Genomic DNA, 55,553 nt, shown 5'->3' on the forward strand with positions numbered 1-55,553 from the left:
AGCTCCTTGCGGCCGTAGCCGACGTTCACGCACCACAGGCCGGCCATCCCGTCGATCACCTTGTTGCCTTCCGAATCCCACAGGTAGACGCCGTCGGCCTTCACGATCACGCGGCTGCCGGCGCGATTCAGCGCGCCCATGTCCGAGAACGGGTGGATGTGGTGCGCGGCGTCGAGCGCGCGGTATTCGGCGGTCGTGCGAGCCTGTGCCGCGCGCGGCGCGGCGGCCGGCGCGGCCGGCTGGATCCAGGCAGATTCGTTGCGGTAAGTCATGTTTCCTCCGTGATTCCGTATTCGGTTGTGCGCGCGCTCAAACGTGCAGCAGCAGATGGCGGCGTTCCCACGAGCTGATCACGCGGAAGAACGCTTCGTATTCGGTTTCCTTCAGCGCGAAATACGCCTTCAGGAACTTGTGGCCGAGGATCTCGCCGAGCGGTTCGCACGCGGCCATCAGCGTCAGACCTTCCTCGAGGTTGCGCGGCAACTGGTACGGCAGGTCGTAGCCGTCGCTGACGAGCGGCTCGGTCGGCTCCAGGCGCTGCGTCATGCCGAGGTAGCCGGCCGCGAGCGTCGCGGCGAGCGCGAGGTACGGGTTGCAGTCGACGCCCGGGATGCGGTTCTCGATGCGGCGTGCCGACGGGCCCGAGTGCGGGATGCGGAAGCCGACCGTGCGGTTGTCGTAGCCCCACTGCACGTTGATCGGCGCGGCCATGAAGCGCGACAGGCGGCGGTACGAGTTGATGTACGGCGCGAAGATCGGCATCAGCGCCGGCGTGTACTTCTGCAGCCCCGCGAGGTAGTTGTAGAACATCGACGTCGCGCCGCCGGTTTCCTGCGACGTGAACAGGTTCTGGCCCGTTTCCTCGTCGACGATGCTCTGGTGCACGTGCATCGCCGAACCCGGTTCGTCTTCCATCGGCTTGGCCATGAACGTCGCGTACATGTTGTGACGCAGCGCGGCCTCGCGCACCGTGCGCTTGAACAGGAACACCTGGTCGGCCAGCGACAGCGCGTCGCCGTGCATGAAGTTGATCTCCATTTGCGCGGCGCCGACTTCGTGGATCAGCGTGTCGATGTCGAGGTTCTGTGCTTCGCAGTACTCGTAGATGTCCTCGAACAGCGGGTCGAACTCGTTGACGGCCTCGATCGAATACGACTGGCGGCCCGTTTCGGGGCGGCCCGTGCGGCCGACCGGCGGACGCAGCGGCAGGTCCGGGTCCTTGTTCATGTCGACGAGGTAGAACTCGAGTTCCGGCGCGACGACGGGCTTCCAGCCCTTCGCCTTGTACAGGTCGAGCACGCGGCGCAGCACGTAGCGCGGCGAGATCTCGACCGGCGAGCCGTCGAAGTGCACGCAATCGTGGATCACCTGCGCGGTCGGGTCGATGGCCCACGGGATCAGGCGGATCGTCGATTCGTCGGGCACGCACACCATGTCGGGGTCGGTCACGCCGGTGAGCGAGCCGTCTTCCGGATATTCGCCGGTGACGGTCTGCACCATCACGGCTTGCGGCAGGCGCATCGATTCGCCGGAGGTGAATTTGTTGCGCGGCGTGATCTTGCCGCGCGCGATGCCGGCCATGTCGGGAATGATCGCCTCGACTTCGGTGATCCGGTGTTGTTTCAGAAAGCTTTCGATGTCTTGCATGTCTGTTCTCGTTGGTTTGGGTCGGCGCGCTCAGGCGAGCGCTGCGGCGGCCATGGCGCGCGTGCGGGCAGTGCGGCGGGCGCGGCAGGCCTCGCCGAAGGCGCGGAAGATCGCGCTCGACAGCGGGTCCTGCGCATGGCGCCATTCGGGGTGCCACTGCACGGCGAGTGCGAAAGCCGGTGCGTCGACGACGCTCACGGCCTCGATCAGGCCATCCGGCGCGACGGCTTCGACGGCGAGGCCGGAGCCGAGCTGCGCGATGCCCTGCTTGTGCAGCGAGTTCACGAGCACTTCGTCGCGGCCGCCGGCGAGTGCGTGCAGCTTGCCGCCGGGCGTCAGGCGCACGACGTGCGCGGGGCCGTATTGCGTGTCCATCGGCGCGTCGTCGTCCTCGCGGTGATCGGCGAGGCCCGGCACTTCATGCACGCGCTGGTGCAGCGTGCCGCCGCAGACGACGTTCAGCTCCTGGAAGCCGCGGCAGACGGCAAGCACGGGCACGCCCGCGGCGATCGCCGCGCGCAGCAGCGGCAACGTCGTCGCATCGCGTGCCGGGTCGTGCTTCGTGCCGGGCGCGCTCGGTTCGCCGCCATACAGGTGCGGCTCGACGTTCGAGTAGCTGCCGGTAAACAGCAGCCCGTCGACCGTGGCGAGCACGTCGTCGACCGACTGGCGCTCGCCGAGCGCAGGCAGCACCATCGCGAGCGCGTGCGCGCCGTCGACGATCGCGGCGACGTATTTGTCGCCGATCGTGTGCGACGCGTGTGCGCCGATTTGCGTGAGGTCGGCGGTGAGGCCGACGAGGGGTTTCCTTTCCATGACGTCAATCAGTTATCCAGAGGGTTGTTGCGTGCATCTCGCCGGACGGCGCGAAACGCAGGCGTGCAACAGCCCCGCAGCCTGGCGCAAAGCGCAAGGCCGCTGGTGAATGGGCGCAACGGGATGGCGTGGCGATCCGCGCTGCGCGCGACGATCAGGCCGTCGTTCGTTTCATTGCGACACGCGACGCGGCAACGAATGCGCGAACGCGTTCCGTCACCGCACGGACCATGCGGTTGGCGAATCAGCAGACGAAACGAACGACGTTAAGAAAGGAGAGGCGCTATGGCAGCAGCGACGCCACTTCGTCGGTATCGACGGCGACGAATGCGCGTGCGGATACGGCGTTGTGGCGCCGAACGGAACGACGGGACAGGATGGTGTAGATCGACAGATGCTGCAGGCGAGGACTATGCCAGCCGCAACTGCCATCGGAAGGGGATGCCGCGCTGCGCGAACTTCGCGCCACGCTTCGATCCCACCTCACCAGAGGGCCACGGACTCTCACGATTACACTCGACTGGGTTGTTGAAAGTATTGAACACCCGATCTTCTCGACGCGCTGGGCGTTTAAAATAATCAAGGCGCCGGTTATGCGTCATTTACATTGATGGGCATCAATTTTTGCGTTGCAATAACGCTTTTTGCTGCCTGTGAAAACTAAATGACGCTGACCTGAGAGCCAGCATATACGAGCCAAAAACGGCGTCAAATGTTTTTTAACGGTCCTGCATCAGGGCTTTCCCGAGCAGTGCGAACAAAAGATTCGCAAACGGAATAGTCGGCGAGGTGTTCATTATTTCGAACGCCTTTCAGGGTTTTCCCCGCTGATCTGCGGCATAAAGTGATTAGAATATTCAACGGCTGTCCACTGCGTCGTTTCACTTTGTCACCGCACTTATCGTGTCCGAAACCGAATCGATGTCCACCGAAGTCGCCGAGCGCCTGCGCTTCGTGCGCAACAAGCATGGCCTGTCGCAGCGCGAACTCGCGAAGCGGGCCGGCGTGACCAACGGCACGATCTCGCTGATCGAACAGGGCCGCGTGAGCCCGTCGGTCGGCTCGCTGAAGAAGTTGCTCGAATGCATACCGATGAGTCTTGCGGAGTTCTTCACGTTCGAACTCGTCGAGTCGCGCTCGGTCGTCTCGCGTCGTGACGAGATGCCGAACCTCGGCAACGACACGCTCGCGTTTCATCTGGTGGGCGCGAGCGTGAAGGACCGCAACATGTGCATCCTGCGCGAGGTCTATCAGCCGCACGCCGACACGGGGCCCGAGATGCTCGTGCACGCGGGGCACGAGGGCGGTGTCGTCGTGTCGGGCCGGCTCGAGCTGACCGTCGACGGCGCGACGTGGCTGCTCGACCCCGGAGACGGCTACTACTTCGAAAGCCGTTTGCCGCACCGTTTTCGCAATCCCAGCGCGGAACTGATCTGCGAGGTCGTCTCGGCCAATTCGCCGGCAACCTTCTGACCGCGCGTCACCCCATTCGCTGACGGCCGGCCGCGCGCCAGGCGCGCGGCGTGCCGCATCGCGAATGTCACAACATTGAGGCATCCTGATGAACAAGTTGACTTTGGCTGACTGGCAGGACAAGGCGGCGTCGCTCAAGATCGATGGGCGCGCATTCATCGACGGCGCGTCGCGCGACGCGCATGGCGGCAAGACGTTCGACTGCGTGAGCCCGATCGACGGCCGCGTGCTGGCGAAGGTCGCCGAGTGCGGCGAAGCCGACGTGAACGCAGCGGTCGCGGCTGCACGCCGCGCGTTCGACGCAGGCGTATGGGCCGGCCTGAACCCGCGTGCGCGCAAGGCCGTGCTGCTGCGCTGGGCCGCGCTGATGCGCGAGCATCTCGACGAACTGTCGTTGCTCGAGACGCTCGATGCGGGCAAGCCGATCGGTGACACGACGACGGTCGACGTGCCGGGCGCCGCGTACTGCGTCGAATGGTTCGCGGAAGCGATCGACAAGGTCGGCGGCGAGGTCGCGCCGGCCGATCATCATCTGGTCGGGCTCGTCACGCGCGAGCCGGTCGGCGTGGTCGCGGCCGTCGTGCCGTGGAACTTCCCGATCCTGATGGCCGCGTGGAAATTCGGCCCCGCGCTCGCGGCCGGCAACAGCGTCGTGCTGAAGCCGTCGGAGAAATCGCCGCTGACCGCGATCCGCGTCGCGCAGCTCGCGTTCGAAGCCGGCATCCCGGCCGGCGTGTTCAACGTCGTGCCGGGCGCGGGCGAACCGGGCAAGCTGCTCGCGCTGCATCGCGACGTGGACTGCATCGCGTTCACGGGCTCGACGGCCGTCGGCAAGCTGATCATGCAGTACGCCGCGCAGTCGAACCTGAAGCGCGCATGGCTCGAACTCGGCGGCAAGTCGCCGAACATCGTGCTGCCCGATTGCCCCGATCTCGACCGTGCCGCGCAAACGGCGGCCGGCGCGATCTTCTACAACATGGGCGAGATGTGCACGGCCGGTTCGCGGCTGCTCGTGCATCGCGACATCAAGGACGCCTTCATCGAGAAGCTCGTGGCGGCCGCGCGCGCGTACGTGCCGGGCAATCCGCTCGACCCGTCGGTGTCGATGGGCGCGATCGTCGACGGCGTCCAGCTCGAGCGCGTGCTCGGTTACATCGAGGCGGGGCGCAGCGAAGGCAGGCTCGTCACGGGCGGTGCGCGCGTGAAGGAGGAGACGGGCGGCTTCTACGTCGAGCCGACGGTGTTCGAGGTGAAACCCGATGCGAAGATCGCGCGCGAGGAGATCTTCGGGCCCGTGCTGTCGGTGATCGTGTTCGACGATGTCGACGAAGCGGTGCGGATCGCGAACGATACCGAATACGGGCTGGCCGCGGCCGTGTGGACGTCGAACCTGACGACCGCGCACGACGTGTCGCGCCGGTTGCGCGCGGGGACGGTGTGGGTGAACTGCTACGACGAGGGGGGCGACATGAACTTCCCGTTCGGCGGCTACAAGCAGTCGGGCAACGGCCGCGACAAGTCGCTGCACGCGCTCGAGAAATACACCGAGCTGAAGTCGACGCTGATCCGGCTGCGCTGACGCGCGGCCAAGCAAGGGCGCATCGCCGTTCGGCGGTGCGCCCGCCCTCCCGGGCGCGCGTCAGGCGGTGCGCAGCGCGGGGTGGAAGCCAGCGGCTTCGATGATCGACTGCACGCGTTCGGCGCCTTGCGCCGATTCGACCTTGACGCGCTTTGCCGCGACGTCGATGTCGAGCTTCGCGGCGGGATCGGCCGCCGTCACCGCGCGCGTGATTGCATTGGCGCAGCCGCCGCAGGTCATGTCCTGGACTTCGAATTCCATCGTGTTCTCCTGAGTTGACGATTGACGAACACCGTCAGCATGAAGTTTGCCATGGTGGGAAGGTCAAGCGTTGTGTGCAGGATAGTGTGCGGCCGATGACGCGTCAGGCGGTGGTCGGACGAATCGGTGTGCCGCCGTGCGTGCCGGTCGGTGTTTGGCCCGATTGACCGTTGCCGCGCGGCGTCGGGCATCGGGAAAAACCTTTCGGGACAACGTGCTGCGAAACGATGTGAAGCATTATTTCCATGGTGGCAACGCGGGCATTCGATGTGGAAATGCGAATCGCTCTTACTATCGATTCCCCTCAAGATCCGTTCTCCGTTTCCGACCATGAATCGTTTTGCTTTCGGCTTCGCGCTGGCCCTGCTGGGCGCATCGGCAACGTCCGCATTCGCTGCCGACGACGTCGTCAACCTGACCCTGAAGGACCACAAGTTTTCGCCCGATGGCGTGACGATTCCCGCCGGCAAGAAGGTGAAATTCGTCGTGAAGAACCTCGACGCGACGCCCGCGGAATTCGAGAGCGACGACTTCAAGGCGGAGAAGGTCATTCCCGCCGGCAAGTCGGCCGAGATCCTGGTCGGGCCGTTGAAGGCCGGGACCTACGAGTTCCACGACGAGTATCACGAAGCGCAGTCGAAGACGCACCTGACCGTCAAGTAAGCGGATACCGACATGCTGTCGACTGCCCTGATCGTTTTTCGTGAAGTGCTCGAGGCCGCGTTGGTGGTCTCGATCGTGATGGCCGCCACGAAGGGCGTGCCGCGCCGCGGCTGGTGGGTGAGCGGCGGGCTGGTCGGCGGCGTGATCGGCGCCGGCCTGATCGCGGCGTTCGCCGACGTGATCTCGCAGTGGGCGTCCGGCATGGGGCAGGAAGTCTTCAACGCGGGCGTGATGTTCGTCGCGACGCTGATGCTCGCGTGGCACTGCATCTGGATGAGCCGGCACGGCCGCGAGATGGCGCTGCACATGGGCGAAGTCGGCCGGGCCGTTGCAGCCGGCAGCCGGCCGCTGACGGGCCTCGCCATCGTGGTCGGTGTCGCGGTGTTGCGCGAAGGCTCCGAGGCCGTGCTGTTCCTCTACGGGATCGCGGCCGGCGATCCGGGGCAGACGCCGCAGATGATCGCCGGCGGGCTGCTCGGCGTGCTCGGCGGCGCCGGGCTCGGCTACGCGATGTATGCGGGCCTGCTGCAGATTCCGTTGAAGCGCCTGTTCTCCGTCACCAACGCGCTGATCGTGCTGCTCGCGGCAGGCATGGCGAGCCAGTGCGTCGGCTTCCTGCTGGCCGCGGGGCTCGTGCCGTCGTGGGGCGATGCGATCTGGGACACGTCGTGGCTGCTCAAGGAATCGAGCATCGTCGGCAAGGCACTGCATACGCTGATCGGCTATACCGCGCGTCCGGCGGGCATCCAGATCGCCGCTTACGTCGCGACGCTGGTGTCGATCCTCGTGCTGACCCGGCTCGTCGGCCGGCCGCAGGAGACGTTGAGACCGCCACGGGCCACCGCCTGAATATCCGGGTTCGAATGCAAGAAGGGGCGTCGATGACGCCCCTTCTTGCATGTGCGATTCGCGATCGGTCCGTGCGCGCTGGCGCGGCGGGATCAGCGGTGGTTATCGATCCAGGCGCGCGCCCATTCGAGCCCCGCATTGCGCGCGTCGTCTTCGGTGTCGAATACGCCGAGCACACCGGACGCTTCGACGAGCCGGTTGTTCTGTGTGATCGTGCCGCTCGCCGCGAAGCGATCGGGCTGCATGATCTCGTCCTGCTGCAGGATCGCGTGGCCCCAGATCTGGTAGCCGTGATAGGTCTGCGCTTCCATTATCGAGTCACCTCCGCGGAGCGGCCGTGCGTGCCGACCTGCAGCACGTTGCCGTCCGGCGTGTATTGACGCGGGATGTTCGAGAAGTTTAACGCGTGCGTCTCGTCGGCGCCGGCAGGGTGCATCACCGTGAGACGGCCCGGCGCAGGCTGCGCGACGGGGCGCGGTGCGGCCGGCGTTTCAGTCGCGGTTGCGGCCGGGTGATGCGAACCGGCTTTCACGGCTTGCGCGACACGGCGCTTGTGCGGTTTCGCGGCGGATTTCGGCGTGACGCTCGCGTGTTTCTCCGCGCTCTTGCCGGTACGCGCGTCGGCGCCCGTGCGTGCGGCCGGCGTACGGGCATCCGGCATACGGGCGTCCGGCGTGCGGGCCGCCGGATGTCGCGCCTCGGGCGGGTTCCAGACCTCGACGTAATGCTCGGCGGCCCAGCCCGTCGACGCGAACGTCAGTGCCAGTAAACCGCATCCAATCAGTCTTGCCATTGTCTCTCCGTCTGTCTCGTCGGCGCGCCGTGCTGGCCGCGCCTAGCCGGCCGCGCCGACTGGCGTCCTGCCTTACTCCACCGTCACCGATTTCGCGAGGTTCCGCGGCTTGTCGACGTCGGTGCCGCGCGCGCATGCGGTGTGATACGCGAGCAGCTGCAGCGGCACGACGTGGAGGATCGGCGACAGTTGCCCGTAGTGCTCCGGCATCCGGATCACGTGGAGGCCGTCGTCGTTGACGATCTGCGTATCGGCATCGGCGAACACGTACAGCTCGCCGCCGCGCGCACGCACTTCCTGCATGTTCGACTTCAGCTTCTCGAGCAGCGTGTCGTTCGGCGCGACCGTGACGACCGGCATCGCTTCCGTGACGAGCGCGAGCGGCCCGTGCTTCAGTTCGCCGGCCGGATAGGCCTCGGCGTGGATGTACGAGATTTCCTTCAGCTTCAGCGCGCCTTCCAGCGCGATCGGGTAGTGCAGCCCGCGGCCGAGGAACAGCGCATTTTCCTTGCGCGCGAATTCCTCCGACCACGCGATGATCTGCGGCTCGAGCGCGAGCACGCTGTTCAACGCGGCCGGCAGGTGGCGCAGCTGCTTCAGGAATTCGGCTTCCTGCGCGGCGTCGACGTGCCCGCGCAGCTTGCCGAGCGTCGCGGCCAGCACGAACAACGCGACCAGCTGCGTCGTGAACGCCTTCGTCGACGCGACGCCGATCTCGGTGCCCGCATGCGTCAGGAACTGCATTTCGGTCAGGCGCACCATCGCGCTCGTCGCGACGTTGCAGACCGCGAGCGTATGCGCGTGGCCGAGCGACTGCGCATGCTTGAGCGCCGCGAGCGTATCGGCCGTCTCGCCCGACTGCGAGATCACGAGCACGAGCTGGCGCGGGTTCGGCACCGATTCGCGGTAGCGGTACTCGCTCGCGATCTCGACCTGGGTCGGGATTTTCGCGATCGATTCGAGCCAGTATTTCGCGGTGAGGCCCGAGTAGTAGCTCGTGCCGCACGCGAGGATCAGCAGGCTGTCGATCTCCGCGAACGCGGCGGGTGCGGCGTCGCCGAACAGCGTCGCGTCGAAGGCTTCCGTCTGCGGCACGGTATCGCTGATCGCGCGCGGCTGTTCGAAGATTTCCTTCTGCATGAAGTGGCGATACGGGCCGAGCTCGACCGCGCCGCCGTACGCGCTGACCACGCGGATCTCGCGCTGCACGGTAGCGCCGTGGCGATCGACGATCGTCACGCCGTCGAGCGACAGTTCGCACATGTCGCCTTCCTCGAGGAACGTGAAGCGGTCGGTGCTGCCCGCGAGCGCGAGCGCATCGGATGCGAGGAAATTCTCGCCGTCGCCATGGCCGACGACGAGCGGCGAACCCTGGCGCGCGCCGACGACGGTATGCGGCTGGTCCTTGTGGATCACGGCGATCGCGTACGCGCCATGCAACTGATGCACGGCTTCGCGCACGGCGTCGAACAGGTTGCCGCGATACAGGCTGTGCACGAGGTGGGCAATCACCTCGGTGTCGGTCTGCGACACGAATTCGTAGCCCTTCGCGCGCAGCGCTTCGCGCAGCGTCTCGAAGTTCTCGATGATGCCGTTGTGGACGAGCGCGAGCGCGTTCGACGAGAAGATCGGGTGCGCGTTGTGCGTGACGGGCGCGCCGTGCGTGGCCCAGCGCGTGTGCGCGATGCCCGTCGTGCCTTCGAGGTGCGACTCGCGCACCTGCGTGTCGAGATCGGCGACGCGCGCGACGCTGCGCGCGCGCTTCGGTGCGCCCGGCTCGAGCACGGCGACGCCGCACGAGTCGTAGCCACGGTATTCGAGGCGCCGCAATCCTTCGATCAGCACCGGAACGATATTACGCTGCGCAACTGCGCCGACAATGCCGCACATGAATGGTCAATCCTGTAAGTCGACGCGGGCGCCGCCGGGGCGCCCGCAAAAGGTTCAGCTCTTCTTCTTGACCGGGCGGACGTAGCCGCTCTTCGCGGTCTGGGTCTTCTCGTTCAATGCGAGCACGCCGTCGGCCACGTCCTTCCAGATCGTCGTGCCGGCGGCGATCGTCACGCCGCGGCCGACGCGCACGGGCGCGACGAGCTGCGTGTCGGAGCCGACGAACACGTCGTCCTCGATCACGGTGCGGAACTTGTTCGCGCCGTCGTAGTTGCAGGTGATCGTGCCCGCGCCGATGTTCACGCGCGCGCCGATGTCGGCGTCGCCGATGTACGTGAGGTGGTTCGCCTTCGAGCCGTGGCCGATCACCGCGTTCTTCACCTCGACGAAGTTGCCGACGTGCGCTTCGTCCGCGAGCTGCGCGCCGGGGCGCAGCCGTGCGTACGGGCCGATCACGGTGTGCGCGCCGAGCTCGGCGCCGTCGATGTGCGTGAACGCGTCGATGCGCGTGCCCGCGCCGACCGACGCGTTGCGGATCACGCAGTTCGCGCCGATCGTCACGTTGTCGGCGAGCGTCACGTTGCCTTCGAACACGCAGTTCACGTCGATCGACACGTCGCGGCCGCAGCGCAGCGTGCCGCGCACGTCGAGGCGCGCCGGATCGGCGAGCGTGACGCCGTCGACGAGCAGCGCGTCGGCGATATTGCGCTGGTGGATGCGCTCGAGCTCGGCGAGCTGCGCCTTGCTGTTCACGCCGAGCGTTTCCCATTCCTCGTCGGGCTGCGCGGTGACGACCTCGAAGCCGGCCTCGATCGCGAGTTCGACGACGTCGGTCAGGTAGTACTCGCCCTGCGCGTTCTCGTTCTTCAGCGCGCCGAGCCACATCGACAGCTGGGCCGTCGGCGTGACGATGATGCCCGTGTTGATCTCGGCGATCTTCAGCTCGTCCGGCGATGCGTCCTTCTGCTCGACGATGCGCGTGACGAAGCCCGATGCATCGCGCACGATGCGGCCATAGCCGGTCGGATCGTCGAGCGTGACGGTCAGAATCCCGTAGCGGCCCTCGCGCGCGGCATCGACGAGACGCTGCAGCGTCGCCGCGCGCGTGAGCGGCACGTCGCCGTACAGCACGAGCGTCGGTTGCGCGGGATCGAGGAGCGGCAGCGCCTGGCGCACCGCGTGGCCGGTGCCGAGCTGCTCGGCCTGCACCGCGAACTGGACATCGGGCGCGGCGACGGCGGCCTCGACCTGCTCGGCGCCGTGACCGACGACGACGACCAGCCGGGACGGCTGCAGCGTGCGCGCGGTGTCGATGACGTGGGAGAGGAGCGGCCTGCCGGCCAGGGGGTGAAGCACTTTCGGCAGCGCGGAACGCATGCGCTTGCCGGTGCCTGCCGCCAAAATCACGATATTCATGGCGCCAGCTTGTCAGAGGAGTTCGAAGCCGTCCATTTTAGCATGCGGCCCCCGCCGTTCCGGGCCTGTCGCGGCGGGGCGACAGCGCCGGAAAAGGGGCCGCGGGCCCTTGTTCCGGCGGGGTTCGGGCCCTGCTTACAGGTCGTCGAACTGGACGATCGAAATCGGCTGGGCGGCGCCCGGCGCGGCGGTGTCGTCGCCCGATGCGCACGGTTCCTCGTCGAACGCGATGTCGCCTTGCGGATCCGCTTCGCCCGTCGCGCGCAGCGACTGGAACGGGTACAGCGTGGTGTCCATCAGGTGCGACGGCACGACCTTCGCGAGCGCGTTGAACATGTTCTCGACGCGGCCCGGGAAGCGCTTGTCCCAGTCGCGGATCAGCGCCTTCATTTCCGCGCGCTTCAGGTTCGGCTGGCTGCCGCACAGGTTGCACGGGATGATCGGGAATTCGCGCAGCTCCGCGTATTTCTCGAGATCGGTTTCCTTCACGTACGCGAGCGGGCGGATCACGATGTTCTTGCCGTCGTCCGACTGCAGCTTCGGCGGCATCCCCTTCAGCTTGCCGCCGTAGAACATGTTGAGCAGCAGCGTCTGCACGATGTCGTCGCGGTGGTGGCCGAGCGCGATCTTGGTCGCGCCGAGCTCGCCGGCCACGCGGTACAGGATCCCGCGGCGCAGCCGCGAGCACAGCGAGCAGGTCGTCTTGCCTTCGGGCACGAGCCGCTTGACGATGCTGTAGGTGTCCTGGTTCTCGATGTGGAACGGCACGCCGACCTGCTTCAGGTACTCGGGCAGCACGTGCTCGGGGAAGCCCGGCTGCTTCTGGTCGAGGTTCACCGCGACGATGTCGAAGTCGATCGGCGCGCGCTCGCGCAGGCGCAGCAGCACGTCGAGCATCGCGTAGCTGTCCTTGCCGCCCGACAGGCACACCATCACCTTGTCGCCTTGCTCGATCATGTTGTAGTCGCCGATCGCCTGGCCGACCTGGCGCACGATCCGCTTGTACAGCTTGTTGTTCTCGTACGCTTCCTTCTGCTCGCGGCGCGTCAGCGCCTGGCGGCCGGCCGGGGCGGCGTCGTCGAGGGTGGCGGCATCGGCCGCCGTGTCATTCATGTGGGGGGCGTTCATGCGCGCTCCTCGTCCTTGATGCGAAAGACTTCGACGCCGACGGCGTCGCAGTCCGGATAGGCGTCCGGTTTCTCGGTACAGACGCGTACCGCGCGCACGGCAGCGTGCGCCAGCAGGTGCGCGGCGATCGCGTCGCACAGCGTTTCCTGCAGGTGGATGTGGCCGCGCGCCACGCATTGCGCGACGCTCTGCTTCATCAGGTCGTAGTCGACGACTTCATGCAGCCGGTCGTCGACGGGGGTGGACAGCGCGAGCGGCACGAACAGGTCGACGTTGATGACGACGCGCTGCTCGCCGCGCTTCTCGTGTTCGAAGGCCCCGATGTTGATGTGCACCTCGTAGTCGCGCAGGTAGAGCCTGCGGCAATCCGCGAGGCGGGGGTGCAGGAGAGCGGAAAACATGGTCGTCCCAGTCAAATTGGCGTGCGCGCACGCAAAGCGGCGCGGGCGGCGGCAGTCAGGCCGCGCGATCCGCGCAGTTCATTCATTCGGGCCGGCGGCGGGCGGCACGAGGTGCTCGCCGCCGTCGACGGTCAGCGTCGCGCCCGTGACGCCGGGCGCGCTCGCGAGATAGCAGGCGGCCGCCGCGATGTCGTCCGCGTGCGGCGCGTGGCCGCGCACGAGCGCCGCGACCCGCACCTTCGGCGCGAGCGCCACCGCCAGCGCCGACGTCGCGCGGTTCAGCGCGGCCTGCATCAGCGCGTGCGACAGCTGCGCCGGTGCCGGGTGAAACAGGGCCTGATCCAGCACGTGGATCGCGCACGCGCGCAGCGCTTCGTACTCGCGCGCGGCGTCGGGTGTTGCATCGGCGAGCGCGCGGGCCAGCGCGAGCGGCGCCGTCACGTTGCGCGCGAGCGCGCCGGCGAGCGACGCGGCGTCGACCGTCTGCGCGTCGTCGTCGCCCGCGCTGGCGCTGACGAACACCGCGCACGCGGGCCGCCCGAGCGCTTCGCCGCACGCGGCGACGAGCGCGGCCGCATCGGCTTCCAGGGCCAGATCGGCGTCGAGCACGGCCGCGCGGCGGCCGAGCGCCGCGACTTCGGCGACGAGCGCATCGGCAGCCGCGCGCGGCGCGCCTTGGCTGCGCTGCAGCGCGACGTCCCAGCCGCGGCGGGCGAAACCCGTCGCGAGCGCACGGCCGATCGACGCGGCGTCGGCCGCGCTGCCCAGGGCGCCCGTGACGAGCACCACGCGCGGGGTCGACGTATCGGCTGAAACGGTCATTTACAATGCCGGGATGAACCCGAAAGCTCACGAACCCGCTAGTTTACCTGCTCCCGGCCCTGACGCGCTCGCGCAGTCCGAAACCCTTGCCGCGCAACTGCGCGACGAGATCGCGGCGGCCGGCGGCTGGCTGCCGTTCGACCGCTTCATGGAGCGCGCGCTGTATGCGCCGGGCCTCGGCTATTACAGCGGCGGCGCACGCAAGTTCGGGCGCCGCGCCGACGACGGCAGCGACTTCGTCACCGCGCCCGAATTGTCGCCGTTGTTCGCGCAGACGCTCGCGCAACCGGTCGCGGAAGCGCTCGCGGCGAGCGATACGCGCCGCGTGATGGAATTCGGCGCCGGCACGGGCAAGCTCGCGGCCGGGCTGCTCGCCGCGCTCGACGCGCAGGGCGTCGAACTCGACGAATACCTGATCGTCGACCTGTCCGGCGAGCTGCGCGAACGGCAGCGTGACACGATCGAGGCCGCCGCGCCGGCGCTCGCCGCGAAGGTACGCTGGCTCGACGCGCTGCCCGAACGGTTCGACGGCGTCGTGGTCGGCAACGAGGTGCTCGATGCGATGCCCGTGCGGCTGTTCGCGAAGGCGGGCGGCGCATGGCAAGAGCGCGGCGTCGCGCTCGACGCGCGCCAGGCGTTCGTGTTCGACGATCGCCCCGCCGCGCCGGCCGGCCTGCCGCCGGTGCTCGCGGGTCTCGACGATGCGCACGACGGCTACGTGACCGAGACGCACGAGGCCGCGCTGGCGTTCACGCGCACCGTCTGCACGATGCTCGGGCGCGGCGCGGTGCTGCTGGTCGACTACGGCTTTCCGGCGCACGAGTACTACCATCCGCAGCGCGACCGCGGCACGCTGATGTGCCACTACCGTCACCATGCACACGACGACCCGTTCCTGTACCCGGGGCTGCAGGACATCACCGCGCACGTCGAATTCACCGGCATCTACGACGCGGCTGTCGCGACCGGCGCCGACCTGCTCGGCTACACGTCGCAGGCGCGCTTCCTGCTGAACGCGGGCATCACCGACGCGCTGGCCGCGATCGATCCGTCCGACATCCACGCGTTCCTGCCGGCCGCGAACGCGGTGCAGAAGCTGATCTCGGAAGCCGAGATGGGCGAACTGTTCAAGGTGATCGCGTTTTCGCGCGGCATCGACGGCACGCTCGACGCGTTCGCACGCGGCGACCGCTCGCACGCACTCTGACGGGAGCCCCGCATGCTGCGCTGGCTGTTGACGACGTTCATCGCGGTGATGATCCTGACGCGCTGCTGGCCGTGGCTCGGCAAGCTCGGCATCGGGCGGATGCCGGGCGACGTCACGCTGACGCTCGGCGGGCGGCGCTACCCGTTCCCGTTCATGTCGACGCTGGTGCTGACGATGCTGCTGTCGATGGTGGCGCGGCTGCTCTGAGCCGCGCCGAAAAGGGGGGGCGTTACAGCTCGATCTCGCCGAGGATCCGGTGCGCGAGCGCCTTCGCCTCGTCGAACGCTTCTTCCTCGCTGGGGCTCGTCGAGTGGACGTCGTAACGCGTGTTCTCGGTGTCGTCCCCGTCGTCGCGCGCGAGGATCACGTAACCCTGGAACTGCCCGTTGCCCGCATGCTGGGTATGCGCCTTGGCCGTGTAGATGCCTTTCGTGAACGTGTTCGTGTCCATCGTGCTCTCCCGCAAAAGGACACTTCATCGTAGCACTGCGGCGCAGCATGTACAGCGCCGCTTATCGGTGACCGAACAGTGTCCGGTCACCGTCTTTCCCTCAGCGTTCGATCAGCGCGACGACCTCGTCGAGCGTCGGCGCATGCGCGCCCGTATGCCGGCACGCGGCGGCGCCGGCCGCCAGCGCGAACACGAGATGCTCGCGCCACGTGCGCTGCGGCGCGGCCATCAGGCTGAACAGCATGCCGCCGATCGACGCATCGCCCGCGCCGACGGTGTCGGCCACCTCGACGCGCGGCGGGCTGGCCTCGTGCTCGTCGCCGTCCGCGTAGAGCGTTGCCGCCTGCGCGCCGCGCGTGACGAGCACGGCCGCGCGCGGGTTCAGCGCACGCACCGCCGCGATCGCGTCGGGACCGTCGCCGCCGAACAGGTGCCGCAGGTCTTCGTCGGACACCTTGATCAGGTCGGCGAGCGCGGCCATTTTCTCCAGCGTCGGCCGGTATGCGGCCGTCATCAGGTTCCGCACGTTCGGATCGAAGCTGATCTTCACGCCGCGCGCGTGCAGGTCGGCCGCGAGCGCGGCCAGCGTGCCCGCGAGCGGTTCGCGCACGAGGCTGATGCAGCCGAAATGCGCCCATTTCACGTGGTCGGTCCAGCCGGCCGGCAGCCGCGCGGGATCGAACGCGAGATCGGCGCTCGCTTCGCCGATGAAGAAGTACGCGGGCGGGCGCGTCTCGTGGACGATCGCGAGCAGCGGCGGCCGTGCGACGCGCTGCAGGAAACGCAGGTCGAGCCCGGCCGCTTCGCTCGTGCGCCACAGTTCGTCGGAGAAGCAGTCTTCGCCGATCGAACCCGCGAGCGCGCTCGGCACACCGAGCCGCGCGACCGCACGCGCGACGTTCCAGCCGGCGCCGCCCGGCACCGAGGTCCATTGCGCATCGCCCGCGCGCACCATGTCGGTCAGGATGTCGCCCGCCGACACGAAAGCCGGAAACGTGCCGCCGCTCATTGCGTCGGCTCGCTGCGCGCGGTGCGCGCGAGGGTCGCGAGCACGTCGTAGCACGCGCCCATCGTGTGATAGTCGGTCTTGCCGGCCGGGCTCTTCTCGTCGCTGTACTTGCGGTTGTCGCAGGTGAGGATCCGGTACCACGCGCCGTAGCGGTGATCGACGAAATGCGCCCAGCTGTAGCGCCAGATCTCGTCGTACCAGTCCCAGAAGCGCTCGCTGCCGGTGCGCGCGCCGAGCATCGCGGCCGCCGCGAAGGTTTCCGCCTGCACCCAGAAGTACTTGTTGTGGTCGCAGATCGTGAAGTCGGGGCCGAAGCCGTAGTACAGGCCGCCGTGATCGGCGTCCCATGCGTGCGTGAGCGCGGCGTCGAACAGCTCGGCCGCGCGCGGCACGAGCCAGTCGAGCGGGCGGTGCCGCTCGAGGATCAGCAGCAGCTTCGCCCATTCGGTCTGGTGCCCGGGCTGGAAACCCCACGGGCGAAAAATGTTCGAGCTGTCTTCCTTGTTGTAGTCCCAGTCGACCGACCAGTCCGCATGGTAGTGCTCCCACACGAGCCCGCCCGACAGCGCGGCCTGGCGCTGCGTGATGTGGGACGCGAGCTTTTCCGCGCGATCGAGGTACGTCAGGTGACCGGTCGCCTCGTAGGCGGCGAGCAGCGCCTCGGTCATGTGCATGTTCGCGTTCTGGCCGCGGTACGACGACACGATCCAGTTCGGCGTCGCGTCGTCCGCATACAGGCCCGCCGCCGCATCCCAGAAACGGTGCTCGGCCAGCTCGTAGGTCGCCGCGATCAGCGGGCGCGCCTCGTCGATGCCGGCCATCGTCGCGTGCGAGGCCGCGAGCAGCACGAACGCGAGCCCGTAGCAGTGGCGCGTGCCGTCGAGCGTCTCGCGCTTCGCACCGTCGCGCCAGTCGAGTTCCCAGTCGTAGCCCTGCAGTTCGGCATCCCAGTGCGCGTCGCGCAGGAAGCGCAGCCCGTGGCGCGCGTATTCCAGGTGGCGCGGATCGCCGAAATGCCGGTACGCCATCGCGTAGTTGAAGACGAACCGGCAGCTGCTGACGAGGTGGCGCGACGTGCGGTTGTAGATGCTGCCGTCGTCGCGGAAGTAATGGTAGAAGCCGCCCGTCGGATCGAACGCGTTGGTCGCGTAGAAGCGCAGCGTGTCCTCGATGTGCGACAGCAGGAACGACGGATCGCGGAAGCTCGCGACGAACGGTGCGGCTTGCGTGTGGGCGGCCGGCGCGGCCGTGCAGGGTTGGACCGGGGGCATGTTCATGATTCGTTGGCCATTGCGGTATCGAGTGCCGGAGAGGCGGCGGGCTGGCTGCTGGCCCGCACGATCAGCTCGACGGGCAGGGAGATCTCGGTGCGCTCGGGCGAGTCGGCGAGCAGCAGCTCGACGCCGCGGCGGCCGAGCGCTTCCTTGTCGACCGCGAGCGTCGTGAGCGGCGGGCTCGCGTGCGCGGCGGCCGGGATGTTGTCGAAGCCGACGATCGCGATGTCGTCCGGAATCCGCAGGCCGCGCGCGGTGCACACGCGCTGCGCGGCGAGCGCGGCCGCGTCGTTGTACGCGAACACGGCTTCGGGGCGCGGGCCCGGTGCGTCGAGCAACTGCTCCATCGCACGCGCGGCGCCCGTGTCGGGGTCGAGCCCCGCGTCGATCGTCACTTCGTAGGCGGGATCGAACAGTCGCCCGGCTTCGAAGAACGCGCGCCGGTAACCGATCGCGCGCTGCGCGATGCTGTAGTGCGCGGGCGAGCCGCCGATGAACGCGATCCGCGTGCGGCCGGTGGCGAGCAGGTGGCGCATCGCGAGCGCGGCGCCCGTCGCGTTGTCGATGTTCACCGAACGCAGCCCGGGCGCCCACAGGTCGATCAGCACGAGCGGCCGGCCGGTCGCGGCCAGCGCCTCGATCGTCTCGGGCTCGATGAAGCCGGCGACCGCGATCGCGTCGGGCGCGTGCGGGCGCATCTGGCGCAGCACGTCGTCGTTCGGGCCGACCGTCAGCAGCGTCGGCACGATGCCGCGCTCGCGGCATGCGTCCTCGACGCCGTGCAGCACGTGAGAGAAGAACGGGCTGGCGGGAAAGCGGTTGTGCTGGCGGTGCAGCAGGAAGGTGAGCCGGCGGATGCGCGGCCGCAACTGGGCGGGATCGTAGCCGAGCTGCTGCGCGATCTCGACGATGCGCGCACGCGTGGCTTCGGACAGGCCCGGCTGGTTCTTCAGCGCACGGGAGACGGTGCCGATCGAGACCTCGGCCGCCCGCGCCACATCGCGAATGGTCGTACCCATCGTTTGTTCGGGGTCCGGTTTGTTTAGGGTGAAAGCGATTGTATAGTAAAACATATCGCGGAATTCGGGCCGGATAGCCGGGGAATACCCGAGAATAACGGGTTTTTAAGCGCTAATCTGCGAAAACGCCGTTACTAAAAATACTAAACAAAACACGAAAAAGGCAAGGTGGACGTGCGGGTGCCCGGCGGCGCGCGGCGCGGGCGGGAAGTGGACGGGACGCGAGTGGGCTTCGCGTGTCCGGGTGGTATGCGCGGCGGCCGGCGCGGGCAGGCTGGAAGCCGGTGCTCAACGGCCCGTCCGGTCGGCCGTCCGGCAGATGGGCCTCAGCCGCCGTTGCACGGCGCGCTGCCGTGTCCCTGCGAACGCCGGCCGCGTGCCGTTCAGCCCACCGCCACGGCGGGCGGTTCGCCGCGATGGCGCAGCGCGGCACGGCCGGCGTCGAGATCGACGACCGCCAGTCCGTCCGGCTGCTGTTTCGCGCGCCGTTTCGCGAGCGCCGCGACCGACGCGATCTCGTCGCTGCCGTACCGTTTGGCGCCGTGCGCGCCGGCCGGCACGCCGACCGCGCCGATCGCCATCGTCACGAAACCGAAGAACGCCGGGTTGCCGTGGCGGTCCTCGCCGCGCAGGCCGCCCGCCTGCCGGTCGGCTTGCGTGTAGAAGAGCTGCGCGCCGTCGTTGAAGCGCGCGATCGCGTCGGCGGCGCGTTCGCGCCAGTCGTCGCGCTGGAACAGCACGAGGAAATCGTCGCCGCCGACGTGGCCGAGAAAGTCGCGCTGCGGATCGCACACGCCGGCCAGCACCGTCGCGGCGAACTTCAGCACCTCGTCGCCCTGCCAGTAGCCGTACTGGTCGTTGAACGGCTTGAACTGGTTCAGGTCGACGTAGCACGCATGAAAGCCCGCGTCGCGCTGCAGCAGGCGGTCGATGTGCGCGGTGATCGGGATGTTGCCGGGCAGGAACGTCAACGGATTCGCGTAGCGCGCGGCCTCGATGCGCATCTCGGTCACCGCGCGCACCAGGCTCTCGCCGGTGCCGAGCCCGACGTAGCGGCCGTGTTCGGTGATCACGAAGCCATCCGCGAGATAACGCTGGTCGTGGCTCGCGAGCAGCATCGCGAGCTGCTCGAACGTGGTCGCGTTGTCGATCATCAGCGGCGCGTCGTTCGCGAACTGCAGGCACGGCTTCTTCCCGAACACCTCGCGGTGATACGGCAGCGCGAAGCGGTCGATGAAGCCGCGGCGATTCACGAGCGCGACGGGCCGCCCGCGTTCGACGAGCGCGACCGCGTGCAGGTCGGGCATCCGGTTGAACAGGTCGAGCACGTCGTTGCTGGTGGCGTCGCGCGGCAGTGCCGGCGCGGGAACCAGCATTTTCCCGGCGATCGTGCCGGCCGGCCGCACCGAGCGCGTCGCGCCGGGAAACACCGCGATGTGCGGCGCGCGGATCGCGTCGCGCGCGGCCGGCGCGACGACCCGCGACGGCTGCGCGTTCGGCCGGCCGAGCAGGAAGCCCTGCACGCAGCAGATGCCCATGTCGCGCACGACGATCAGGTCGCATTCGTTCTCGATGCCTTCCGCGATCAGTTGCGCGCCGCTCGCCTGCGCGAAGTGCTGCATCGCCCTCACGGCCTCGAACTTGAGCGGGTCGCGCGAGATGTCGTGGATGAAGAAGCGGTCGATCTTCACGACGTCCGGATGCAGGCGCAGCCACAGGTTCATGCTCGCGTTCGCGGTGCCGTAGTCGTCGAGCGCGAACTGGATGCCGGCGTCGCGCAGCGAGGCGACTGCCGGGCCGATGTGTGCGACATCGGGAATCGTATTCTGCTCGGTGAGCTCGATCACGATGCGCTCGGCGCCGACCCGCGCGCGGCCGAGGAACTGGCGTGCGCGCTCGCGTTCGCTGGCGAGTTTGAGGATCGTTCCGGCGCTGAAATTGAGGAACAGCTTGCCGTCGCAGCCGAGCGCGGCGAACGCGTCGAGGCAGGTGAGCGCGGCGGCCTGCTCGAGTGCGATGGTCTCGCCTTCGCGCGCGGCCTGCGCGAACAGCGCGGCGGGCGGCTCGAGGTCCGTGCCGCGCGGGCCGCGGATCAGCCCTTCGTAACCGACGACCGTCCCCGACCCGAGGTCGACGATCGGCTGGAAGACGGCCGCGAGCGCGCGATCCGCGATCAGGCGCGTGGTGCGGGCGGCAGCGGAGTCGGGGTGGGGCGCGGGCATGGGCGAGGGCAGCCGAATCGACGGGACGCCCGGCTTAACGGCACCGCTCGCGGGGAATTGAATGAAGATTTCGTGACGCGATGGGCGCTGATGGTGCATCGCGCCGGGGGCGTGCCGGTGCGCGGGGGGAAGAGCGGTACGACGGGAAGACGGGAAGACGGGAAGACGGGAAGTCGGGAAGACGGGAAGACGGGAAGACGGGAAGACGGGAAGTCGGGAAGACGGGAAGACGGGAAGACGGGAAGACGGGAAGACGGGAAGACGGGAAGGCGGGAAGGCGGGAAGACGGGAAGACGGGAAGACGGGAAGACGGGAAGGCGGGAAGGCGGGAAGGCGGGAAGGCGGGAAGGCGGGAAGGCGGGAAGGCGGGAGGGCGGGAAGGCGGGAAGACGGGAAGAGGGGAGGACGGAAGGCGGAAGGCGGAAGGCGGAAGGCGGAAGGCGGAAGGCGGAAGGCGGAAGGCGGAAGGCGGAAGGCGGAAGGCGGAAGGCGGAAGGCGGACGGCCGGGACGGCGCCACCCGATGGCCGTCCCGCCGCCCTGATCGTCAGCGCTTGCCCGCGCTCAGCGCGCCGGGCGCGGACGTCGCGTCGCCCTCGTCGTGCTCGCCGCTCATGTCGCGCGCGCCCCAGCGCTGCGCGAGCGCCGCGCACGCCATCAGCTGGATCTGGTGGAACAGCATCAGCGGCAGCACGACCGCGCCGACCGCGTTCGCCGAGAAGATCACCTTCGCCATCGGGACGCCGGCCGCAAGGCTCTTCTTCGATCCGCAGAAGATGATCGTGATCTGGTCGGCGCGGTTGAAGCCGAGCCGCTTGCTGACGAACGCGGTCAGCAGCAGCGCGATCGCGAGCAGCACGAGGTTGACGACGAGCAGGCCGCCGAGCGCGCGCGGCGGGATCTGGTGCCACAGGCCCTCGTTGACGGCCTCGCTGAACGCGACGTAGACGACCAGCAGGATCGAGCCCTGGTCGACGAAGCGCAGCACGCCGCGATTGCGGTCGATCCAGCCGCCGATCATGGGCCGCAGCAACTGGCCGGCGATGAACGGCACGAGCAACTGCATGACGATGCTGCCGACCGTGCTCCACGGCGACGCGGCGCCGGCCGACTGCGACGTGATCATCAGCCCGACGAGCGCCGGCGTGACGAAGATCCCGAGCAGGCTCGACGCGGATGCCGCACACACGGCGGCCGGCACGTTGCCCTTCGCGATCGACGTGAACGCGATCGACGACTGGACCGTCGACGGCAGCGTGCACAGGAACAGCACGCCCGCATACAGCGTGGGCGTGACGAGCGGCTGCAGCACGGGTTTCAGCGCGAGGCCGAGCAGCGGGAACAGCGCGAACGTGCTGAGCAGCACGACCGCGTGCAGCCGCCAGTGGGTCGCGCCCGCGACGACGGCTTCGCGCGACAGCTTCGCGCCGTGCAGGAAGAACAGCAGGCCGACGGCGATGTTGGTCGCCCAGTTGAACGCGTGGGCGGCCGGGCCGCGGCAGGGCAGAAGGCTCGCGAGCACGACGGTGCCGACGAGCGCGAGCGTGAAGTTGTCGGGAAGAAAGCGGGGACGGGCCATCGGGAACTCGATTCGGAAACGACAAAGGCGCGCGTCGCGCGCGCGGATGGCGTCATTGTCCCGGTTGACGATTCACTACACAAATTCATTGTGGGAATCGATTGATGAATCGATTGCATGCAATAGCGATCGTCGCACCGGGCCGGCGACGTGCAAAACGGCAGAAGAATGTTCTGTCGCGATCGCCCCCGGAAGTGAAAAAACCTAGCAGTAACATGGTGTTACACCGATGCCCGCGACATAACACTTTTTGGCTCGACACGGTTTCGGGCCGCTCATAAATTACTGCTGAAAGCCTTGGGTCGACCGAAAGGAGCCGGCGGCGGGCGTGGACAGGCACGGAACGATGACGGAACGGGTGAAACGGAAGATCGGACGATGGTTGGCAGGCGTGCTCGGCGCGTTGCTGATGCCGCTCGCGCTCGCCCAGCCACCCCACGGCGGCGGTCATGGGTTCGGCGGCCACGGCTTCGGTGGCGGCGACATGCGTGCATACGGTCAGCCGAATGGCGGCGGGCCGGTCTGGCGCCGCGTTCCGCCCCCTGCAGGCGTGCGTCCGGGCGGCGTGAGCAGCTACGGTTCACGCTGGGGGCTGCGGCCGACGCCGTCGTACGGCCATTACGCCGCGCAAAGCCCGTATCGTCCGATCAGTGCCGACGCGCGCCAGATGCCGCGCCCGCCGGGCGGCGGCAACGTGCCGCTGCGTGCCGGTTCGATCCGCGCCGACGTCGCGCGCTACAACGAGGAGCGCGGCGGCCGTCCGATGCCGCCGCCCCGCTCGCAGGAAGAGCCTGCGCACTCGCCGTTTTTCTCCCCGTTCTACCGAAACTGAGCGCTCCGGCGCTATAGGGCCTGTTCCCGCTAATAACGGGCCCTTCTGGGGGCCAGCCCCACAAATGATTTTTTCCAATCAGGGGAACGTGCCTTGCCGGCCGCATTGCGGCGTCGCGCGTCGCTTGTCCCCCAAGGGGACTTCCTTCGGGGCGTTTGGCAAGGCCAAACGGCGCTCCTTGCTTCTTGCACTGCGACCGGCAAGGCGCGTTCGCAAGCCCGTTATTAGCGGGAACAGGCCCTAGACCCCTGCCGGCTGATGCGAATTCGCCACAGTCGCGCGCAGATTTCCGCTGATTTTCCCGCCGCATTGCGCTATCTTTCGCGCCCGGCACGCGCATGCCACGCCGCCGCCCCGCCGCGCGACCGCGTTCGCGCCGGGCCGCTGCCGTGCATCCGGCCATGTATCAAATCCGCGAAGTTAATGCTGCCGCTATACCAGCAATAAGTGTGCGCAATTTTGACCGGACGAATGATCCGTAAAGATGGCTGCGCCCCATACGACGCAAGCACTCGGCTCCAAAAAACAACGCTCGCGCCACTTATCGACTATTCGACAAAATCTGGAGATCCCATGAAAGCATTTGCTCGCCGTGCGTCGCGCACGTCCGTCAAGCTGATCGCCGCAGCCGCCTGCGTGGCGGCCACTGCGCCCGTCCACGCACAGTCGAGCGTGTCGCTCTACGGTCAGGTCGACGAATGGGTCGGCGCAACCAAGTTCCCGGGCGGCAATCGCGCATGGAACGTGAGCGGCGGCGGCATGTCGACGTCGTACTGGGGCCTGCACGGCGCCGAGGATCTCGGCGGCGGCTACAAGGCGATCTTCACGATGGAGAGCTTCTTCCGCGCGCAGAACGGCCAGTTCGGCCGCTTCCAGGGCGACACGTTCTTCGCGCGCAACGCGTACGTGGGCATCAGCTCCCCGTACGGCACGGTGACGGCGGGCCGCCTGACGACGCACCTGTTCCTGTCGACGATCCTGTTCAACCCGTTCTACGACTCGTACACCTTCTCGCCGATGGTGTATCACGTGTTCCTCGGCCTCGGCACGTTCCCGACCTATCCGAGCGACCAGGGCGCGGTGGGTGATTCGGGCTGGAACAACGCACTGTCGTACACGTCGCCTTCGTTCGGTGGCCTTAACTTCGGCGCGATGTACGCGCTCGGCAACCAGGCCGGCGACAACCGTTCGAAGAAGTGGAGCGCGCAGTTCAACTACGCGAACGGCCCGTTCGCGGCCACCGCCGTGTACCAGTACGTGAACTTCAACAACGGCCCGCAGGATCTGAGCGCGCTCGTCACCGGCATGAAGAGCCAGGGCATCGCGCTGGTCGGCGCGACCTACGACCTGAAGCTCGTGAAGCTGTTCGGCCAGTACATGTATACGAAGAATGACCAGGTCGCGGGCAGCTGGCACGTGAACACCGCGCAGGGCGGCGTGTCGGTGCCGCTCGGCGTGGGCAACGCGATGGCGTCGTACGCATACTCGCGCGACGCGGGCGGCCTCGACCAGACGCGCCAGACCTGGGCCGTCGGCTACGACTATCCGCTGTCCAAGCGCACGGACGTCTACGCGGCCTACATGAACGACAAAATCAGCGGCCTGTCGTCCGGCAACACGTTCGGCGCAGGCATCCGCGCGAAGTTCTGACGCGCACGCGCGAACGGTGCGCCGGCCGCGCGCGTAAATCACGCGTTCCGGCTGCATGTTTTCCCGCCAGAAACGGCGCCGCCACTCGCGGCGCCGTTTTGCCTTTGTTGACCTTTCTGTTTCCTCGCCTTTGTTACCCTATCTCGTAATTGGACCATTCCCCCGTCATTACGAGCTAGTTCGATGGATACCCTCGTCAGCATGAATGTGTTTCGCTACGTCGTCGAAGTGGGCAGCTTCGTCGGCGCGGCCGAGCGCATGCAGATGTCGGCTGCGATGGCGAGCAAGCACGTGATGCATCTCGAGCAACAGCTCGGCGCGCGGCTGCTGCATCGCACGACACGACGCGTTGCGCCTACCGAGGCGGGACGCGAATACTATGAGCGCCTCGTGCAGGCGCTGTCGGAACTCGACGAAGCCGGGCAGGCTGTCGGCGCCGCGAGCGTGGTGCCGCAAGGCAGGCTGCGCGTGACGTCGCTATCCGCGTTCGGGTTGCGGCACGTGATGCAGGCCGTCACCGATTACGCGGGCCGGTTCCCGGACGTAACCGTCGACATGACGCTGTCCGATCGCGTGGTCGACCTGATCGAGGAAGGCTACGACGTCGCGGTACGCGCGGCGCCGAACGGATTGAAATCGTCGTCGCTGGTCGCGCGGCAGATCGCGACCGCGCACATCCTGCTGGTCGCGTCGCCCGAGTATCTCGAGAAGCACGGCACGCCGCAGACGATCGCCGATCTCGCGCACCACAACTACCTGCGGCGCGATTCGAATTCGACGATGCTCGATTCGCTGGTGATCGACGCGGCCGCTGCGTCGCGCGTGAACCTGAACGGCAACCTGATCGTGAATCATCTCGAAGGGCTGCGCGCCGCCGTGCTCGCCGGCGCGGGCATTGCGCTGCTCGGCACCGAGGTGGTTGGCGACGACATCGAATCGGGCCGGCTCGTGCCGGTACTGCTCGATTCCGTGCCGCCGCACGAAGCGCCGATCTATGCGGTGTACGCGAGCCGTCGCCACGTGTCCGCGAAGGTGCGTTCGTTCGTCGACTTCCTGGCGGCGCGTTTCGAAGGGCAGTCGCTGTGCCCGTCGATCGAATCGCGCCTGCGCGTGCTGCCGATCACGCGGATGAAGCGCGCGGTCTGAGCGATGCGTCCCGCTGCGGCGGGGCAATAAAAAAAGCGCGAACCGCTGCGGTTCGCGCTTTTTGTTTGGTCCGACGGTTGGCGTGTCGATGGCGGCCGCGAGGGCCGCCACTTCCTTCAGCGCGGAATGCCGAGCCGCGCCTTCGCGTCGTCGTACTCGCGTTTCAGCCGCTCGACGAGCGCGCCCACGCTCGGCAGGTCGTCCATCAGGCCAACGCCCTGGCCGGCACCCCAGATGTCCTTCCACGCCTTCGTCTTGTCGCTGCCGAAATTCATCTTCGTCTTGTCCGATTCCGGCAGCGCGTCCGGATCGAGGCCGGCCTTCTCGATGCTCTCGCGGATGTAGTTGCCGTGCACGCCGGTGAAGAGGTTCGTGTAGATGATGTCTGACGATTTCGCGTTCACGATCGCGTGCTTGTAGTCGTCGATCGCGTGCGCTTCCTGCGTCGCGATGAAGCGCGTGCCCATGTAGGCGAAGTCGGCGCCCATCGCCTGCGCGGCGAGGATCGAGCCGCCGTTCGCGATCGAGCCGGACAGCACGATCGGGCCGTCGAAGATCTTGCGGACTTCGCCGACCAGCGCGAACGGCGAGGTCGTGCCTGCGTGGCCGCCGGCGCCGGCCGCGACGAGGATCAGCCCGTCGACGCCGGCTTCGAGCGCCTTCTGCGCATGGCGCAGGTTGATCACGTCGTGCAGCACGATGCCGCCGTAGCTGTGCACCGCGTCGACGATCTCGCGCGCCGGCGCGCGCAGGCTCGTGATGAAGATCGGCACCTTGTGCTCGACGCAGACGCGCACGTCGTGTTCGAGCCGCGCATTCGACTGGTGGACGATCTGGTTGACCGCGATCGGGCCGATCACCGCGTCGGGGTGTTTCGCCTTGTGGTCGGCCAGCTCCGACTGGATCTGCGTGAGCCACTCGTCGAGCAGTTCGGCCGGACGCGCGTTGAGCGCGGGGAACGAACCGACGATGCCCGCCTTGCATTGCGCGAGCACGAGTTCGGGATAGCTGACGATGAACATCGGCGACGCGATGACGGGCAGCGTCAGGTTCTGCAGGACAGCGGGCAATGCCATGTGATGTCTCCAGTCTCCAGGGGGCGCCGGCGCCCGCGCGCATCGCGCGGATGCCGACACCATGCTTTGCATTCGAACGGTGATTCGAGTGTAGCTGCGAACCGGACGCGTTCGAGGACGTTCATATTAATACGAACGGTCGTGCGATTCTACGCGAGCTTAACAAAATGCGCGGTGTGGCGGCAATCGAGTGAGTGTTCTCTTTCTAGGGTTTCTGGCTGTTGTCACGCTGTGTAGATGCACGAGCGCTCCTAAAATAGCCGCCATAACAAACCAACGAGAAACAAACCATGTCGTTTGAGGCGTTTGCACCGTTTCGCGTGACGGTGCAGGACACCGACATCTTCGGTGTCAAAGGAGGCGCGGGTCCGCCGCTGCTGTTGCTGCACGGACATCCGCAAACCCACATGATCTGGCATCGCGTTGCCGCGACGCTCGCGAATCATTTCACGGTGATCGCCACCGACCTGCGCGGCTACGGCGCGTCTGGCAAGCCGCCGAGCGACGCGCAGCACACGCCGTATTCGAAACGGGCGATGGCGGCCGACCAGGTCGCGGTGATGCGGCATTTCGGCTTCGAGCACTTCCACGTATGCGCGCACGATCGCGGCGCGCGGGTCGCGCACCGGCTCGCGCTCGATCACGCGGACGCCGTCGAGCGGATGATGCTGCTCGATATCGCGCCGACGCTCGCGATGTACGAGAAAACCGACCGCGCATTCGCGACCGCGTATTTCCACTGGTTCTTCCTGATCCAGCCGGCGCCGCTGCCCGAGACGCTGGTCGGCGCGCATACCGATGCGTACATCGAGCGCGTGATGGGCAACCGGTCGGCCGGGCTCGCGCCGTTCGCGCCCGAAGCGCTCGACGCATATCGCGCCGCGCTCGCGCAGCCGGGCGCCGTGCATGCGATGTGCGAGGACTACCGCGCGTCGGCGACGATCGACCTCGAGCACGATCGTGCGGATCTCGAGCGCGGCAACAAGGTCGCGTGCCCGCTGCGCGTGCTGTGGGGCGAGCACGGGATCGTCGGCCGCTGCTTCGATCCGCTCGACGAATGGCGTCGCGTTGCACGCGACGTCAGCGGCCGCGCGCTCGAATGCGGGCACTACATTCCGGAAGAGGCGCCGGTCGCGCTGATCGACGAACTGCTCGCGTTCTTCGAGGCGCGCGACCCGGCTGCATAAGGGGGCGGACAGGCGGCGCGTGCCGCCCGCTGCTCAGCGATGCGCGTGGTCGTCTTCGACGAGCGGCGGCAGGCGGCGCGGCACCGGCGTCGATTTCACGATCGCGGTGCTCGTCTCCGCGCGCTCCGTCACCTTCGACAGGATGTCGTCGAGGTGTTCGATCGTGCGCAGGTAGAGCCGGCAGATGAAGCAGTCTTCGCCGGTGACCTTGTCGCATTCGACGAATTCGGGAATGCGCCGCAGCAACTCCTCGACCAGGTGCAACTGGCCCGGCAGCGGCTTCACGCGCACGATCGCCTGCAGCGTGTAGCCGAGCGCGCGCGGGTCGAGCTCGACGGTGAACGCGGCGATCACGCCCTGCGCTTCGAGTCGGCGCACGCGGTCGGCGGTCGCGGGTGCCGACAGCCCGATCTGCCGCGCGAGTTCGCTGGTTGCGATGCGTGCGTCGTCGGCGAGCGCCGCGAGGATCGCGCGGTCGGTCGCGTCGAGCGACGCGATGGCGGGTGGGGAAAGGCGTTTCGGCATGATCGCTTTGCTTTCGAAGGTCAATCGGCTGATTCACTTCAGTTTAGCCGTGGTTACGGTGAAAGCAAGTTTCTAGAATCGAAGTCATCCACTCTCTTCAACGGAGTTCATGATGGCCTCGAATGAAATTCGCCGCGGCGCCGCCGAGATGATCGTCGCGATGCTGATGTCCGGCACGATCGGCTGGCTCGTGATGTCGTCGCAGCAGCCGCTGACGAATGTCGTGTTCTTCCGCTGCCTGTTCGGCGCCGCGACGCTCGCGATCGTCTGCGCGGCGTTCGGCTTCCTGCGCCGCTCGCTGTTCTCGCCGCGAATGCTCGCGCTCGCGACGCTCGGCAGCGTCGCGATCGTCGCGAACTGGCTGCTGCTGTTCGCCGCCTATTCGCGCGCGTCGATCTCGATGGCGACCGCCGTCTACAACACGCAGCCGTTCATGCTCGTCGCGCTCGGCGCCATCGTGTTCCGCGAACGGATCACCGCGTCGACGGTCGCGTGGCTCGCGCTCGCGTTCGCCGGGCTCGTGTTCGTGGTGCGTGTCGAGCCGTCCGTGCTCGCCGTGCCCGGCGAGTATCTCGAGGGCGTTGCGCTGTCGCTCGGCGCGGCATTCCTGTATGCGATCTCGTCGATCGTCACGAAGCACCTGAAGGGCACGCCGCCGCATTTGCTCGCGTTGCTGCAGGCCGGCCTCGGCGTCGTGCTGCTCGCGCCGTTCGCGCACTTCGGCACGCTGCCCGCGACGGCCGCGCAATGGCTCGACCTGATCGTGCTCGGCGTCGTCAACACGGGCCTGATGTATGTGCTGCTGTACGGCGCGATCCAGAAGCTGCCGACCGCGATGACGGGGGCGCTGTCGTTCGTCTATCCGGTCGTCGCGATCGTCGTCGATCACGTCGCGTTCGGGCAGACGCTCGCGTGGACGCAGGTGTTCGGCGCGCTGCTGATCCTGCTCGCGGCGGCCGGCGTGAACCTCGGCTGGCGCATCGTGCCCGCGCGTCGCGCGGCGGTCGGCAACTGAAACGGTCGTACGATTCGGCGCCGCTGCACGATGCCGCCGCGGCGCGCCGAACGTGAATTCGAGGAACGATGATTGCGCGCGAAAGCGGCTCGCGCGCGGGTGTGAAAGACGCTGTAAGAAGTTGTAGGGAAACACCCGATGCGAGCGGTGCGCGTCGCTCGTATGATGCGGGCTGTGACGTTGATCACGTTCACAGGATTCCGATCTCGACGCCGTTCGCCCGTGAGGCTGAACGGCTTTTTTTTATGCTTCGCTTCCGGCGAGCAGGCGCCGCCGCGCATCGAGCCGCGCGAGCAGCACGCGCCTCGCATCGTCGTCCGACGCCCGCCATCCCTTGATCTCGTCGCGCGTGCGCAGGCAGCCCGCGCACCAGTCGGTGCGCGGATCGATCCGGCATACGTCGGTGCACGGCGACGCGACCGTGCCGACCGTCAGCGGCACGTCGCTCATGCCGGGTCCCGCAACGCGACGTCCGCGACCGGCGCGCCCGTCAGCGACACGAGTTCGTTGGGCGACAGGTTGAACACCGCGTGCGGATGGCCGGCCGCGGCCCACAGGCTGTCGAGCGTGAGCAGGTCGGCGTCGATCAGCGTGACGGGTTCGACGAGATGGCCGATCGGGCAGACGCCGCCGATCGCGTAGCCGGTGTTGTCGCGCACGAATTTCGCGTCCGCGCGGCCGACCGCGCCGACTTGTGCGGCCACCTTCTTCTCGTCGACGCGATTGACGCCGCTCGCGACCACGAGCACGGGCGCGCCGTCCGACTGACGGCGAAACAGGATCGACTTCGCGATCTGCGCGACCGAGCAGCCGAGCCCGGCTGCGGCCTCGGCCGACGTCTTGCCGGTTTCGGCGAGCATCACGATGCCTTTCGCATGGCCGCGCTCGCGCAGCAGCAGCGCGACGCGTCGCGCGGAATCGGGGAGGGAATCGAATGAAGCAGGTGTCGTCATGTCGAGGAATCCGTGGAGTGCCGCGGTCACACGCAGGTCGCGTCGTCGGCCGCGCTTTGTGCCTTGGCGAGCAGTGCGCGACCGGCGCGCGATACGTTCGCGCGGCCGATCGCGTTCGAGATGAAGTCGCCGGCGGCGACGACCTGAGCGAGATCGATGCCGGTGTCGATGCCGAGGCCGTGCATCAGGTACAGCACGTCCTCGGTCGCGACGTTGCCGGTCGCGCCCTTCGCGTACGGGCAGCCGCCGAGGCCCGCGACCGACGCGTGGAAGATCTCGATCCCTTCGAACAGCGCCGCGTAGATGTTCGCGAGCGCCTGGCCGTAGGTGTCGTGGAAGTGGCCCGACAGGCGTTCGCGCGGGAACACGCGTGTGACGGCCGCGAGCACTTCGCGCGTGCGCTTCGGCGTGCCGACGCCGATCGTGTCGGCGATGTCGATCTCGTCGCAGCCGAGCGCCGCGAAGCGTTCGACGACGTCGACGACCGATGCGACCGGCACTTCACCCTGGTACGGGCAGCCGAGCGTGCACGACACGCTGCCGCGCAGCCGCAGGCCCGCGTCCTTCGCGGCCTTCGCGACGGGCTCGAAGCGCGCGATGCTCTCGGCGATGCTGCAATTGATGTTCCGCTGCGAGAACGCCTCGCTCGCCGCGCCGAAGATCACGACTTCGTCCGCGCGTGCGGCGACCGCGTTCTCGAAGCCCTTCAGGTTCGGCGTGAGGACCGAGTACACGGTGCCCGCGCGACGCTCGATGCCGGCCATCACGTCGGCGCCGTCGGCCATCTGCGGCACCCATTTCGGCGACACGAACGACGCGGCCTCGATATTGCGGAAGCCGGCGCGCGACAGCCGGTCGACGAGCGCGATCTTCACGTCGGTCGGCACGAAGGTCTTCTCGTTCTGCAGCCCGTCGCGCGGGCCGACTTCGACGATCTTGACGGCGGTGGGGAATGTCATGGTTGTCTCCTGATTTTTCGGTAGGGCGGAATTCAGTAGCCGCGCGCGTAGTCGACGACACCGCCGACGCGCTCGCCGCGCTCGAACGCGCGGATCTTGCCGGCGATCTGTTCGACGGCCTCCGTGCGCAGCGTCTCGGCCGAGCTGTGCGGCGTGATCGTGATGCGCGGCGCGAGCCAGAACGGATGGTCTTGCGGCAGCGGTTCGTGCTGGAACACGTCGAGCGTGGCCGCGGCGATCCGGCCGCTCGCGAGCGCGTCGAGCAGGTCGGCCTCGACGAGATGCGCACCACGCGCGACGTTGACGACGTACGCGCCGGGCGCGAGCCGCGCGAACGCACGCGACGACAGGATGCCGTCGGTGTCCGGCGTGCTCGGCAGCAGGTTGACGAGCACCTTCGCGCCGTCGATGCACGCGTCGAATGCACCGTCGCCGGCGAAGGTCGTGACGCCGTCGAGCTGCTTCGCGCTGCGGCTGTAGCCGCGCACCGGCAGGCCGAGCGCGGCGAGTGCGCGCGCGACCTGCGTGCCGAGCACGCCGAGGCCGAGCACGGCGACGGTAAAGCTCGCGCGCGGATGCGGTTCGAGCGGCTGCCAGCGGCGCTCGCGCTGCAGCGCGTCGTATTCGTCGAAGCGGCGCAGGTAGCGCAGCACGGCGTGCGTCACGTATTCGACCATCTGTTGCGCCATGCCCGAATCTTCCAGCCGCACCAGCGGCACGTGCGCGGGCAGCGTGCCGGGATGCGCACGATCGAGCGCAAGCAGCGCGTCGACGCCCGCACCGAGGTTGAAGATCGCGCGCAAGCCGTCACGCGGTGCGAAGAATTCGCGCGGCGCGCGCCACACGAGCGCGTAGTCGGCGGCGGCCGTGTCGCCCGGCTGCCACGCGCGTAGTTCGGCTTCAGGCAGCGCGCGCGCGATCTCGTCGCGCCATGCGCCGGCTTCCTGGTGCGGGGAATAGAACAGGATCTTCATTGCGTGATGGCGGGCGCGCCGGCGGGGCGCGTCACGGGCGAGGCGAGCGGGGCCGGGCGCAGCGCGCCGGCGGGCGTAGCGGACATCGGGCGTCTCCTGACGACCGGGCCCGGCGCATCGGCGCCCGGCCCGGCTCGGTGTGAAGCTGACGGGAAGCCCACATTCTACGGTTTCGCGGCATATTGCGCCGTCGCGCGGTCCGGCCGGCCGCGGATGGCCGCCCTGCGGATGACCGGCCTCCGGGTCGACGTCCGGCGGATGGCCAGCCCACGGATGGCCGGCCCGCGGATGGCCGCCCCCTGCAAAAGCAAAGCACAAAATATTGGTTCGGCCGCCGGGGACGCCGCGCCACAATCGAACCTCGTCTTCAAGCAAGCGAGGGCAATCATGAGCGCATGCAGCAAATCGGCGTGGCCGCCGCGGCTCGTCACCGTTCCGGGCCTGCACGGCAGCGAAGGCGCTCACTGGCAGACCTGGCTCGAGCGGCAGTTCCCGCGTTCGTTGCGCGTCGAGCAAGACGACTGGGACGCACCCGATCTCGCGGGCTGGGCGCGTTCGGTACGCACGCTGCTCGATCGCGAGCGCGGGCCGTTCGTGCTCGCCGCGCACAGCTTCGGCTGCCTCGCCGCCGCGCATGCGCTCGCGCAGGGGCCGCATACGGGCGATGTCGCGGGCGTGCTGTTCGTCGCGCCCGCCAGTCCGAAAAAATTCACGTTCGCCGGGCCGTTCGACGCGCGCCGGCTCGCGGTGCCGTCGATCGTGATCGGCAGCGAGACCGATCCGTGGATGCCGCTCGCCGATGCGCGCACGCTCGCGCAGCGCCTCGGCAGCGCGTTCGTGAACCTCGGCGACGCCGGGCACATCAACACGGCGGCCGGCTTCGGGCCGTGGCCGCGCGCGAAATACTTCATCGACACGCTGGTGCATTGCGCTGCGCCGCTGCGCTTTCGCGATGCGGACGACGGTTTCGAAGCCACGCTCGTCGACCGCGCGCTCGCGCACGCGGTCTGACGGCGCGGGCCGTCGCGCTTACGACGCGGCGACGGGCTTGACGGCGGCCGGATCCGAATAGCTCGGCCGGCCGTTCTCGACGTGGCCCGCGAAGCGGCGCGAGAACGTGCCGTTCGCGCCGTCGCTCACCGTCACGTCATACCATTGGTGGCTCGATGCGAGCGCCCACTGCTCGACATGCTCGTCGCCGCCGTGCAGCGTCACCTGCCGCGACGGCGCACCGTACGCGTTGTCGGCCAGCGTCAGCGTGACGTGGGCGCCACCGTGGTTGCGCAGCTTCAGGTACAGGTTCCCGTTCGCGATGTCGTAGCCGGCCTTGACCTCCGGCTGCGCCGGGTTGCGGTGAGGCGCGGCCGGGGCCGACACGTTGCCGGAGAACACGCGCACGAAGCCGTTCGGCCCGTACACCGAGAACGCATACGCACCGTTCGTCACCGTCAGGTCGAAGTCCGCATGCAGCACGCGGCGCGCGCCGACCGTATAGCGCCACGGGCCGTCGGTGCGGTTCGTCGCATACACGTGGAAGTGCGCGCCCTGGTTGCCGCGGTTCGCGAATTCGATGCGCAGCTTCGTCCCGCCGTAGAGGCTCGCGTTCACGTGCAGCTCGTACGGCAGGGCGCGCGCGGGCCGCACGCCGGGCTCCTGCGGGTCGACCGGCGACGGCGTCGTGGGGACGGTCGGCGCGGGCTGCGACGTGCACTGCTGGTCCGCGATCGAGCGGTACTGGCTCGTGTCGGGCAGCGGCGGGAACGACGCATCCGACGAACGGAAGTCGAATGCGGCGGTGAGGTCGCCGCACACGGTGCGGCGCCACGGCGTGATGTTCGGTTCGTCGATGCCGAAGCGTTCGCCGATGAAGCGGATCACCGACGTGTGGTCGAACACCTGCGAGCACACGTAGCCGCCCTTGGTCCACGGCGACACGACCGTCATCGGCACGCGCGGCCCGAGGCCGTACGGCAGGCCGTCGGCCGTGTAGCTGCCGCCGCGGCCGGGGTTCACGACCGTATGCAGCTCGCCGTCGGTCGTCACGGTCGACGCGCCCTGCGCGGCCGACGTCGGCGGCTGCGGCGGCACGATGTGGTCGAAGAAGCCGTCGTTTTCGTCGTACATGATGAACAGCACGGTCTTGCGCCACACGTCCGGGTTCGACGTGAGCGCATCGAGGATCTGCGACGTGTAGTTCGCGCCGTACGCGGGCGTGTATTTCGGATGCTCGGAGAACGCGGCCGGCGGGCACAGCCACGACACCTGCGGCAACCGGTCGTTGATCACGTCGTCCTTCAGGTTGTCGAGCGTGCGCACGGTCTGCGCGCGCTGGTACAGCGACGAACCGGGCTTCGCGTTGATGAAGTTCGCGAAGTTCTGCAGCACGTTCGTGCCGTAGTTGCCGTTGTACGGATCGTTGCCCGTCGTCCCTTGCTGATAGATCTGCCACGACACGCCGTGCGCTTCGAGGCGTTCGGGGAAGGTCGTCCACGACAGCAGCTGGTACGCGGGCGGCCCGTCGCCGTCGACGTAGTCGCTGTTGTCGAGCAGCGGGCCGCCGAACTTGCCGGTCGGGTCGACCGTGCCCGTCATCAGGTACGAGCGGTTCGGGTGCGTCGGCCCCGGCAGCGAGCAGAAGTAGTTGTCGCAGACGGTGAACGCATCGGCGAGCGCGTAGTGGAACGGGATGTCCTCGCGCACGTGATAGCCCATCGTCATGTCGGTCTTGTTCGCGGGCCACTGGTCGTAGCGGCCGCCGTCGATCGCCGCGTGCGTCTTGTACCACGAGTGGTCGAGATCGCCGACGCACTGCGCGCTCGTCGTCAGCGTGTTCAGACGGAACGGCAGCACGGGCTTGCCCGGATTGGCCTTCGACGGCTGGTACCACACCGGCTTGCCGTTCGGCAGCGGGATCGGGAAGCGGTCGTTGTAGCCGCGCACGCCGCGCAGGTGTCCGAAGTAATGATCGAACGAGCGGTTTTCCTGCATGAACACGACGATGTGCTCGACATCGCGGATCGTGCCGGTGCCGCGCGCGGCGGGAATCGCGAGCGCGCGGCGGATCGATTCGGGAAAGGCGTTGAGCGCAACGGCGGCGCCCGCGGATTGTGCGACGGTATGCAGGAAACGGCGGCGGCTCGATGACGTCATGTTGTTCACCTCGGTTCTGCGGTCGGGGGACGGAAGCGGCGGGATCAGCCCGGCGACGACGCCGCGGCGCTCGACGCGGCTGCGTTCGTCGCAGGCTTCGCGTCGTCGTCGTCATCGGGCGGGTAGTGCACGACGGGCGGCGCGAGCGGTGCGGCATCGGACGCGGCGGCATTCGCGCTGGCATCGTTGTTGAACGCGCTGGCGGAGCCGGCCGATGCGCCTGCTGGCTGCGAGGCGTCGGTCGCGTGGGCGTCGTGCTGCGCGTCGTCGCTGCAGGCGGCGACGAAAACGGCGGCACAAAGAACGACGACGACGGAAACGCGACGCATGACTTCTCTCCTGGCAGGCTGATCGGGAAACGTTTTCGAGTATGCCGATCCGATGCGACGTTTCGGTGAATCGTTTGCGTCCAGTGCGTGATCGCAGAATGCTTTCGATATCCTGACCATGCACTTGCACGGAGTGGCGGCGGCGCAAGATTTTCCGGCGGACGAAGCGAGTCGGGCACTTTTACCCGGGCACGCGATGCGACGCGTACGCGCGTCCGCGGCGGCCTGACCGTTCATGATGGACGCGTGCGGCCGATCGCGTTGCGTCAGCGCCTCGGTGTGCGTCGCCGCACCTCGCTGCGCAGCCAGTCGAGCCAGGTGCGGATCGCCGCTTCGTGCGGATGGCCGGGGCGCCACACGACGTAGTGCGCATACACGTCGGTCACGCGCACCGTCGACACGCGCACGAGCGTGCCGTCCGCGAGTTCGGGCTCGATCAGCGAGCGGCGCGCGAGCGCGACGCCGCGTCCTTTCAGCGTCGCGTCGATCAGCGCGTTCGCATCGGTGAAGCGCGGCGCGCGAGCGGATTCGGTGAGATCGAGCCGCGCGGCCTGGAGCCACGGTTCCCACGGCTGCGCGGGATGGCGCAGCAGCGTCGCGCGCACGAGATCGGCCGGCATGCGTGGCGCAATGCCGTCGCGATTGCGGTACGCGGGGCTCGCGACCGGGAAGATCGTCTCGTTCATCAGCTTTTCGGCGACGACGCCCGGCCAGGTGCCGGGCCCGTAGCGCAGCGCGACGTCGATGCGGTCGCGCTTGCGCAGCGGCGCGAGCGCCACGTCCGGGTGCAGCGCGATCGCGATGTGCGGATGCGCGGCCGCGAAGCGCGGCAGGCGCGGCGCGAGCCAGCGCTCGGCGACACTCGGCAGCACGCTGACGTTCAGCGTCACGTCGCAGGTGCGCGGGCGGCTGCGTACGGCGAGTGCCGGCTCGAACGCCCGTTCGAGCACGCTCAGGCCCTGGCGCACCTGCAGCGCGAGCGCGTGCGCGGCATGCGTCGGCGTCGCGCCGTTGCGTTCGCGCGTGAAAAGCGGATAACCGAGCTGCGCCTCGAGTGCGCGGATGTGCTGGCTGACCGCGCCTTGCGTGAGCGCGAGGGCGTCGGCCGCGCGCGTGAAGCTCTGCAGCCGCACGGCGGTCTCGAACGCGCGCAGCGTCTGCAGCGGAGGGAGGTGGATGCGTCGCATGCGGGTATTAGTAACACTAATGTCCGAGCACGACAATTCATCGTTTGCCGCGCATCGGTACGCGTTCCTACACTCGGTTCCGTCTTCCACAGCCCCGTCGGGCCCCACACCATGAACGCATATCGTCTCTATCTTTCGCCGGGCGCCTGCTCGCTTGCCGCTCACATCGCGCTGGAGGAAACCGGCGCGCCGTTCGACGTCGAGATCGTCTCGGTGCAGAAGCAGCAGAACCTCGCGGCGCCCTATCTGGCGATCAACGCGAAGGCGCGCGTGCCCGTGCTCGCGATTCCGGGCGAGCCGCGCGTGCTGACCGAAACGCCGGCGATCCTCACGTATCTCGCGCGCCGCTATCCGGATGCGCAATTGCTGCCGCTCGGCGATCCGCTGCGCGAGGCGCGGTGTCATGAATGGCTCGCCTGGCTGGTCGGCTGGGTGCACGGCGTCGGCTACGGCGCGTTGTGGCGGCCGGGCCGCTTCATCGGCGATCCGGCGCTGCACGGCGCAGTCAGCGCGCACGGGCGCGGCACGATCGAAGCTGCGAACGAGACGATCGAAGCCGCGTTCGCCGACGGCCGCACGTGGGCCGAACCGGGCGCGCATTCGATCGTCGATCCGTTCCTGTTCGTGCTGTATCGCTGGGGCGTCGCGATCGGACTCGACATGACGCAGTACCCCGCGTGGACCGCCCACGCGCAGCGCGAGGCCGAGCGGCCGGCCGCGCGGCGCGCACTGGCGCGCGAGGCGGCCTGACGGATGCGCGGGCGTCGTGGTGCGTGCTGCGCCGCCCGCGTGTGACGAGCGGCTGCTATTTCGCGGCGAACAGCGGATAGGTCGCGCCGGCGACCAGCGCGGCCGCGAGCCACACCACGCTCCATGAACTGACGGCGAGCAGCGGCGGAATCGCGAGCGGTGTCGCGAACAGCCCGAGGTAGACGATCGTGTTGGCCATCCCGAGCGCGGTGCCCGCATGGTTCGCGCCCGCGAGCGTCGCGAGTTCCGTGTATGCGACGCCGTGCCATGCCGATACGCAGATGCCGGCAAACACGAGAATCGCGACGATCGCCGCGAGCGGCACGTGCACGCTGCCGGCCGTCGCGGCCGCGAGCAGCGTGAACGACCCGGCCGCGACCAGCACCGAGCCGCGCAGATACGCGCGCCGGTTGCCGTTCCGGTCGGTATGACGGCCGCTCCACACGCGCATCACCATCGCGCCGAGCTGCAGCACGACCATCGCCGCGCTGATGCCGGCGAGGCCGAGCCGGCCGAAGTCGTGCAGGAATACCGTCGCGAACGTGAGCACCGCGAACTGAGGCGCGCACAGCAGGCCGATGCCGAGCACGATGCGCCACACGGCGCCGCTCGCGAGCGGGTTGCGCGCGTGCTGCGCGTCCGGCTGCCGCGCGACGGGGCGCTGCGTGGCGAGGTGCGCCACGGCCGGCTCGGCGGGCGGCTCGTGCAGCCAGCGCCAGGTGAGCGCGGCCGAACCCGCGCACAGCAGCATCAGCGCCCCGAACACCGCGGCGAAGCCGAGATGTGACGCGAGCGACGGCAGCAGCGCCGCGCCGACGCCGCCGCCGAGCGGTACGGCCGTCTGGCGGATGCTCATCGCGAGCCCGCGTTCGCGCTCGCCGAACCAGCGCATCACCGCGCGTCCGCTCGACCCGTTCACGCTGCCGCCGAGCAGGCCGACGCAGCACATCGCCGCGACGACGCGCGCAAGCGGCGGCACCGCGTGCGCGGTCGGGACGATCGTGCACACCATCAGCGCGAGCATCGCGGCCGTCGCGACGAGCCCGGTCAGCAGCACGCGGCGATCGCCGAAGCGGTCGGCGGCCATCCCCCACGGCAGCTCGGACAGCGCGACGCCGAAGCCGAGCGCGCCGAGCACGAGGCCGAGCGCGCCGTTGTCGAGGTGGTAGGCCGAGCGCATCCACACGGCGGTGGTCGGAATGCCGGCCGCGGCCGCCGAAAAGCTCATGTTCGCGGCGACGCCGGCCGCCAGCACGCGCCAGCGATGGGCCGGGCCGCGCACGTCGCGCTCGGGTGAGGAGGGGGAAGCGATGCAGGTGGTATCCATGACGGCAGGCCCGGTTGGAAATTGACATCCACAGTCTGGCGGCCTACATTCATCCTGAAAATCGGAAAGTTCTTGATGAATCGTTCGATAAAACAGGATGGTTGATATGCCCGGACATGACATTCCACGTAGCGACGGCGAGTCGCTCGCGCTGGCCGATGCCGCGCTGGCCCGGCCCAACTTCGACGTGGCGGCGCTGCGCAGCCTCGTCGTGGGCGTGGATCTCGGCAGTTTTGCGAAGGCGGCCGACCGCGTCGCGCGCTCGTCGTCGGCGGTGAGTGCGCAGATCCGCAAGCTCGAGGAGCAGGCCGGCACGCCGTTGTTCGTGAAAGCCGGGCGCGGGCTCGCATTGACCGATGCCGGCGACGCGATGCTGCGCTATGCGCGGCGGATGATCGAACTGAACGACGAGGCGGCTGCGGCGGTGCGCGGCGTGAATCTCGACGGCTGGGTGCGCGTCGGGCTGCAGGAGGATTTCGGCGAGGCGATTTTGCCCGACGTGCTCGGACGGTTCGCGCGCGCGCATCCGAAGGTGAGGATCGAGGCGCGCGTGGCGCGCAATGCCGACCTGCTCGACCGGCTCGACGCGAACCAGCTCGACCTTGCGCTGGTATGGGGCGATCCGGTGTCGGCCGCGCTGCTCTCGCGGCCGGGTATCGACAGCGAAGTGATCGCGCAGGTGCCGATGCAGTGGATCGGGGCAACGGGGGCGGGCGGGTTCGGCATGCCGGGTGGGGGCGACGAGGGCGCGGAAGGCGGGGCGGCCGCCGTGCACGCCGCAGCGGGCGGACGTGACGCGGGCGAGGCGTTGCCGCTCGTCGTGTTCGACCGGCCGTGCCGGTTCTTCGGCGCAGCGACCGATGCGCTCGATCGCGCGGGCGTGCCGTGGCGCATCGCGTTCACGACGCCGAGTCTCGCCGGATTATGGGCCGCGGCGGCGGCCGGCCTCGGGCTGACGGTGCGTTCGCACTACGGGCTACCCGCGTCGGTGCGCGTGCTCGATGCGGCTTCGCTCGGATTGCCGGTGCTGCCGAGCCTGCCGCTGATCCTGCTGCGGCGCGCGTCGTCGGCGACGCCGACCGTCGACCGGCTCGCGCGGATCGTGACGCAGGCGGTGCGGGAGGCGACGGAGGGGGAGGTGGCGTTGGCGGCATGATGCCACCTGCGGTTGCCGTCGTGGGCCGCGATCCATTCGTCCCTCTGCCGATCGGCCGAATGGATCGATCGAGGGAACCTGACTACAGTGATGGTCACCTGAAACGGAGGCCATCATGCACAAAACGAACATTCCCGGTGCCAGCGCCATCGACCTGTCGCAACGGGCGGATGTATCGATCCGCAACGGCGGGGAATCAGCCGATCAGCTCGCGTCTGCTTCGCTACCCATTCGATTCGGAGTCCTGGAGGGACAGGTCCGAATCGCAGACGACTTCGATGCGCCGCTGCCCGATTCCCTGCTGGATGCATTCGAAGGGCGGTGATGCGACTGTTGCTCGATACGCACATCTTCTTGTGGATCGTGACCAATGACCCCAAGCTCAGCGCACGGGCGCGCAGACTGATTTCGGCCGCCGACGAGCGTTTCGTCAGCAGCGCGAGTATCTGGGAGGCCGCCATCAAGGCTGGCCTGGGGAAGCTCGATATCGACTTGGGCAAGCTGATCCGTGCAATCGGAGCAAGCGGGATTCGTGAGTTGCCGGTTCGGGCCGTGCATGGGGCTGCCGTGCGTGATTTGCCTCACCACCATCGCGATCCGTTCGATCGACTGCTGGTCGCGCAGGCACGACACGAACCGCTTCAGCTCGTGACGGCCGACGCTCACCTTGCCCGGTACGACCTGTCGCTGGTTCTGACAGTTTGAAATAATCCGTCGGGTCGGAATTCATCTGCCGGCAGCGCCATGCGCGGCGTAGCGGTTTATGCCGCTGCGACGTCCGGCTCGATTGCTTCGAGCGCCGCACAGATCGTTGCCAGCCGCTCCCGCAACCCTTCACTCGCGGGCACGAACGGTAGCCGCAACCCGTCCTCGCACCACCCTTGCGCGGCGAGCACGGCCTTCACCGGTGCCGGGTTCGGCTCCGCGAACAGCGCCGCGACCAGCGGTTGCAGCGCGACCGACAGGCGCCGCGCGTCGGCGAGCCGCCCGTCGCGCAGCAGCGCATGGATGCGCACATGCCATTCGGGCAGCACATGCGCGCTGCTCGCGATCGCGCCGTGCGCACCGGCGCACATCGCCGCGAAGTTCTGGTTGTCGTCGCCGGACAGGATCGCGAGCGGCGTGTCGTGCACGAGCCGGCTCATCCGGTCGAGCGTGCCGCCGCATTCCTTGATGCCGGCGACGCGCGAGTCGCTCGCGAGCGCCTGCAGCGTGTCCAGTTCGACGTTCACGCCGGTGCGGTACGGGATGTTGTAGACGAGCACCGGCAGGTCGGCCGCGTCGACGATCGCCTCGACATGGCGGCGGATGCCGTCCTGCGTCGGCCGCACGTACACGGGCGGCGTGACGAGCAGCCCGTCGGGCCGCAGCGCGGCGAGTTCGCGTGCGCGTGCGGCCGCGAAGTGCGTCGCGCTCGCGGTCAGCCCGACGACGATCGGCAGCCCGGGCGCCGCGTCGCGCAGCGTCGCGAACACCGCATCCTGTTCGCGCGCGTCGAGCAGCACGCCTTCACCGGTCGTCGCGCCCGCGACGAAACCCGCGATGCCCGCGCCCGCATAGTGACACGCAAGCCGCGCGAGCGCCGCATGGTCGACTTCGCCGTGGTGAAACGGCGTGATGATCGGCAGCCAGATACCTTCGAAACGTGTGTTCATGCAAAGCCTCATGGTGGAAACGGAGTGGGAAGGAACCGTTCCGCCGGCGGAGGGCCGGAGCGAGGCATGCGTGCAAGGAGAATGAAACGACCTGCGGGCATCCCGTCCGGCATTCGCCTGACGGGACGCGACGTCCCCGTCAGTCGAGGAGTCGTTTTTTCTGTTTCAGCCCGGCCGCGCGCGTACCTGCCGCGACGGCGGCGAGGATCGGGAGCGAGCGCAGGGTAGCGGACATGGATGAACCGTGAGTGGGCTGAGCGGCGATCTTAACACCGGATCGGCGGCGCGCGCGAGCGTCCGCCGCCGTTTAGCAGGATTCGAGATTTGCTTTCCACGACTGATTGGAAAGCGCGCCGTGCCCGGCCGCTAGAATGCCCGCTTACGTTTCGATGACAGCGCGTACGCGTGCCGTCACGCACATTCACCACCACTGGAAACGGGGCATATCACGATGGCAAGCATCAAGGGGATCGGCCGCTGGCTGCACACGGGCGCGGCGGCGGCGCTGGTCGTGGCGGCGACGGCTGCGCATGCGGATACGTCGATCCTGAACGTGTCGTACGACGTGACGCGCGAGCTGTACAAGGACATCAACACGAGCTTCGCCGCTGCGTACAAGCAGAAGACCGGCGAGACCGTCACGATCAAGCAGTCGCACGGCGCGTCGAGCGCGCAGGCGCTGTCGGTGCTGCAGGGGCTGCAGGCCGACGTCGTGACGATGAACCAGCCGAACGACATCGACCTGCTCGCCGAGCGCGGCCAGCTGCTGTCGAAGGACTGGCGCGCACGCTTCGCGGACAACAGTTCGCCGTACTCGACCACGATGGTGTTCCTCGTGCGCAAGGGCAATCCGAAGGCGATCAAGGACTGGAGCGATCTCGCGAAGCCGGGTGTCCAGGTGATCATCGCGAACCCGAAGACGTCGGGCAACGGCCGTTATGCGTATCTCGCCGCGTGGGGCTTCCAGAAGCAGAAGGGCGCGACCGACCAGCAGGCGCTCGACTTCGAGAAGGCGATCTTCCGCAACGTGCCGGTGCTCGACTCGGGCGGCCGCGGTGCGACGACGACGTTCACGCAGCGCGGCATCGGCGACGTGCTCGTCACGTTCGAGAACGAAGTCGCGCTGATGGACACCGGCGCATCGGGCGCACAGTTCGACGCCGTGTATCCGTCGGCGAGCATCCTGGCGGAACCGCCCGTCGCCGTCGTCGACAAGGTCGTCGACAAGAAGGGCACGCGCAAGGTCGCGCAGGCGTATCTCGATTACCTGTACACGCCGGAAGCGCAGGAGATCATCGCGCAACACCATCTGCGCCCACGCGATGCGAACGTCCTGAAAAAGCATGCGGCCGAGTTCAAGGCGCTGAAGACGTTCAGCGTCGAGCAGGTTTTCGGCAGCTGGGCGAACGCGCAGAAGACCCATTTCGCCGACGGCGGCACGTTCGACCAGGTGATCGTCGACCGGAAGTGACCGCGGCGCGCATCGCGCCGGTCCGCACGATGACGACGCAGCCGGCCGCATACGCGGCCGGCTTTTTTTGCGGCATCGCGCGGCGGATTGCCGGTCCGCGCCCGCACGCATTCCCGGCCGCCGCCGCGCGTGCTACGCTCATCGCCTTCCTGCAACCGGCGCCGCGCGATGAACGTCGATTCGTCCTCCCCAGCCCCCCGCGGCCGTGGCCGCAAGATCTGGTCGGGCACCCGCCCGGTGATCGCGTACGGGATGCCGCCGCTCGGCTGGCGCGATTTCTACCATCGCGCGCTGACGGTGAGCTGGCCCGTATTCTTCCTGTCGCTCGCGGTGCTGTTCCTGCTGCTCAACGCCGGCTTCGCGACGCTCTACCTGCTCGGCAACACGCCGATCGCGAACCAGTCGCCGGCCGGCTTCGGCGGCGCGTTCTTCTTCAGCGTCGAGACGCTCGCGACCGTCGGCTACGGCGACATGCATCCGCAGACCGTTTATGCGCACCTCGTCGCGACGTTCGAGATCTTCGTCGGGATGTCGAGCATCGCATTGGCCACGGGGCTCGTGTTCGCGCGCTTTTCGCGGCCGCAGGCGAAGATCCTGTTCGCGCGCAACGCGATCATCCGGCCGCTGAACGGCCGGATGACGCTGATGGTGCGCGCCGCGAATGCGCGCCAGAACGTGATTGCCGAGGCGCAGGCGAAGTTGCGGCTGATGCGCGTCGAAGGCACGCACGAGGGTTACTCGCTGCGCAAGATCCATGACCTGGCGCTCGTGCGCAGCGAGCACCCGATCTTCCTGCTCGGCTGGAACCTGATGCACGTGATCGACGAATCGAGCGCGCTGTTCGGCGAGACGCCCGAATCGCTCGCCGCGCGCGACGCGTCGTTGCTGATCACGATCGAGGGCTCGGACGAAACGACCGCGCAGGTCATGCAGGCGCGTCACTCGTGGGCGCATGGCGAGATCCGCTGGCGTCACCGCTATGTCGACCTGATGCACGACGAAGACGGCATCACGCACATCGACTACACGCATTTTCACGAAGTCGTGCCGATCGACGTCGACACCGACGAGCGCGGATCGCCGGGTGTGGTGGTCGAAGCGGGCGCGTCGGCGCAGGGGCCGGCCGGATCGGCGTGATCGAGGGGCCCGCCCCCCACGAGCGTCACGCGTGCAGCAACCGCGCCGCTTCGCGTTGTTCGATCGCGACGGCGCGACGGAACGCGTCGCGATCCTCGGCGCGTGCGACGTAGTCGCCGAGCACGCCTTCGTGCGGCAGCAAATGTGCGTCGAACGCGATCTTCAACGTGCTGGCGAGCAGCAGGTCGGCCGCGGTGAAACGGTCGCCGACGAGCCACGGGTTGTGGGCGAGCGCTTGCGCGAGTGCGCGCTGCACGCGCGTGATGTTGCCCCAGCCGAACGCGACCGGATTGCCCGACGCGCCGGTGAATTTCTCGGCCATCGCCGGTTCGAGGCAGGTCGGCGTGAAGAACATCCATTGGAGGAAACGGCCGCGCAGCGGATCGTCGGGCGCGATGCCGAGTCCGGCGCCCGGGCAGCAGTCGGCGAGGTAGAGCAGCACGGCGCCCGATTCGGCGAACGGCGCGCTGCCGTCGTCGAGCGCGGGCAGCTTGGCCATCGGATTGACCTGCACGAATGCGTCGCTGCCCTGCTCGTGCGAGCGCAGGTCGATCGGCACGAGTTCGTACACCACGCCGATTTCCTCGAGCATCCACAACGCCCGGAATGCCCGGGTCTTCGGCCAGTAGTAGAGCTTCATCGCGCCTCCGCGTTTGGGTGCAGGTGTCGGTCCCGTCGATGCTCAAGCGTACCCGAGCGCAGGAGGTTCGGACAGGGGCGCCCGGCTAGGGCGCCCGGCCGAGCGAGACCGTTGGAGGCGTTGTATGTCGAGCGTGAGTCGGACAGAAAATCGGGCAAAGCCCGATGGCACAAGGGGGTAATCAATAACTAGTTATATATAGACTAGTTATTGAAGTGAGTGGAAATCCTGACGGAAAGCGGCATCACTTCCCATGGGCGCCGCCGATCCAGCAGCATCCTTGCACATGACCACATCGGCATTCGACCACGACCGCCGACGCATCGCGAAACACGGAAATCACTGGAGACAAGTCACGCATGGCAAACGACGATCGCACCACGATCATTCCGCGAAGAACGCCCGAATCGGCGGCCATGGTGGCCGAGGTCAGGCGAGCGATGGCGATCACCGCGCGGCTCAACCGTCTGACGTTCGACGATGCCGCGGAAGTGCGCGCCTTGTTCGGCGAGCTGATCGGCACGCAGGTGGACGACGGCTTCGTGCTGATCCCGCCGTTTCATGCGACGGGCGGCACCGGCATGAAGCTCGGGCGCAACGTGTTCGTCAACCAGAACTGCACGTTCTACGATCTGGGGGGGCTCGAGATCGGCGACGACGTGATGATCGGCCCGAACGTCAGCCTGATCACGTCCGGTCATCCGGTCGAGCCTACGCGGCGGCGCGACTGCGTCGTCGCGAAGCCGATCGTGATCGAACGGAATGTATGGATCGGCGCCGGCGCGACGATCATCGGCGGCGTGACGGTCGGCGAGAATTCGGTCGTCGCGGCCGCTGCGGTCGTCACGCGCGACGTTCCGCCGAACACGCTGGTCGGCGGCAATCCTGCGACCGTCATCCGGTCGATTGCGGAATAGCCTCCGCTCGGAAGCACCTGTCGGCGCGACGGGCATCGTCGGACGGATGTGGACAACCCGCCCCACGGCGACTCGAAACGCTGTGCATTTGAATGGTGAGGGTGCCGCCGAGGCCGTCCGGGCAAGCCTTTCCGGCTTTCCCCGGATGCGGTGCACCGAGGCGTTCGCCGACGTGGACATTGCGATCTCGTCGCGCAACCGGTTGTGGATATCCCCGCCCCGAAACGACTCGCCGCGCTGTGGATTTCACCGGTGAGGATCGCCGGATGTCGCGCAATACGTGAAGAGGGGTGTGGACAACTCGCCACGAGACGAAGCGAAATGCTGTGAAATCCAACGGTGAGCATCGACGCCCGATCGCGCTGCGCCAGATCCAGCAAGGCTCCCCGGCCTTTGCCGCGATTCGGGGCGCCGCGCATTCTAACGGAACGCGCGAATGTGTGGCTAGGCCACGCGTGCGTCGCGACGTCGGCATCCGGGTCCGGATCCCGATCGAAGGGTCGTGCATTCTAACGGCGAGCGCGAGCACGTGGTCCGAAACGTGCGAATTTCATCGCGCATTCGCGATCTCTCAAGCGACTCGACACGCTGTGGAATGCAATGGTGAGTATGAGCATCCGATTGGCCGGAGGCCCGTCCGGACGCGGCTGTCCGGCCGACGACGTCGCCCGGGGCACGTGCCCGATCAGGAGCGCCGTGCGCGTTGCAGTGTGGATATCCGGCCGCCGAAACGACTTGCGGCACTGTGTAATTCGACGGTGAGCGTCGGTGGCCGATCGGGCGACAGGCCGCTCGCGGCAGGGATTGCCGCCAGCCGGTGCGCTTTGAAACGCGCTTCCGCGCTCGATCGGCCGATTCTCTCCGATGTGGATATCCGGCCGCGGAAACGACTCGCGGCACTGTGTATATCGACGGTGAGCGTCGGTGGCTGATCGCGTGACAAGCCGCTGGCGGCAGGGGTTGCCGCCCGCCGGTGTGCTTTGAAACGCGCTTCTGCGCTCGATCCAACGATTCTCTCCGATGTGGATATCCGGCCGCCGAAACGACTCGCGGCACTGTGTATATCGACGGTGAGCGTCGGTGGCTGATCGGGTGACAAGCCGCTGGCGGCAAGGATTGCCGCCAGCCGGTACGCGTTGAAACACGCTTCCTCGCTCGATCGGCCGATTCTCTCCGATGTCGATGTCCGGCCGCGGAAACGACTTGCGGCACTGTGTATTTCGACGGTGAGAGTCGGTGGCTGATCGGGTGACAAGCCGCTGGCGGCAAGGATTGCCACCAGCCGGTACGCGTTGAAACGCGCTTCCTCGCTCGATCGGCCGATTCTTTCCGTTGTGGATATCCGGCTCCACCGGCCACTCTCGACCCTGTGTATTCGAACGGTGAAGGGCGCAGCGGATCGACGAAACGGGCAGGCCTGGATGTGGATATCCACCGCCAGAACCCACTCGCCGCGCTGTGAATTCCAACGGTGAGCATGCGCGCCCGGGCGAACCGCATGCCGGTTCCGGGTGTGGACATCCCTGCTCCGACGCCACTCGAAACGCTGTGCAATCGAACGGTGAGCGCGCGAGCCCGGTCGGCAGAGAAGCGCATCGTTGTGGACATCCGGCGCCCCCGACCAATCTGAACACTGTGCAAATCAACGGTGAGGATGACCGCCGGAAGCGCCCGAAACCCTTGCCACACGGGGCTCGAGCACCCGCGGCGCGGCCGCGGCGGCGCCATCGAGCGCGCACCGGTTTCCCGGCGAGCCACCCGGCCGCCGCGATGCCCGCCAACCCGCCCGACGCCACCGCGCGCGAAAACTCTCTCAAATCCCGGCAAAAACCTGCGCAGTTTTTCTCGCTACAGCCCCGACCGAGCAAGATGAGAAAAAACATTCTCGGCTGCGCACGAAAAAATAGAGCCATTCGCTGCCGGCCCCCACGCGTCGCCCGACGCCCCGCCGCGCAGCCCAGAACAGCACAATCCGGAGACATCCCCCATGACCGCCCGCCTGCCCGTCGATGGCACGCCTGCCCTGTCCGACTACCGACTGACCGACAACCTGACCGCGACGCGCGGCCGGATCTTCCTGACCGGCACGCAGGCGCTGGTTCGCCTGCTGCTGATGCAGCGCGCGGTCGACGCCGAACAGGGGCTCAACACGGCCGGCTTCGTCAGCGGCTATCGCGGTTCGCCGCTCGGCATGGTCGACCAGCAGCTGTGGAAGGCGAAAAAACTGCTCGACGCTGGCGGCGTGCGCTTCCTGCCCGCGATCAACGAGGAACTCGGCGGCACGGCCGTACTCGGCACGCAGCGCGTCGAGGCCGATCCCGAGCGCACGGTCGAGGGCGTGTATGCGATGTGGTACGGCAAGGGCCCGGGCGTCGATCGCGCGGGCGATGCGCTGAAGCACGGCAACGCATACGGTTCCTCGCCGCACGGCGGCGTGCTGGTGGTGGCGGGCGACGATCACGGCTGCGTATCGTCGTCGATGCCGCACCAGAGCGACTTCGCGATGATCGCGTGGCACATGCCGGTCGTGAACCCGGCGAACATCGCCGACATGCTCGAATTCGGCCTGTACGGCTGGGCGCTGTCGCGCTACTCGGGTGCATGGGTCGGCTTCAAGGCGATCTCGGAAACGGTCGAATCGGGTTCGACCGTCGACCTCGACGCGCTGCAGACGCAGTGGCCGGCGCCCGAGGGCTACACGCCGCCGCCGGGTGGCCTGCACAATCGCTGGCCCGACCTGCCGAGCCTGACGATCGAGGCGCGCCTCGCCGCGAAGCTCGACGCGGTGCGCCATTTCGCGCGCACCCACAGCATCGACAAGTGGATCGCGCCGAGCGCGCAGGCGAACGTCGGCATCGTGACCTGCGGCAAGGCGCACCTCGACCTGATGGAAGCGCTGCGCCGCCTCGACCTGACGGTCGCCGATCTCGACGCGGCCGGCGTGCGGATCTACAAGGTCGGCCTGTCGTATCCGCTCGAAATGACGCGCATCGAGACCTTCGTCGACGGGCTCGCCGAAGTGCTCGTGATCGAGGAGAAGGGCCCGGTCATCGAGCAGCAGATCAAGGACTACCTGTACAACCGCACCGAAGGCGCGCGCCCGCGCGTGCTCGGCAAGCACGACGCCGCCGGCGCATGCCTGCTGTCCGAACTCGGTGAACTGCGCCCGTCGCGCATCCTGCCGGTGTTCGCCGACTGGCTCGCGCGCCACAAGCCGGCGCTCGACCGCCGCGAACGCGTCGTCGATCTCGTCGCGCCGCAGATCCTGTCGAACGAGGCCGACGCGGTGAAGCGCACGCCGTACTTCTGCTCGGGCTGCCCGCACAACACGTCGACGAAGGTGCCGGAAGGCTCGATCGCGCAGGCCGGCATCGGCTGCCACTTCATGGCGTCGTGGATGGAGCGCGACACGACGGGGCTGATCCAGATGGGCGGCGAGGGCGTCGACTGGGCCGCGCACGCGATGTTCACCAACACGAAGCACGTGTTCCAGAACCTCGGCGACGGCACCTACTTCCACTCGGGCATCCTCGCGATCCGCCAGGCGGTCGCCGCGAAAGCGAACATCACGTACAAGATCCTCTACAACGACGCGGTGGCGATGACGGGCGGCCAGCCGGTCGACGGCAGCATCTCGGTGCCGCAGATCGCGCGGCAGGTCGAGGCGGAAGGCGTGTCGCGCTTCGTCGTCGTGTCCGACGAGCCGGAGAAGTACGACGGCCATCACGGGCAGTTCCCGACGGGCACGACCTTCCATCACCGCAGCGAGCTCGACACGGTGCAGCGCGAGTTGCGCGAGACGCCGGGCGTCACCGTGCTGATCTACGACCAGACCTGCGCGGCCGAGAAGCGCCGCCGCCGCAAGAAAGGCGAATTCCCCGATCCGGACAAGCGCCTGTTCATCAACGACGCGGTGTGCGAAGGTTGCGGCGACTGCGGCGTGCAGTCGAACTGCCTGTCGGTCGAGCCGCTCGAGACGCCGCTCGGCCGCAAGCGCCGCATCGACCAGTCATCGTGCAACAAGGACTATTCGTGCGTGAACGGCTTCTGCCCGAGCTTCGTGACGGTCGAGGGCGCGGCGCTGAAGAAGGCCGCCGGCGCGGCGTTCGACGAAGCGGCGCTCGCCGCGCGCGTCGACGGGCTGCCGGTGCCGGCGACGCATCTCGACGCCGCGCCGTTCGACATGCTCGTGACGGGCGTCGGCGGCACGGGCGTCGTGACGGTCGGCGCGCTGATCAGCATGGCCGCGCACCTCGAAGGCAAGAGCGCATCGGTGCTCGACTTCATGGGCTTCGCGCAGAAGGGTGGCTCGGTGCTGTCGTTCGTGCGGATCGCGTCGAGCGACCGGTGGCTGAACCAGGTGCGCATCGACACGCAGCAGGCCGACGTGCTGCTCGCGTGCGACATGGTCGTCGGCGCGAGCGCGGATGCGCTGCAGACGGTGCGTCACGAGCGCACGCGGATCGTCGTCAACACGCACCGGATCCCGAACGCGTCGTTCGTGCAGAACCCGGACGCGAACCTGCATGCGGACGCGCTGCTCGAGAAGATGCACCACGCGGCCGGCGACGGCTACTTGTCGAGCTGCGACGCGCAGGCGCTCGCCGCGAAGTTCCTCGGCGATTCGATCGGCGCGAACATCCTGATGCTCGGCTACGCATGGCAGCTCGGCCTCGTGCCGGTATCGCTCGCCGCGATGATGCGCGCGATCGAGCTGAACAACGTCGCGGTGCCGATGAACAAGCTCGCGTTCTCGATCGGCCGGATGGCGGCCGGCGACGCAGCGGGCCTCGACGCGTTGTGGAATGCACGTCACGCGGTGGCCACGCACGCCGCGCCGGAGACGCTCGCCGAACTGATCGCCGATCGCGAAGCGCGGCTCGACGCGTACGGCGGTGCGCGTTACGTCGAGCGCTACCGTGCGCTCGTGAACGCCGCACGCGCGAAAGGCGACGACGCGCTGACGCGCGCGGTCGCGACGACGTTCTACCGGCTGCTCGCGGTCAAGGACGAATACGAAGTCGCGCGGCTGTACACCGACGACGCATTCCGCACGGCGCTCGAAGCGCAGTTCGAAGGCGTGCCGGGGCAGGCGTACCGCGTGAAGTTCAACCTCGCGCCGCCGACGGTCGCGAAGGCCGGTAGCGACGGCAGCACGCCGAAGAAGCGTGTGTTCGGCCAGTGGATGTGGCCGGTGTTCGGCGTGCTGGCGCGCGTGCGCAGCCTGCGCGGCACGTGGCTCGATCCGTTCGGCCGCACCGTCGAGCGCAAGATGGAGCGCGCGCTCGCCGGCGACTACGAGACGACGCTTGCGCGTGCGTTCGCCGCAATGACGGCCGGCAATGCGGCGCAGGTCGCGCAACTGGCCGACCTGCACGCGCGCGTGCGCGGCTTCGGTCACGTGAAGGTGCGCAACCTGGCCGGCGTGAAGCGCGCGGAGCGCGAACTCGCGCTGGCGCTCGGCATCGATGCGGTGACCAGCGCGGCAGTGCAGCACGCGCTCGACGAGATGAAGGGCGCGGGGATGCTGAAGGGGATTCCGGTCGTCGTCGCGAAATAACGCGAACGCGCGTGGATGTGAAAACGGCGACGCTCGTGCGTCGCCGTTTTTTATGCGTCTCGGCTGTTGCGCGCCGGCAGCCGCCCACGCGTCAAAGAATGCCTTTCTTGCGTGTCGACAGCGCGGTTTCCGACAGGTCGATCTCGCGGAGCAGCTTCGTCAGCGTCTCGTCGGAAATCTTGCTGTCGCCGCGCAGCCGGTACAGCGCCGAGCGTTCCGCGCGGACGGCCGCGATCCGCATCTGCAGCTCCATCGTTTCGGCCTGCTTCGCTTCCGCGCGCGGCGTGGGGCCGTCCTCGGCCAGCGCGGAGAGCCGGCGGCGATACTGGTCCATCACGCGCGCGGAGATGTCCGCGCAGCGCGCCGCGCCCGATTCGTCGAGATCGGCCGAGATGGCATCGTGCGACGAGTCGATCGCGCGGATCGCGGCCTGCGCGGCAGCCGAGCGTGCGACGCGCTCCTCGTCGCCGAGCGGGTTGCGCGTCGAACGCACGCCGCGCAACAGCAGCGGCAGCCCGATCACCGCGACGATCAGCGAGCCGAGGATCACGGCCGACGCGACGAAGATCGCCGTGTCGCGCCCCGGCAGCGGTGCGCCGTCGGACAGCGCGACGGGAATCGACAGCACGCCGGCGAGCGTGACGGCGCCGCGCACGCCGCCGACCGTCATCACCGCGATCGTGCGCACGCCGGCCATCGTGCCCGCGAGGCCCTGGCGCGCGGCGCGGCGGCTCGCGAACCACCGCAGCAGCCACACCCACGTGAAGCGGATCGCATACAGCGCGAGCATCATCGCGCACACGTTGAAGATCATCCGGCCGACCAGCGCGTCGCTCGTATGGTGCGCGTCGACGAGCGCGCGGCCGATGATGTGCGGCAACTGCAGCCCGAGCATGATGAACACCATGCCGTTGAACACGAACTCGATCATCGCCCACGTGCTTTCGGCGCGTACGCGCGACGCGACGGTGCTTTTGCGCGAGAAGCTCGTGTAATTCATCATCATCCCGGCCGATACGGCCGCGAGCACGCCCGACAGGTCGAGATGTTCGGCGAACAGGTAGGCCGCGAACGGCACGAGCAGCGTCATCACGATGCCGGGGGCCGGGTCGCCTTCCTGCTCGGCGTTCAGGAAGCGTGTCGACAGCGCACTGAACACCCACGACACGATCGCGCCCGTCGCGAGCCCGCCGGCGGCGACGATCACGAACGTGACCGACGCGGCGCGCAGCGAAAACACGCCCGTCAGCGCGGCCGCGATCGCGAACTTCAGCGCGACGAGGCCCGACGCGTCGTTCATCAGCGCCTCGCCTTCGAGGATGTGCATCAGTTGCGGCGGGATCCGGCCCTTGCCCGCGATGCCGGACAGCGCGACCGCGTCGGTCGGCGACAGCACGGCCGCGAGCGCGAACGCGATCGGCAGCGGCAACTCGGGAATCAGCCAATGCGCGAAGTAGCCCACTGCGAGTACCGTCATGAACACGAGCCCGAACGCGAGCATCAGGATCGCGCGGCGCTGCAGGTACAGCTCGCGTTTCGGAATCCGCCAGCCGTCCGCGAACAGCAGCGGCGGAATGAACAGCAGCATGAAGATTTCGGGGTCGAACGTGACGTGCAGGTTCAGCTTCGGCCACGCGAGCATCGCGCCGAACGCGATCTGCATCAGCGGCAGCGGCAATTGCAATGGCAGGATGCGCGTGACGGCGCCGGACAGCGCGACGGTCAGCAGCAGGATCAGGACTGTGAAGACGATTTCCATCGATACGGCGAATACGGGGAATGAAACGATCGTACGGAGTGTAGCGTGCTGACGTGACGGCTGCGCTCGAGTGGCCGGTGCGTGCGCACGAAGATGGTGCATCGGGCGTGCGCCACGGTGGTGCGATGGCCCGGTGCAGCCGCATGGCGTACGGGTTGGCGGCACCTTGCACGGAGCTTGCTTGAAGGTGGGCAGCCGTCCGGCATCGACTGGGCAACCGAGGGTCCAACCATGACATTGCACGCGCCGTCCGCTTCGCCGGGCGGCACGTGCGAAGGCATCACCAGGAGGAAGGCATGACGATCGTTCAACAGGAGCGTCCGTCCGCCGCGTCGCCGTACCGGTTCGAGCGGGAGATGAGTTCCGGCTTCGAACGTCTGGCCACGCAGCATCGCGACCTGACGCTGACGACCGTGTTCCAGCCGATATTCAGCCTGTCGCACCAGCGTGCGGTCGGCTACGAGGCGCTGTTGCGCGCGCACGATGCGCTCGACCGCGCGGTGTCGCCGCTCGACGTGTTCGGCGAAGCCGCGCGCCAGGGCGAACTGCTGCAGCTCGACCGGCTCGCGCAGGCGCTGCATCTCGAGAACTTCGCACTGCTCGGCGCCGAGCGCGAGTGGCTGTTCCTCAACGTCCATCCGGGCGTGCTGACCGACCCGTTCCAGGCCGCCGCGCTGCTCGCGAACCTGAAGCGGCTCGGCATGCCGCCGCGCCGCATCGTGCTCGAAGTGCTCGAACAGCGCGCGGAAGACGTCGAGCGGCTCGCGGAGGCCGTGCGCGAATTCCGCACGCACGGCTTCCTGATCGCGCTCGACGATTTCGGCGCCGGTCATTCGAACCTCGAACGGATCTGGCAGTTGAACCCGGACATCGTGAAGCTCGACCGGATCATGCTGTCGCACGCGGCGCACCGCACGGGGCTCACCGCGATCCTGCACGGGCTCGTCACGCTGCTGCACGAGGCCGGCAAGCTCGTGCTCGTCGAAGGGATCGAGACCGAGCACGAGGCGCAGATCGCGCTGTCGTGCGAGGCCGATTTCGTGCAGGGCTACTACTTTGGGCGCCCGGCGCCGGGGCTGCCCGACAGCGCGACCGCGACGGGCTGCATCGGCGAGCTGACCGAGCGCTTTCGTCAACAGACCGAAGCACGCGAGCGGCGGGACGCGCAGCGGCTCGCGCCGTACCTGCGCGCGTTCGAGCGGGCGGCCGAGCGGCTCGCGGCTGGCGAGCCGCTCGACGAGGTGTGCTGGAACTTCCTCGCGCTCGATGCGGCCGCGCGCTGCTTCCTGCTCGACGCGCACGGCCGCCAGTCGGGCCGCAACGTCGTGCTGCGCGCCGATCGCGCGCTCGCCGAGGCGCGCTTCTCGCCGCTCGCGGACGCGCAGGGCGCGAACTGGCTGCGCCGGCCGTATTTCCGTTCGGCGATCGCCGAGCCGGGCCGCGTGCAGGTCACGCGGCCGTACCTGTCGATCAACGAGGCGCAGCCGTGCGTGACGCTGTCGGTGGCCGTGCGCGTCGGCGATGCGCAGCGCGTGCTGTGCGGCGATATCGACTGGGTCGACGACGAAGCGGACGCCGGCTAGCGCCGCTCGGATCGCATGCGGCGACCGGGGGCGCGGCGGCGCGGCTGACGTACGCGCCGGCCAGCACGCTGGCGCCTGTCGCGCGGCTCGGCTAGGATGCGCGAATTGTCCTGACGA

51 protein-coding genes and 1 pseudogene are annotated in these 55,553 nt (G+C 68.1%); 21 read left to right on the forward strand and 31 right to left on the reverse strand.

Features of this window, described 5'->3' with window-relative positions:
• The 4 genes and pseudogenes from HWX87_RS23275 to HWX87_RS38080 all read right to left on the reverse strand — a co-directional run.
• Positions 1-272: pseudogene (locus tag HWX87_RS23275) on the reverse strand (aspartate aminotransferase family protein); the annotation flags it as partial.
• Between the two features lie 37 nt (positions 273-309).
• Positions 310-1,647: a glutamine synthetase family protein gene (locus HWX87_RS23280; protein ID WP_166962644.1), complete on the reverse strand. Its 1,338-nt coding sequence runs from the start codon at positions 1,645-1,647 to the stop codon at positions 310-312.
• 30 nt (positions 1,648-1,677) lie between these two features.
• Positions 1,678-2,463, reverse strand: coding sequence for a gamma-glutamyl-gamma-aminobutyrate hydrolase family protein (locus tag HWX87_RS23285; RefSeq protein ID WP_176049482.1), 786 nt, complete (start codon positions 2,461-2,463; stop codon positions 1,678-1,680).
• Positions 2,464-2,746: 283 nt separating this feature from the next.
• Positions 2,747-2,971 carry a hypothetical protein gene (locus HWX87_RS38080; protein ID WP_072437498.1) on the reverse strand — a complete coding sequence of 75 codons (225 nt, stop codon included), beginning with the start codon at positions 2,969-2,971 and terminating at the stop codon, positions 2,747-2,749.
• A gap of 413 nt (positions 2,972-3,384) precedes the next feature.
• Here HWX87_RS38080 and HWX87_RS23290 point away from each other — a divergent pair, with 413 nt between their 5' ends.
• Both HWX87_RS23290 and HWX87_RS23295 read left to right on the forward strand, forming a co-directional pair.
• Positions 3,385-3,936 carry a cupin domain-containing protein gene (locus HWX87_RS23290; protein ID WP_176049483.1) on the forward strand — a complete coding sequence of 184 codons (552 nt, stop codon included), beginning with the start codon at positions 3,385-3,387 and terminating at the stop codon, positions 3,934-3,936.
• Between the two features lie 88 nt (positions 3,937-4,024).
• On the forward strand, positions 4,025-5,515 hold the full coding sequence (locus HWX87_RS23295) for an aldehyde dehydrogenase (RefSeq protein ID WP_176049484.1): 1,491 nt from the start codon (positions 4,025-4,027) through the stop codon (positions 5,513-5,515).
• 60 nt (positions 5,516-5,575) lie between these two features.
• Here HWX87_RS23295 and HWX87_RS23300 read toward each other — a convergent pair whose 3' ends face one another.
• Positions 5,576-5,776, reverse strand: coding sequence for a heavy-metal-associated domain-containing protein (locus tag HWX87_RS23300; protein WP_128842478.1), 201 nt, complete (start codon positions 5,774-5,776; stop codon positions 5,576-5,578).
• Between the two features lie 330 nt (positions 5,777-6,106).
• Here HWX87_RS23300 and HWX87_RS23305 point away from each other — a divergent pair, with 330 nt between their 5' ends.
• Together HWX87_RS23305 and HWX87_RS23310 are read left to right on the forward strand one after the other, a co-directional pair.
• On the forward strand, positions 6,107-6,439 hold the full coding sequence (locus tag HWX87_RS23305) for a cupredoxin domain-containing protein (RefSeq protein WP_176049485.1): 333 nt from the start codon (positions 6,107-6,109) through the stop codon (positions 6,437-6,439).
• Between the two features lie 12 nt (positions 6,440-6,451).
• Complete coding sequence (locus tag HWX87_RS23310; RefSeq protein WP_176049486.1) at positions 6,452-7,288, forward strand: FTR1 family protein; 837 nt, start codon at positions 6,452-6,454, stop codon at positions 7,286-7,288.
• A 92-nt stretch (positions 7,289-7,380) separates the two neighbouring features.
• Here the strand turns inward: HWX87_RS23310 and HWX87_RS23315 are convergent, their stop codons facing one another.
• The 7 genes from HWX87_RS23315 to HWX87_RS23345 all read right to left on the reverse strand — a co-directional run bounded on the left by HWX87_RS23315 (position 7,381) and on the right by HWX87_RS23345 (position 13,738).
• On the reverse strand, positions 7,381-7,599 hold the full coding sequence (locus tag HWX87_RS23315) for a hypothetical protein (protein WP_176049487.1): 219 nt from the start codon (positions 7,597-7,599) through the stop codon (positions 7,381-7,383).
• Positions 7,599-8,081, reverse strand: a complete 483-nt coding sequence (locus HWX87_RS23320) for a hypothetical protein (RefSeq protein WP_176049488.1) — start codon at positions 8,079-8,081, stop codon at positions 7,599-7,601. Before HWX87_RS23320 ends, HWX87_RS23315 begins: the two co-directional genes overlap by 1 nt.
• 72 nt (positions 8,082-8,153) lie before the next feature.
• Positions 8,154-9,971 (reverse strand): glutamine--fructose-6-phosphate transaminase (isomerizing), encoded by a 1,818-nt coding sequence (gene glmS, locus HWX87_RS23325; protein WP_176049489.1) that lies wholly within the window; start codon positions 9,969-9,971, stop codon positions 8,154-8,156.
• Between the two features lie 54 nt (positions 9,972-10,025).
• Positions 10,026-11,387, reverse strand: coding sequence for a bifunctional UDP-N-acetylglucosamine diphosphorylase/glucosamine-1-phosphate N-acetyltransferase GlmU (glmU, locus tag HWX87_RS23330; RefSeq protein ID WP_176049490.1), 1,362 nt, complete (start codon positions 11,385-11,387; stop codon positions 10,026-10,028).
• 135 nt (positions 11,388-11,522) lie between these two features.
• Positions 11,523-12,515, reverse strand: a complete 993-nt coding sequence (gene ttcA / locus HWX87_RS23335) for a tRNA 2-thiocytidine(32) synthetase TtcA (RefSeq protein WP_176049491.1) — start codon at positions 12,513-12,515, stop codon at positions 11,523-11,525.
• Positions 12,512-12,916, reverse strand: a complete 405-nt coding sequence (locus tag HWX87_RS23340; protein WP_176049492.1) for a dihydroneopterin aldolase — start codon at positions 12,914-12,916, stop codon at positions 12,512-12,514. The genes ttcA and HWX87_RS23340 overlap by 4 nt, the downstream gene beginning before the upstream one ends.
• Before the next feature lie 78 nt (positions 12,917-12,994).
• The gene (locus HWX87_RS23345; protein WP_176049493.1) at positions 12,995-13,738 is read right to left on the reverse strand and encodes an SDR family oxidoreductase; all 744 of its coding nucleotides are present in this window, start codon (positions 13,736-13,738) and stop codon (positions 12,995-12,997) included.
• Positions 13,739-13,751: 13 nt separating this feature from the next.
• Between HWX87_RS23345 and HWX87_RS23350 the strand changes: the two genes are divergently transcribed.
• Positions 13,752-14,945: an SAM-dependent methyltransferase gene (locus HWX87_RS23350; RefSeq protein WP_176049494.1), complete on the forward strand. Its 1,194-nt coding sequence runs from the start codon at positions 13,752-13,754 to the stop codon at positions 14,943-14,945.
• Positions 14,946-14,957: 12 nt separating this feature from the next.
• A complete protein-coding gene (locus HWX87_RS23355) occupies positions 14,958-15,152 on the forward strand; it encodes a DUF2905 domain-containing protein (RefSeq protein ID WP_006477606.1) in 195 nt (64 codons plus the stop codon).
• Positions 15,153-15,174: 22 nt separating this feature from the next.
• Here HWX87_RS23355 and HWX87_RS23360 read toward each other — a convergent pair whose 3' ends face one another.
• The 6 genes from HWX87_RS23360 to HWX87_RS23385 all read right to left on the reverse strand — a co-directional run bounded on the left by HWX87_RS23360 (position 15,175) and on the right by HWX87_RS23385 (position 22,498).
• Complete coding sequence (locus HWX87_RS23360; RefSeq protein ID WP_011353424.1) at positions 15,175-15,396, reverse strand: hypothetical protein; 222 nt, start codon at positions 15,394-15,396, stop codon at positions 15,175-15,177.
• Positions 15,397-15,496: 100 nt separating this feature from the next.
• On the reverse strand, positions 15,497-16,405 hold the full coding sequence (locus HWX87_RS23365) for a carbohydrate kinase (RefSeq protein WP_176049495.1): 909 nt from the start codon (positions 16,403-16,405) through the stop codon (positions 15,497-15,499).
• Entirely contained in the window at positions 16,402-17,682 is a 1,281-nt protein-coding gene (locus HWX87_RS23370; protein WP_176049496.1) for an AGE family epimerase/isomerase, read from the reverse strand. Before HWX87_RS23370 ends, HWX87_RS23365 begins: the two co-directional genes overlap by 4 nt.
• Positions 17,679-18,698, reverse strand: coding sequence for a LacI family DNA-binding transcriptional regulator (locus tag HWX87_RS23375; protein WP_176049497.1), 1,020 nt, complete (start codon positions 18,696-18,698; stop codon positions 17,679-17,681). The genes HWX87_RS23370 and HWX87_RS23375 overlap by 4 nt, the downstream gene beginning before the upstream one ends.
• Before the next feature lie 383 nt (positions 18,699-19,081).
• On the reverse strand, positions 19,082-20,920 hold the full coding sequence (locus tag HWX87_RS23380) for a phosphodiesterase (protein WP_176049498.1): 1,839 nt from the start codon (positions 20,918-20,920) through the stop codon (positions 19,082-19,084).
• Positions 20,921-21,466: 546 nt separating this feature from the next.
• Positions 21,467-22,498: a bile acid:sodium symporter family protein gene (locus HWX87_RS23385; protein WP_176049499.1), complete on the reverse strand. Its 1,032-nt coding sequence runs from the start codon at positions 22,496-22,498 to the stop codon at positions 21,467-21,469.
• A 346-nt stretch (positions 22,499-22,844) separates the two neighbouring features.
• On the opposite strand from HWX87_RS23385, the gene HWX87_RS23390 reads away from it, so the two are divergent.
• From HWX87_RS23390 to HWX87_RS23400, 3 genes are all read left to right on the forward strand, one after another.
• Positions 22,845-23,330 carry a peptide-binding protein gene (locus HWX87_RS23390; protein ID WP_176049500.1) on the forward strand — a complete coding sequence of 162 codons (486 nt, stop codon included), beginning with the start codon at positions 22,845-22,847 and terminating at the stop codon, positions 23,328-23,330.
• A 573-nt stretch (positions 23,331-23,903) separates the two neighbouring features.
• The gene (locus HWX87_RS23395; protein ID WP_176049501.1) at positions 23,904-24,980 is read left to right on the forward strand and encodes a porin; all 1,077 of its coding nucleotides are present in this window, start codon (positions 23,904-23,906) and stop codon (positions 24,978-24,980) included.
• Positions 24,981-25,163: 183 nt separating this feature from the next.
• On the forward strand, positions 25,164-26,126 hold the full coding sequence (locus HWX87_RS23400) for a LysR family transcriptional regulator (protein WP_176049502.1): 963 nt from the start codon (positions 25,164-25,166) through the stop codon (positions 26,124-26,126).
• Between the two features lie 116 nt (positions 26,127-26,242).
• Here the strand turns inward: HWX87_RS23400 and HWX87_RS23405 are convergent, their stop codons facing one another.
• Positions 26,243-27,202, reverse strand: a complete 960-nt coding sequence (locus HWX87_RS23405; RefSeq protein WP_176049503.1) for a nitronate monooxygenase family protein — start codon at positions 27,200-27,202, stop codon at positions 26,243-26,245.
• A gap of 290 nt (positions 27,203-27,492) precedes the next feature.
• On the opposite strand from HWX87_RS23405, the gene HWX87_RS23410 reads away from it, so the two are divergent.
• Positions 27,493-28,389, forward strand: coding sequence for an alpha/beta hydrolase (locus HWX87_RS23410; protein ID WP_176049504.1), 897 nt, complete (start codon positions 27,493-27,495; stop codon positions 28,387-28,389).
• 33 nt (positions 28,390-28,422) lie between these two features.
• On the opposite strand, the gene HWX87_RS23415 is transcribed toward HWX87_RS23410, so the two are convergent.
• On the reverse strand, positions 28,423-28,914 hold the full coding sequence (locus tag HWX87_RS23415) for an Lrp/AsnC family transcriptional regulator (RefSeq protein WP_176049505.1): 492 nt from the start codon (positions 28,912-28,914) through the stop codon (positions 28,423-28,425).
• Between the two features lie 112 nt (positions 28,915-29,026).
• Between HWX87_RS23415 and HWX87_RS23420 the strand changes: the two genes are divergently transcribed.
• Positions 29,027-29,929, forward strand: coding sequence for a DMT family transporter (locus HWX87_RS23420; RefSeq protein WP_176049506.1), 903 nt, complete (start codon positions 29,027-29,029; stop codon positions 29,927-29,929).
• A gap of 243 nt (positions 29,930-30,172) precedes the next feature.
• Here the strand turns inward: HWX87_RS23420 and HWX87_RS23425 are convergent, their stop codons facing one another.
• Genes HWX87_RS23425 through HWX87_RS23440 form a run of 4 tightly spaced genes read right to left on the reverse strand, consistent with a single transcriptional unit; the run spans position 30,173 to position 32,815 of the window.
• Complete coding sequence (locus HWX87_RS23425; RefSeq protein WP_176049507.1) at positions 30,173-30,379, reverse strand: DUF1289 domain-containing protein; 207 nt, start codon at positions 30,377-30,379, stop codon at positions 30,173-30,175.
• Complete coding sequence (locus HWX87_RS23430; RefSeq protein WP_176049508.1) at positions 30,376-30,882, reverse strand: YbaK/EbsC family protein; 507 nt, start codon at positions 30,880-30,882, stop codon at positions 30,376-30,378. The genes HWX87_RS23425 and HWX87_RS23430 overlap by 4 nt, the downstream gene beginning before the upstream one ends.
• A gap of 26 nt (positions 30,883-30,908) precedes the next feature.
• Entirely contained in the window at positions 30,909-31,841 is a 933-nt protein-coding gene (locus tag HWX87_RS23435; protein WP_176049509.1) for a hydroxymethylglutaryl-CoA lyase, read from the reverse strand.
• 32 nt (positions 31,842-31,873) lie between these two features.
• Positions 31,874-32,815 carry a glyoxylate/hydroxypyruvate reductase A gene (locus HWX87_RS23440; protein WP_176049510.1) on the reverse strand — a complete coding sequence of 314 codons (942 nt, stop codon included), beginning with the start codon at positions 32,813-32,815 and terminating at the stop codon, positions 31,874-31,876.
• 387 nt (positions 32,816-33,202) lie between these two features.
• Here HWX87_RS23440 and HWX87_RS23445 point away from each other — a divergent pair, with 387 nt between their 5' ends.
• Positions 33,203-33,826, forward strand: a complete 624-nt coding sequence (locus HWX87_RS23445; protein ID WP_176049511.1) for an alpha/beta hydrolase — start codon at positions 33,203-33,205, stop codon at positions 33,824-33,826.
• Between the two features lie 18 nt (positions 33,827-33,844).
• Here the strand turns inward: HWX87_RS23445 and HWX87_RS23450 are convergent, their stop codons facing one another.
• From HWX87_RS23450 to HWX87_RS23460, 3 genes are all read right to left on the reverse strand, one after another.
• On the reverse strand, positions 33,845-35,965 hold the full coding sequence (locus HWX87_RS23450) for a phospholipase C, phosphocholine-specific (protein WP_176049512.1): 2,121 nt from the start codon (positions 35,963-35,965) through the stop codon (positions 33,845-33,847).
• Positions 35,966-36,009: 44 nt separating this feature from the next.
• A complete protein-coding gene (locus HWX87_RS23455) occupies positions 36,010-36,294 on the reverse strand; it encodes a hypothetical protein (RefSeq protein WP_176049513.1) in 285 nt (94 codons plus the stop codon).
• A gap of 266 nt (positions 36,295-36,560) precedes the next feature.
• Positions 36,561-37,481: a LysR substrate-binding domain-containing protein gene (locus HWX87_RS23460; RefSeq protein WP_176049514.1), complete on the reverse strand. Its 921-nt coding sequence runs from the start codon at positions 37,479-37,481 to the stop codon at positions 36,561-36,563.
• A 111-nt stretch (positions 37,482-37,592) separates the two neighbouring features.
• Between HWX87_RS23460 and HWX87_RS23465 the strand changes: the two genes are divergently transcribed.
• Positions 37,593-38,231, forward strand: a complete 639-nt coding sequence (locus tag HWX87_RS23465) for a glutathione S-transferase (protein WP_176049515.1) — start codon at positions 37,593-37,595, stop codon at positions 38,229-38,231.
• 55 nt (positions 38,232-38,286) lie between these two features.
• Here HWX87_RS23465 and HWX87_RS23470 read toward each other — a convergent pair whose 3' ends face one another.
• Positions 38,287-39,558 (reverse strand): MFS transporter, encoded by a 1,272-nt coding sequence (locus HWX87_RS23470; protein ID WP_176049516.1) that lies wholly within the window; start codon positions 39,556-39,558, stop codon positions 38,287-38,289.
• A 106-nt stretch (positions 39,559-39,664) separates the two neighbouring features.
• On the opposite strand from HWX87_RS23470, the gene HWX87_RS23475 reads away from it, so the two are divergent.
• The 3 genes from HWX87_RS23475 to HWX87_RS23485 all read left to right on the forward strand — a co-directional run bounded on the left by HWX87_RS23475 (position 39,665) and on the right by HWX87_RS23485 (position 41,419).
• Positions 39,665-40,714: a LysR substrate-binding domain-containing protein gene (locus HWX87_RS23475; RefSeq protein ID WP_176049517.1), complete on the forward strand. Its 1,050-nt coding sequence runs from the start codon at positions 39,665-39,667 to the stop codon at positions 40,712-40,714.
• Between the two features lie 115 nt (positions 40,715-40,829).
• A complete protein-coding gene (locus HWX87_RS23480; protein ID WP_176049518.1) occupies positions 40,830-41,039 on the forward strand; it encodes a hypothetical protein in 210 nt (69 codons plus the stop codon).
• A complete protein-coding gene (locus HWX87_RS23485; RefSeq protein ID WP_176049519.1) occupies positions 41,039-41,419 on the forward strand; it encodes a type II toxin-antitoxin system VapC family toxin in 381 nt (126 codons plus the stop codon). The genes HWX87_RS23480 and HWX87_RS23485 overlap by 1 nt, the downstream gene beginning before the upstream one ends.
• A gap of 56 nt (positions 41,420-41,475) precedes the next feature.
• On the opposite strand, the gene dapA is transcribed toward HWX87_RS23485, so the two are convergent.
• The gene (dapA, locus tag HWX87_RS23490; RefSeq protein WP_176049520.1) at positions 41,476-42,369 is read right to left on the reverse strand and encodes a 4-hydroxy-tetrahydrodipicolinate synthase; all 894 of its coding nucleotides are present in this window, start codon (positions 42,367-42,369) and stop codon (positions 41,476-41,478) included.
• 451 nt (positions 42,370-42,820) lie between these two features.
• On the opposite strand from dapA, the gene HWX87_RS23500 reads away from it, so the two are divergent.
• Together HWX87_RS23500 and HWX87_RS23505 are read left to right on the forward strand one after the other, a co-directional pair.
• Entirely contained in the window at positions 42,821-43,840 is a 1,020-nt protein-coding gene (locus tag HWX87_RS23500; protein WP_176049521.1) for a sulfate ABC transporter substrate-binding protein, read from the forward strand.
• Positions 43,841-44,008: 168 nt separating this feature from the next.
• Positions 44,009-44,977 (forward strand): ion channel, encoded by a 969-nt coding sequence (locus tag HWX87_RS23505; protein ID WP_176049522.1) that lies wholly within the window; start codon positions 44,009-44,011, stop codon positions 44,975-44,977.
• A 25-nt stretch (positions 44,978-45,002) separates the two neighbouring features.
• On the opposite strand, the gene HWX87_RS23510 is transcribed toward HWX87_RS23505, so the two are convergent.
• Positions 45,003-45,617, reverse strand: a complete 615-nt coding sequence (locus tag HWX87_RS23510) for a glutathione S-transferase family protein (RefSeq protein ID WP_175843797.1) — start codon at positions 45,615-45,617, stop codon at positions 45,003-45,005.
• A 359-nt stretch (positions 45,618-45,976) separates the two neighbouring features.
• On the opposite strand from HWX87_RS23510, the gene HWX87_RS23515 reads away from it, so the two are divergent.
• Both HWX87_RS23515 and HWX87_RS23520 read left to right on the forward strand, forming a co-directional pair.
• Positions 45,977-46,534, forward strand: coding sequence for a DapH/DapD/GlmU-related protein (locus HWX87_RS23515; protein WP_176049523.1), 558 nt, complete (start codon positions 45,977-45,979; stop codon positions 46,532-46,534).
• A 1,987-nt stretch (positions 46,535-48,521) separates the two neighbouring features.
• A complete protein-coding gene (locus tag HWX87_RS23520) occupies positions 48,522-52,094 on the forward strand; it encodes an indolepyruvate ferredoxin oxidoreductase family protein (RefSeq protein WP_176049524.1) in 3,573 nt (1,190 codons plus the stop codon).
• A 91-nt stretch (positions 52,095-52,185) separates the two neighbouring features.
• Here HWX87_RS23520 and HWX87_RS23525 read toward each other — a convergent pair whose 3' ends face one another.
• Entirely contained in the window at positions 52,186-53,853 is a 1,668-nt protein-coding gene (locus HWX87_RS23525; protein WP_176049525.1) for a Na+/H+ antiporter, read from the reverse strand.
• 296 nt (positions 53,854-54,149) lie between these two features.
• Between HWX87_RS23525 and HWX87_RS23530 the strand changes: the two genes are divergently transcribed.
• Entirely contained in the window at positions 54,150-55,436 is a 1,287-nt protein-coding gene (locus HWX87_RS23530) for an EAL domain-containing protein (protein ID WP_176049526.1), read from the forward strand.
• Positions 55,437-55,553: the final 117 nt, after the last annotated feature.

This window comes from Burkholderia sp. BCC1644 (assembly GCF_902833225.1).
In the GTDB taxonomy this organism is placed as follows: domain Bacteria; phylum Pseudomonadota; class Gammaproteobacteria; order Burkholderiales; family Burkholderiaceae; genus Burkholderia.

Coding starts and splice junctions, on each gene's coding strand:
- HWX87_RS23455 (WP_176049513.1), bottom strand. CDS start 36,294: ATGCGTCGCGTTTCCGTCGTCGTCGTTCTTTGTGCCGCCGTTTTCGTC.
- HWX87_RS23500 (WP_176049521.1), top strand. CDS start 42,821: ATGGCAAGCATCAAGGGGATCGGCCGCTGGCTGCACACGGGCGCGGCG.
- HWX87_RS23370 (WP_176049496.1), bottom strand. CDS start 17,682: ATGAACATGCCCCCGGTCCAACCCTGCACGGCCGCGCCGGCCGCCCAC.
- HWX87_RS23345 (WP_176049493.1), bottom strand. CDS start 13,738: ATGACCGTTTCAGCCGATACGTCGACCCCGCGCGTGGTGCTCGTCACG.
- HWX87_RS23425 (WP_176049507.1), bottom strand. CDS start 30,379: ATGAGCGACGTGCCGCTGACGGTCGGCACGGTCGCGTCGCCGTGCACC.
- HWX87_RS23305 (WP_176049485.1), top strand. CDS start 6,107: ATGAATCGTTTTGCTTTCGGCTTCGCGCTGGCCCTGCTGGGCGCATCG.
- HWX87_RS23400 (WP_176049502.1), top strand. CDS start 25,164: ATGGATACCCTCGTCAGCATGAATGTGTTTCGCTACGTCGTCGAAGTG.
- HWX87_RS23445 (WP_176049511.1), top strand. CDS start 33,203: ATGAGCGCATGCAGCAAATCGGCGTGGCCGCCGCGGCTCGTCACCGTT.
- HWX87_RS23315 (WP_176049487.1), bottom strand. CDS start 7,599: ATGGAAGCGCAGACCTATCACGGCTACCAGATCTGGGGCCACGCGATC.
- HWX87_RS23410 (WP_176049504.1), top strand. CDS start 27,493: ATGTCGTTTGAGGCGTTTGCACCGTTTCGCGTGACGGTGCAGGACACC.
- HWX87_RS23430 (WP_176049508.1), bottom strand. CDS start 30,882: ATGACGACACCTGCTTCATTCGATTCCCTCCCCGATTCCGCGCGACGC.
- HWX87_RS23515 (WP_176049523.1), top strand. CDS start 45,977: ATGGCAAACGACGATCGCACCACGATCATTCCGCGAAGAACGCCCGAA.
- HWX87_RS23440 (WP_176049510.1), bottom strand. CDS start 32,815: ATGAAGATCCTGTTCTATTCCCCGCACCAGGAAGCCGGCGCATGGCGC.
- HWX87_RS23505 (WP_176049522.1), top strand. CDS start 44,009: ATGAACGTCGATTCGTCCTCCCCAGCCCCCCGCGGCCGTGGCCGCAAG.
- glmU (WP_176049490.1), bottom strand. CDS start 11,387: ATGAATATCGTGATTTTGGCGGCAGGCACCGGCAAGCGCATGCGTTCC.
- HWX87_RS23470 (WP_176049516.1), bottom strand. CDS start 39,558: ATGGATACCACCTGCATCGCTTCCCCCTCCTCACCCGAGCGCGACGTG.
- HWX87_RS23465 (WP_176049515.1), top strand. CDS start 37,593: ATGAACGCATATCGTCTCTATCTTTCGCCGGGCGCCTGCTCGCTTGCC.
- ttcA (WP_176049491.1), bottom strand. CDS start 12,515: ATGAACGCCCCCCACATGAATGACACGGCGGCCGATGCCGCCACCCTC.
- HWX87_RS23350 (WP_176049494.1), top strand. CDS start 13,752: ATGAACCCGAAAGCTCACGAACCCGCTAGTTTACCTGCTCCCGGCCCT.
- HWX87_RS23295 (WP_176049484.1), top strand. CDS start 4,025: ATGAACAAGTTGACTTTGGCTGACTGGCAGGACAAGGCGGCGTCGCTC.
- HWX87_RS23520 (WP_176049524.1), top strand. CDS start 48,522: ATGACCGCCCGCCTGCCCGTCGATGGCACGCCTGCCCTGTCCGACTAC.
- HWX87_RS23450 (WP_176049512.1), bottom strand. CDS start 35,965: ATGACGTCATCGAGCCGCCGCCGTTTCCTGCATACCGTCGCACAATCC.
- HWX87_RS23360 (WP_011353424.1), bottom strand. CDS start 15,396: ATGGACACGAACACGTTCACGAAAGGCATCTACACGGCCAAGGCGCAT.
- HWX87_RS23460 (WP_176049514.1), bottom strand. CDS start 37,481: ATGCGACGCATCCACCTCCCTCCGCTGCAGACGCTGCGCGCGTTCGAG.
- HWX87_RS23340 (WP_176049492.1), bottom strand. CDS start 12,916: ATGTTTTCCGCTCTCCTGCACCCCCGCCTCGCGGATTGCCGCAGGCTC.
- HWX87_RS23395 (WP_176049501.1), top strand. CDS start 23,904: ATGAAAGCATTTGCTCGCCGTGCGTCGCGCACGTCCGTCAAGCTGATC.
- HWX87_RS23525 (WP_176049525.1), bottom strand. CDS start 53,853: ATGGAAATCGTCTTCACAGTCCTGATCCTGCTGCTGACCGTCGCGCTG.
- HWX87_RS23285 (WP_176049482.1), bottom strand. CDS start 2,463: ATGGAAAGGAAACCCCTCGTCGGCCTCACCGCCGACCTCACGCAAATC.
- HWX87_RS23380 (WP_176049498.1), bottom strand. CDS start 20,920: ATGCCCGCGCCCCACCCCGACTCCGCTGCCGCCCGCACCACGCGCCTG.
- HWX87_RS23405 (WP_176049503.1), bottom strand. CDS start 27,202: ATGGCATTGCCCGCTGTCCTGCAGAACCTGACGCTGCCCGTCATCGCG.
- dapA (WP_176049520.1), bottom strand. CDS start 42,369: ATGAACACACGTTTCGAAGGTATCTGGCTGCCGATCATCACGCCGTTT.
- HWX87_RS23390 (WP_176049500.1), top strand. CDS start 22,845: ATGACGGAACGGGTGAAACGGAAGATCGGACGATGGTTGGCAGGCGTG.
- HWX87_RS23480 (WP_176049518.1), top strand. CDS start 40,830: ATGCACAAAACGAACATTCCCGGTGCCAGCGCCATCGACCTGTCGCAA.
- HWX87_RS23530 (WP_176049526.1), top strand. CDS start 54,150: ATGACGATCGTTCAACAGGAGCGTCCGTCCGCCGCGTCGCCGTACCGG.
- HWX87_RS23510 (WP_175843797.1), bottom strand. CDS start 45,617: ATGAAGCTCTACTACTGGCCGAAGACCCGGGCATTCCGGGCGTTGTGG.
- HWX87_RS23385 (WP_176049499.1), bottom strand. CDS start 22,498: ATGGCCCGTCCCCGCTTTCTTCCCGACAACTTCACGCTCGCGCTCGTC.
- HWX87_RS23420 (WP_176049506.1), top strand. CDS start 29,027: ATGGCCTCGAATGAAATTCGCCGCGGCGCCGCCGAGATGATCGTCGCG.
- glmS (WP_176049489.1), bottom strand. CDS start 9,971: ATGTGCGGCATTGTCGGCGCAGTTGCGCAGCGTAATATCGTTCCGGTG.
- HWX87_RS23435 (WP_176049509.1), bottom strand. CDS start 31,841: ATGACATTCCCCACCGCCGTCAAGATCGTCGAAGTCGGCCCGCGCGAC.
- HWX87_RS23415 (WP_176049505.1), bottom strand. CDS start 28,914: ATGCCGAAACGCCTTTCCCCACCCGCCATCGCGTCGCTCGACGCGACC.
- HWX87_RS23375 (WP_176049497.1), bottom strand. CDS start 18,698: ATGGGTACGACCATTCGCGATGTGGCGCGGGCGGCCGAGGTCTCGATC.
- HWX87_RS23280 (WP_166962644.1), bottom strand. CDS start 1,647: ATGCAAGACATCGAAAGCTTTCTGAAACAACACCGGATCACCGAAGTC.
- HWX87_RS23300 (WP_128842478.1), bottom strand. CDS start 5,776: ATGGAATTCGAAGTCCAGGACATGACCTGCGGCGGCTGCGCCAATGCA.
- HWX87_RS23320 (WP_176049488.1), bottom strand. CDS start 8,081: ATGGCAAGACTGATTGGATGCGGTTTACTGGCACTGACGTTCGCGTCG.
- HWX87_RS23365 (WP_176049495.1), bottom strand. CDS start 16,405: ATGAGCGGCGGCACGTTTCCGGCTTTCGTGTCGGCGGGCGACATCCTG.
- HWX87_RS23310 (WP_176049486.1), top strand. CDS start 6,452: ATGCTGTCGACTGCCCTGATCGTTTTTCGTGAAGTGCTCGAGGCCGCG.
- HWX87_RS23475 (WP_176049517.1), top strand. CDS start 39,665: ATGCCCGGACATGACATTCCACGTAGCGACGGCGAGTCGCTCGCGCTG.
- HWX87_RS23290 (WP_176049483.1), top strand. CDS start 3,385: ATGTCCACCGAAGTCGCCGAGCGCCTGCGCTTCGTGCGCAACAAGCAT.
- HWX87_RS23485 (WP_176049519.1), top strand. CDS start 41,039: ATGCGACTGTTGCTCGATACGCACATCTTCTTGTGGATCGTGACCAAT.
- HWX87_RS23355 (WP_006477606.1), top strand. CDS start 14,958: ATGCTGCGCTGGCTGTTGACGACGTTCATCGCGGTGATGATCCTGACG.